The following is a 57,671-nucleotide window of genomic DNA, read 5'->3' as shown; positions in this document are numbered from 1 at the left end:
CCTCCGCGACCGAGCGGGCGGAGATCTCCGTACCCTCCTCAAGCGCCCGGTCACCCAGGACCACGGTCAACGGCACCGCCGTGATGCCGTGGCGCTCCATCGTCCGCTGCGGCAGGTAGGCCGTTGAATCGGTGACGATCGCGACATGGCGGGACATGCACCGGAGGTTACCTGCCGAGGTCCCCCGGCGGGAGCCCGGCCCCTGCCTCCCGGCCATCGGACGACGCGCGCCGGCGGGCGATCAAGTCGTGCTCTCCGGACGGGGTTTCTTCTCCCACGGATACGCGGGGCGTACACCTGGCGGAGTGATCGCGGCCCGGTTCCGCTCCCGGTCCCGCTCCTGCCCGCGGTCCGTCCGCGGCGCCTGCCACGCGGGCTCCGGCTCGGGTCCTGCCGCGGATCCCGCTCCGGATCCCGGCTCGGTCGTCCAGTGCCGCAGCGCGCCGGCCTCCAGGTCGATCTGCGAACTCAGTGCGTCGAGGTCGTCGCTCGCGAACCGGCCGGCCCGGTCGCGGGCCGCGTGCCGCAGCGCGTCGGCGGACCGCGTGATCCGCTCCGTACGCGTCCTGAGCTCCGGCAGCACCCGCGCCACCTGTGCCTTGTCGGGCTCGCTCTCCAGGCGCTTCAGCTCGGCGTCCACCTCGTGCCCGTGTGCACTCAGGCGCTCGAAGAGACCGAGGGACTCCTTGAGCGAGGCGTCCTCTGCCACGCGCGCGTGCAGCGCGTCCTGCGTGGCCCGCATGGAGGTGCGCAGATGCAGCCGCAGCTGCGCCAACTCGGCCGCCGTGCCGGGCTGCACATAGCTCTTGGCTCGCAGCGTGGTGTCCTCCACCGCCCGCCGCGCCTGCTCGACCTTGCGGTCCACCCCGCGCTTGGCCGCGCCGACCGCCTTCACCGTCACGTACCCGCCGAACGCCAAGAACGCGACGAAGATCAGCGCAATGATCAATAGCACGGCTTCCATAGCGCGCTCTCCTCAAGGTCGCCCCGCCCAACCGGTCTCTCCACCGTAAACGGAGCGGGCAGGCCGAGGGTTCCAGCGGAACCCCCAACCTGCCCGTAGGGAACAACCCTGAGCCCGCGGCCAGAAGCTACGCAGGCACGATGTTCACCAGCTTCGGCGCCCGCACGATGACCTTGCGGATGCCGGCACCGTCCAGCGCGGCGACGACCCTCTCGTCGGCCAGGGCGATCTTCTCCAGCTCCTCGTCGGAGATCGCCGGGGAGACCTCCAGGCGGGCCTTGACCTTGCCCTTGATCTGGACGACGCAGGTCACGGCCTCGTCGACCACGTACTGGGGGTCGGCGACCGGGAAGTCCTGGTGGACGACGGAGTCGCTGTGGCCCAGCTTGCGCCACAGCTCCTCGGCGACGTGCGGGGCCAGCGACGCGACCAGCAGCACCAGGCGCTCGGCGACGGAGCGCGGCAGCGAGCCTCCCGCGTACGACTTGACCAGGTGGTTGTTCAGCTCGGTGACCTTGGCGATCGCCGTGTTGAACCGCATGCCCTCCAGGTCGCCGCGCACGCCGTCGATCGCCTTGTGCAGGGCGCGCAGCGTGGCCACGTCGATGTCCGCCTCGGGCACGTCGACGACGGTGACCTCGCCGGTCGTCTCGTCGACGATGTTGCGCCACAGGCGCTGCAGCAGCCGGAACTGGCCGACCACCGCGCGCGTGTCCCACGGCCGGGAGACGTCCAGCGGGCCCATCGCCATCTCGTACAGGCGCAGCGTGTCCGCGCCGTACTCGGCGCAGATCTCGTCCGGCGTGACGGCGTTCTTCAGGGACTTGCCCATCTTGCCCAGCAGGCGGGTGACCTTCTCGCCCTGGTAGTAGTACGCGCCGTCGCGCTCCTCCACCTCGGCGGCCGGTACGGCGATCCCGCGCGCGTCCCGGTAGACGTACGCCTGGATCATGCCCTGGTTGTACAGCTTGTGGAACGGCTCGGCCGACGAGATGTGGCCCAGGTCGAACAGCACCTTCGACCAGAAGCGCGCGTACAGCAGGTGCAGCACGGCGTGCTCGGCGCCGCCCACATACAGGTCGACACCGCCGGTGGGCATGCCCTCGCGGGGGCCCATCCAGTACTGCTCGATCTCCGGGTCGACCAGCTTCTCGCTGTTGTTCGGGTCCAGGTAGCGCAGCTCGTACCAGCACGAACCCGCCCAGTTGGGCATGGTGTTGGTCTCGCGGCGGAACTTGCGCGGGCCCTTGCCGTCACCCAGGTCCAGCGTGACGTTGACCCAGTCCTCGTTGCGCGACAGCGGCGTCTCGGGCTGCGTGTCGGCGTCGTCCGGGTCGAAGGTGCGGGGGCTGTAGTCCTCGACCTCGGGCAGCTCCAGCGGCAGCATCGACTCGGGCAGCGCGTGGGCGATGCCGTCCTCGTCGTAGGCGATCGGGAAGGGCTCGCCCCAGTAGCGCTGACGGCTGAACAGCCAGTCGCGCAGCCGGAAGTTGACCGTGCCCGCGCCGATGCCCTTGCGCTCCAGCCACTCGGTCATGCGGGCCTTGGCGTCGGCGACGCCCAGGCCGTCCAGGGAGATGTCCTCGCCGCTGGAGTTGACCAGCTTCGCGTCGCCGGAGACGAACGCGTCGTCCCACGTCGAGGGGTCGGTGCCGCGATCGTCGCTCGGCTCGACCACACAGCGCATGGGCAGCTCGAAGGCGCGCGCGAAGGCGAAGTCACGGCTGTCGTGCGCCGGCACGGCCATGATCGCGCCGGTGCCGTAGCCCATCAGTACGTAGTCGGCGATGAAGACCGGAACCTGCTCGCCGCTGACCGGGTTGGTCGCGAACGCGCCCGTGAAGACGCCGGTCTTGTCCTTGGCCTCGGCCTGGCGCTCGACGTCGGACTTGGCGGCGGCCTGCTTGCGGTAGGCGGCGACGGCCTCTGCGGGGGTCGCGTGACCGCCCGTCCACACGTCGTGGGCGCCCTCCGGCCAGGCGGCGGGGGTGATCTTCTCGACCAGGTCGTGCTCGGGGGCCAGCACCATGTAGGTGGCGCCGAACAGGGTGTCCTGGCGGGTCGAGAAGACGGTGATCTTCTCCTCGCCGGAGCCGTCGGCATCCGGAACCGCGAAGTCGATCCGCGCGCCCTCGGAGCGGCCGATCCAGTTGCGCTGCTGCAGCTTGATCGCCTCGGGCCAGTCCAGGCCGTCCAGGTCGTCGATCAGGCGGTCCGCGTAGGCCGTGATGCGCATGTTCCACTGGCGCAGCTTCGACTTGAAGACGGGGAAATTGCCGCGCTCGGAGCGGCCGTCGGCGGTGACCTCCTCGTTGGCCAGGACGGTGCCCAGGCCCGGCGCCCAGTTCACGGGCGCGTCGGAGGCGTACGCCAGGCGGTACTCGCCCAGGATGTCGGCGCGCTCCGCCTCGTTCAGCTCGCTCCAGGAGCCGCCGCCGGGAACGGCGCGCTCACCGGTCTCGAACTGCTTGACCAGGTCGGCGATCGGACGGGCCTTCTGCAGGTCGTCGTCGTACCAGGAGTTGAAGATCTGCAGGAAGATCCACTGCGTCCACTTGTAGTACTCCGGGTCGATCGTGGCGAACGACCGACGCTTGTCGTGGCCCAGGCCCAGCCGGCGCAGCTGCACCTTCATGTTGACCATGTTGGCCTCGGTCGACGTGCGCGGGTGGGTGCCCGTCTGCACGGCGTACTGCTCGGCCGGCAGGCCGAACGCGTCGAAGCCCAGGGTGTGCAGCACGTTGTGGCCCGTCATGCGCTGGAAGCGCGCGAAGACGTCCGTGGCGATGTACCCCAGCGGGTGGCCGACGTGCAGGCCCGCACCGGAGGGGTACGGGAACATGTCCATGATGAACTTCTTGGGGCGCGACGCGACCTGCGGGTCGCCCGCCAGGTCACCGCTCGGGTTCGGCGCCTCGTACGTGCCCTCGGCGTCCCAGAAGTCCTGCCAGCGTGCCTCGATGTCGGCGGCCATGGCCGCCGTGTAGCGGTGCGGCGCGACCGCCGCCTCGGAAGCGGCGGCGGAATTCGTCTCGCTCATGATCCTCAAAGCTCCATCGATTGTCTCTGCCAGCGGCCAGTGCTCAGAAATGAAAAAGCCCCTCGCACAGGAGGGGACGCCGCGCCGATTCCGACCTCACGCCCTGGGGGCGGGTCGGGACTGATCAGCGCGGCTCGCTAAGCAGAAGGCGTACGGCACGCATGGCGTCAGGGTACCGCAGCCCTCGCCCGGCCCGCGACGGGCTTCCTCGCGCCCCACCGCACCCCAGGGATTACTCGGCGTACCGCCCACTATCGGGACAACGCAAAGACCAAACATCTCGTAGATAACAGCGAGATAACTCAAACCTCGTACTGCCCGGTATGCCTCGATCTAGAGTGCGGGCCGTGGGACCACCGTGCCGAACCGTTCGGAGTCACCCCCATGAACCCTCGAACCCCCCGCTCCCTGAACTCCCTTCGCGCACCGAGGAGTTCACGTACTCCCGGCGCCGGCCGTCGCAGGAGAACAGGGCTGCTCATCGCGGGAGTCGTCCTCCTGTTACCCGTACTCGTGTCCACGGGAAGCGACGCCTTGCGGGCGACGCTCGACTTCGGCGCGGGCGTGCTCTGCCTGGTCTCGCTGACCTCGTCCGTCGTCTGGGGCCTGGTCGCCTCCGACCGGGTCTTCCTCACCTCGCGGCAGCGGCTGCTCGCGCAGGCCGTGCACCGGATCACCGCGGTCTCCTCGCTGGTCTTCCTGCTGCTGCACATCAGCGTGAAGCTCGCGCTCTCGCACGTGACGCTGCTCGGCGCGCTGATCCCGTTCTCCGGGGGCTTCGACGGCAGCGCGGGCCTGATCGGCCTGGGTGTGACCGCCGGACTCCTCATGATCGCCACGGGCGTCACGGGCGCGCTGCGCAGCTCCATGGCCTCCCCCGCCCGGCTCGCCACCCGCTGGCGCGCGACCCACATGCTCGCCTACCCGGCCTGGTGCTTCGCCCTCATGCACGGCCTGTACGCGGGCCGTCCCGCGAAGGCGTACGTGACCGTCCTGTACTGCCTGGCCCTGGTCGCGGTCGCCGGCGCGATCGCCCTCCGGGCGTCGCCGCAGGCCGTACGGCGCAAGGTGGCGGTGCGCATCCTCGAATTCCTGGACGCCGGACCGCGCGCGGGCGGCACCAGGCGGGCCGGTTCGCCCCTCCCGGGGCCCCGCAGTGAGCCCGCACCGGCCGCCCCGCAGCCCGCCCCGCAGCCCACCTTCGAACCCGCTCCCCCGACGCAGGCAGACATCGGCTTCGCGGCCGCCTACCGCGCGGTGTCCGCCCTCCCCCGCGAGGAGCTGCCCACGCAGTCGGTCCCGTACGTGCAGCAGTACGCGGAACCCATGGCCCCCATGCAGGCCGCCCCCGAGCGCTGGCCCGCCCCCTCCCCGCCGCCCCCGGCCCCAGCCCCGCCCTCCCAGTACGACCCGACGTACGACACCCCCTACGGAGGCGTGCCCGGCTACCCCGCCTCCTACGGGGACGGCGTGAACACCGGCGCCTACGAAGACGTCTATAAGGACGCACCCGACTACACGGAAGCGCCCGATCCCACCGAACCGCTCCCCGGCCCCTACCAAGCACCCGCTTCCGGCGAGCCCTGGACCATGCCCTACGGAGGCACGCAGTGAACACCGCACTGCCCGACGTCCCGGAAGTCCGGGTCGTCGGACTTCCCCAGCTCACTTCGGGGTTCGACCTCGTGGAGCGGCTCGACCTCGACATGCACCTGAAGGTGCACGGACCGCTGCAACCCATGGCCGGCGAACCGCTCGCGCAGCTGGCCCAGGCGATATCCCTGCGCGGCCGCGGCGGCGCGGGCTTCCCCTTCGCCAAGAAGCTCCGCGCGGTCGCCGAGTCCGCGATCCGGCGCGGAGTGCGCCCGGTGGTCGTCGTCAACGGCAGCGAGGACGAGCCCGCCTGCCGCAAGGACACCGTGCTGATCAACCGGGCCCCGCACCTGATCCTGGACGGCGCCCTGCTCGTCGCGGAGGCGATCGGCGCGCGCACGCTCGTCATCGGCGTGACCCGCGACAGCACCGAGGCGTCGATGCAGGCTGCCCTCGCCGAGCGCGGCCTGACGAACCGTCGGGGCGCACCACTACGCGCGCGGGTGCAGCGCAATCCGGTGCGCATGGTCACCGGGGAGTCCTCGGCCCTGATCCGCTCGGCGGACGGCGGCCCGCCCATGCCGCCGGGCCGCAAGGTCCGCGCCTCCGACTCCGGCGTCGGCGGCGCCCCCACACTCCTGTCGAACGCGGAGACCTTCGCCCAGCTGGCCATCGCGACCCGGACGGGCGCCGAGCGCTACTGCCGCACGGGCCTGCACGACGAGCCCGGCACGGTCCTGTTGACGCTCTCCGGGGCGGTCGCCCGCCCGATGGTCCTGGAGGTGCCGTCCGGCGTCCCGCTGCGCTACGTACTCCAGCTCGCGGGCGCTCCCCCGCTCCCCCAGGGCGTCCTCACGGGCGGCTATCACGGCAAGTGGCTGGACGGGGTCGGCGCGCAGGACGCCATCGTCTCCCGCGCTTCCCTGGAGGCCTCGGGCGGCGCCCTGGGCGCCGGGGCGATCCTGCCGATCGGGCCCGACACCTGCCCGCTCGGCGAGGCCCTGAAGGTGGCGCAGTGGCTGGCCTCGGAGAGCGCGGGCCAGTGCGGGCCCTGCTACCTGGGGCTGCCCGCCGCGGCGCGCGGCCTGGAGGACGTGCTGAACGGGGGCGGCCCGACCGCCCTGGAGGCGCTGCGCGAGGTCACGCACGCGGTGAAGCGGCGCGGGGCGTGCAAGCACCCGGACGGTTCGGCGGCGTTCATCGAGTCGACGATCTCGGCGTTCACGGACGACCTCGCCGCGCACGTCCTGGGCGCCGGCTGCGGCCGCCCGGTGCTCGGCGTGCTGCCGCTGCACGCGGAGGCACCGGCGAGCACGACGCCCAGCGGCAAGCGGCTCGCCGTCGACTGGACGCTGTGCCGGGGCCACGGTCTGTGCGCGGACATCGTGCCGGAGCTGCTGCAGCTGGGACCCGACGGCTTCCCGACGGTCGCGGAGGCGGCGGTCCCCGCCTACTCGGAGGCGAACGCGGTACGGGCCGTGCGCCGCTGCCCCGCGCTGGCGCTGCGGATCGAGGAGGACGCCTCCGCGGCCCCGCAGGACCGGAGGCCGGCACGCCCCGCACTCCCGCCCGGCCGCAGCCGCGCCCGGAGGTAGCCCGTCGACACAAACACTCACGCACAAACGAAAGGCGGGCCATCCGAATCGGATGGCCCGCCTTCACGTTCCTGTGGAGCTAAGGAGAATCGAACTCCTGACCTCCTGCATGCCATGCAGGCGCTCTACCAACTGAGCTATAGCCCCGTGCTTTGGTCCTCCGGGGCTTCCCTGTCGGTCTCCCCGGCGGCGTCGCCAACATTACACGGTCACCGGGGTGCATCACCAAATCGTTTCCCTTCCGCCCCCTTCTGTACGGAAAAGTCGCCGTTGACGGCTACTAGTGTTCCCTCATGTGACTGTGCTCGCCCTGCCCCGCACCCGCCACGCACCGGCTGCGCTCGGAGCCTGCCTGCTCTCGTTCGCGGCCTTCGTGATCGCCCAGCGCGCGGCCGACGTCTCGATGATCGATCTGATGGTCTACCGGGCGGAGGGCTGGACGGTCCGCACAGGTGGCGACCTGTACGCGATGCGCGCGACCTACGCCGACCTGCCGACCACCTACCCGCCGTTCGCCGCGCTGCTGTTCCTGCCGCTGACGTTCCTGGACGTGGTGACCATGAAGGTCGCCGCGACCGCCCTGAACCTCGCCCTCCTCTTCGCTCTTGTGCACCTCTCCCTGCGTCTCGTGCGACGCCACGCGCGCGTGGAGCACGCCTTGTGGGTGGCGGCCGTCGCCGTGTGGTGCGAGCCGGTGTGGACGACGCTGCGCTACGGGCAGGTCAATCTGCTGCTCGCCGTGCTCGTCCTGTGGGACCTCACGCGCCGGCCCGGGCACCGCTGGACGGGCGTGGGGATCGGCATCGCGGCGGCGATCAAGCTGACGCCCGCGCTGTTCGCCGTCTTCCTGCTGTGCACGGGGCTCGCGCAGTTGGCGCGGGGCGGGGCCTGGCGGCCATGGGTGCGCGGGGCCTGCGTGGCGGTCGGCTCGTTCGTCTGCGTGACCGTGCTGACGGCCGTCGTCCTGCCGCACGACTCCCGGCACTTCTGGACGCGGATGGTCTTCGAGTCGGACCGCCCCGGCCACGCCGAGGAGACCGGCAACCAGTCGCTGCGCGGCGTACTGGCCCGACTGCTGCACACCGGGGATCCCGGCGCCTGGTGGGCCCTTGCCGCCGCCGTGACGGCCGTCGTCGGGCTCACGGTCGCGGTCGCGGCGGCGCTGCGCGGGCGCCGCGCCCAGGCGGTGGTGGCGTGCGCGACGACGGCGCTCCTGGTCAGCCCGGTCTCGTGGTCCCACCACTGGGTCTGGTGCGTGCCGTTGGCGCTGCTCGTGTGGGAGTCGGGCCGCCAAAAGGCCGCGCTCGCCCTGGCCTTGACGTTCTGCACCTACGCCCTGTGGTGGGTGCCGCACACCGACGGGCGGCCCGAACTCCACCAGAACGTAGGGGAGTCGATGCTTTCGGCGCTCTACGTAGGAGTGGCCTGCGCCTTCCTGGCGTACTCCGCGGTCAGGCTCTGGCGAACGAATAGAAGCGCTTGAGCGTGCAGTGCTCGTCCAGGAGCCGGCCGTAGATCGGCTCGCCCTCCAGCTCGCGGTACGTCTCGATCGGGTCGCCTTTTATGATCAGCGCCCGCGCGCATTCCTCGCACCAGTACTGGTAGTCGGGGTTCAGCGGCTCCATGTCCCGCACGATGGGCGTGCCGCTGCCGCACCAGTCGCACTTCCTCCTGTGTGCACCCATGTGTTCCGCTCAGCTCCAGCTGTGGCCGCAGGCCGTGCACACGTACGAGATCCCGCCGTTGTCGCCGAGCATCTGCGCGACGTGGGAGGAGCCGCAGGACGGACAGTTGAGGGACGGGACGTCTTCGGAACCGGCCGGGGGCTCGGCGGATATCGCTGCCATGCCGAGGAAGCGAACGGCTTCCTCGTTGATGCTCAAGGGCATCGCGCACTCCCTCCCCAGCGGGCCGCCTTCGTCGGTCGGACACAGCCCCGTTCCGGCCGTCCGATTCTGCCACGGCGGAAGCGACCCGGTCAGCGACGCCCGCGTACCAGTCCGGACACGACGTCCGCAGAGGTATACGCCCCGGGCGCCCCGGGCAGTTCAACCCGGCCGAAAATCGGCAACGAAAAATCCCGCCCCTTACGGGACGGGATCTTTGATTCCTGTGGAGCTAAGGAGAATCGAACTCCTGACCTCCTGCATGCCATGCAGGCGCTCTACCAACTGAGCTATAGCCCCTCGCGTTCTTCCCCCTCCGGGCTTTCCCCCGGCGGGCCGAACAAGAAGAACTTTAGCCTGCGACCTGCCGGAAAGTGAAATCCGGCCCCGGGCGCCCAGGGCCTGGCCCAAAGGACAGGCCCTAGTCGTCGTCGCCGAGGACCGGTTCCGGCAGCGTGCCCGCGTTGTGCTCCAGCAGACGCCAGCCGCGGGCGCCCTCGCCGAGGACGGACCAGCAGCAGTTCGACAGGCCGCCGAGCCCCTCCCAGTGGTGGGACTCCAGGCCGAGCAGCCGGCCGATGGTGGTGCGGATGGTGCCGCCGTGGCTGACCACGACGAGCAGGCCGTTGTCCGGCAGCTTGTCCGCGTGCCGCAGCACTACGGGGGCGGCCCGGTCGGCGACCTCGGTCTCCAGCTCACCGCCGCCGCGACGCACGGGCTCGCCGCGCTTCCACGCGGCGTACTGCTCGCCGAAGCGGCCGATGATCTCCTCGTGCGTGAGGCCCTGCCACTCACCCGCGTACGTCTCGCGCAGACCCTCGTCGTACGCGGCTTCGAGGCCGGTGAGCGCGGTGAGTTCGGCGGCCGTGGCCGCGGCCCGCCTGAGGTCGGAGGCGACGATCGCGTCCGGCCTCAGGGAGGCGAGCAGCCGGGCCGCGCGGCGGGCCTGGCCGACGCCGTCCTCGGTCAGCTCGATGTCCGTGGTGCCCTGGAAGCGGCGCTCCAGGTTCCAGGAGGTCTGGCCGTGCCGCCACAGGACGACGCGCCGCCCCCGAGGTGAGGCGCTGGTCACAGCACCTCACCACCGAGCTCACGCATCTCCTCGGCCGCGGCCTCGCGCTCCTTGGCGTGCTCCTCGCCCTTGCCGCGGGTGGCCTTGGCCTCCTCGGGCAGGTCGATCTCGGGGCAGTCCTTCCACAGCCGCTCGAGGGCGTAGAAGACGCGCTCCTCGCTGTGCTGGACGTGGACGACGATGTCGACGTAGTCGAGCAGGATCCAGCGGGCGTCACGGTCGCCCTCGCGGCGCACCGGCTTGGCGCCGAGCTCCTTGTTCAGCTTCTCCTCGATCTCGTCGACGATCGACTTGACCTGGCGGTCGTTGGGCGCCGACGCGAGCAGGAAGGCATCCGTGATGGACAGCACATCGCTGACGTCGTAGGCGATGATGTCGTGCGCGAGCTTGTCCGCTGCCGCCTGCGCGGCGACGTTGATGAGCTCGATGGAACGGTCAGTGGCGGTCACTACAAGGCTTTCCGTAGGCGGTCCGAATCCCCTGAAAGATCCCTCAGGGGGGTACCCCAAGGGTCTCACGGTCCGCCGACACGCCTCACGGCCTTACCGGCGGCCCCACGCGCGCGGGGCGCGGGACCACCGGTGGACGGTCACTGACCGGTGTAGTTCTGGCCCAGCACCACGGAGACGTCCGCGTTCCTCGCCGCCTTGCCCTTGGTCACGGCCGACGTCGGCAGGCCCAGGGTCTTGGCGACCTCCACGGCGTCCTTCTTGTGCGAGGCGTCCGCGTACGTGACCCGAGAGGTCGCGACCGCCGTGCCGTTTCCACCGGACACGAACGTGTAGCCGCCGTTGACCAGGGCGACGCGGGCCTTCTCGGTGCGGGCCTTGTCACCGGTGGCGTTCTCGATGCCGACGCGCAGCGAGTCACCGGTGGACGGGGACTTCACGGTGCCGCCCAGCACGTTCTCGACCACCGAGTCCGCGGTGGACCGGGAGATGGCGCCGCCGCGCTGCACCGGCAGCACCTCGCTCTTGTAGTCGCCCTCCTTGGCCCGGTCGGCGAGCTTGGCGAGGAAGGCGCCGAGGTCCTTCTCGGTCAGCGACGGGTCGAGGATCTGGGCGAGCGTCTGCACGGTCGTCGTCGCGGCCTGCGGGTCGGACGACAGCTTGCGCAGCACGCCCTGCATGACCTGACCGAACCGCTCCAGCTGCGCCGTCTGCGGCTCGCCCTTGGCCCGGTACGTCGCGTACGCCACGGCCGCCGGGCCGCTGAGGGTCTGGTCCGCGCCCTTGTGGACGAGCACGGTGCCCTTCTTGGCGGGGTCGGGCACGGTCGTGTTCGTGGTGACGTCGATGTTGCCGACGAGCTCGACGAGGTTGTTGAGGTACGGGGTGTCGAGCCGCCAGGTGCCCTGGATGTCGGTGCCGAGCAGGGTGTCGAGGCCGTCGCTGGTTCCGGAGGAGCCGTCCTCCTCGACGGACTTGGCGAGCGTGGTGCTCGTGCCGTCCTCGTCGGACAGGGCGAGCGAGTTCGGCAGCAGGACGGACGTGGCCCGCTTCGTGGTGGTGTTGTTCACGAGCAGCGCCGTGGACGTCTCCCCACCCTTGGTGTTGTGCAGGTGGACGACGATGACGTCACGGTTCTGCGGACCGGCCGCGGCGGCCGCACCGGCCTTCGCCGCGTCCTTCGAGAGGAACGGCAGCTTGCCCTGGTACCAGAGGTAGCCGGCGCCGCCGACCAGGCACAGGGCGAGGACGACGACGAGGGCGATGCCCCGGCTGCGGCTGCGGCGCCGCGCCTCCTCGCGCCGCTCGGTGCGCGATTCGGTGAACTTCAGCCAGTCGATGACGTCTTCGGAGTCCTCGTCCGGCTCCTCGACGAACTCGAACTGCTCGGTGCGGTAGTCACGATCGGGCTGCTGGGCCTGCTGCGACGCGGGCGCCGGGGCCTGCTGCGGGATGTACGCGGTGGCCTGCTGAGCTTGCTGGGTCTGCTGCGACTGTTGGTACTGCTGGGGTTGCTGAGGCTGCTGGTACTGCTGCGGTGCCCCGCCGTAGGTGTCGTACGACGGGGACTGCTGGGGCTGTTGGGGCTGCTGCCCGGCCGGCTGCTGCTGCCCGCCCGCGTACGGGTCGTAGCCGTACCCGTACGCTGAGTTCTGCTCGTACGACGGCGCCTGCTGGACCGGCCGGTAGACCGGCCGGCCGGACTCGTCATATCCGACCAGCTCGTAACTCTGCTGGTCGTAACCGTCGTATCGGTCGTTCACCGATGCCCCTCTCGGCGGTGCAGGGTTCAGTCGCCCCGGTACAGCTGGCGCTTGTCGATATAGCGCACCACACCGTCCGGCACCATGTACCAGATGGGGTCCCCCTTGGCGACCCTGTCACGGCAGTCCGTGGACGAGATGGCGAGGGCGGGAACCTCGACGAACGAGACGCCGCCCTCCGGCAGACCCGGGTCGGCGAGTGTGTGGCCCGGCCGCGTGACTCCGATGAAGTGTGCCAGGGAGAACAGCTCGTCGGTGTAACGCCAGGTGAGGATCTGGCCGAGAGCGTCGGCACCCGTGATGAAGAAGAGGTCGGCGTCGGGGTTGAGCTGACGCAGATCGCGCAGCGTGTCCGTCGTGTACGTCGGACCGCCGCGGTCGATGTCGATGCGGCTCACCGAGAACTGCGGGTTCTCGGCGGTCGCGATGACCGTCATCAGATAGCGGTCCTCGGCCGGAGAGACCTTCTTGGCGCTCTTCTGCCAGGGCTGCCCGGTGGGTACGAACACCACCTCGTCGAGGTCGAACTGCGCGGCGACCTCACTGGCCGCCACCAGGTGTCCGTGGTGGATCGGGTCGAACGTCCCGCCCATGACGCCGAGGCGTCGCTTGGCCGGTGAGGCCCACTCGCGATCCGGGCCGCCGGCCGGGCTGTTGACCGGGCCGGTAGGCATGTCCTGCGCTCCCATGCGTGCAGAGCCTACTGGCCCGTTCCCAGTGGTCCGGCCCCGAGGGTCAGCGGTCGCGGTTGAAGCGGGTGGTGATCCACAGCAGCAGGATCAGGATGATGAAGGCCGCACCGCCCGTCACGAGGGGGCTGAGGCTTTCGTGGTTGCCGCCGTTCTCGCCCTCGGCAGCGAGAGTGGCGAGCTGGGCAGCGGTGCTGTGGAGGCTCATCTTCAGCAGGACCTATCCGGTGTGGGATCGGGATAAAGACTTCTGACCCATCGTAAGCGGTGGGGTCAGTCGTCGCTCTTGTAGCCCCGCAACAAGAACCAGGCGAGGAGGGCAGCGCCCAGCACGCCCACAATCAGCACGGTGCGCAACAGGTTCCCCGCCCCCTGCTCGGACGCCGCACTGATGACGTGATCGATGTGCTCCATGACGGTTCGCTCCTTCGGTGTGCTGCCCCGTCACGGTATATCCGCCTAGTGTGGACTCCACCTTGGGGGCACACCGGATACGGCGGGACACGTCGCACACACGGAACATGGGGGAAGTCGGATGCCCGACGAACCGAACGAGCAGCACGAGAACGTACCCAGCAGGCAGCGCCGGCGCTTCCCGGGGATCTCCTCGCGGGCGTACGAGCACCCCGCGGACCGCTCGGCGCTCGTCGCGCTGCGCAAGCTCAGCGGGTTCGACACGGTCTTCAAGGCGCTGAGCGGACTGCTGCCCGAGCGGAGCCTGCGCCTGCTGTTCCTGTCGGACTCGGTGCGGGTCTCCGACGAGCAGTTCGCGCACCTCAACACGATGCTGCGGGACGCCTGTTACATCCTGGACCTGGAGAAGGTCCCGCCGATGTACGTCAATCAGGACCCGCAGCCGAACGCGATGTGCATCGGCCTCGACGAGCCGATCATCGTCGTCACCACGGGACTTGTGGAGCTCCTCGACGAGGAGGAGATGCGGGCCGTCGTCGGCCACGAGGTGGGCCACGCGCTGTCGGGCCACTCGGTGTACCGGACGATCCTGCTGTTCCTGACCAGCCTCGCGCTGCGCGTCGCGTGGATCCCGCTCGGCAACCTCGCGATCATGGCGATCGTGACGGCGCTGCGCGAGTGGTTCCGCAAGTCCGAACTCTCCGCGGACCGCGCCGGGTTGCTGGTCGGCCAGGACCTTCAGTCGTCCATGCGCGGCCTGATGAAGATCGCGGGCGGCAACCACCTGCACCAGATGAACGTGGACGCGTTCCTCAAGCAGGCCGAGGAGTACGAGGCCGGGGGCGATCTGCGCGACTCCGTGCTGAAGATCCTCAACGTGATGCCGCGCTCGCACCCGTTCACCACGGTGCGCGCCGCCGAGCTGAAGAAGTGGTCGGAGAGCCGCGACTACCAGCGTCTGATGGACGGTCACTACCCGCGCCGCAGCGAGGACAAGGACACCTCGGTGACGGACTCGTGGCGCGAGTCGGCCTCGCACTACACGGATTCCGTGAAGACCTCGAAGGACCCGCTGATGAAGCTGGTCAGCGACATCGCGGGCGGCGCGGGCGACCTGGGCGGCCGGGTGCGGCGCGGTTTCGGCGGCTTCGGCGGCACGGGCGGCGGGGGCGCCAGCGGGAACCACGGCACCGACGACGACAGCAACGGCACGGGCAACGGCGAGCGCTGATCCCCGCCCCGGACCGGCTGATCCTCCGAACCGCCCGGACTACACGTGCGGCTGGGCGTCCGGCGCGAGCGCGCCGCACAGCGCGGTCGCACTGTCCGTCGCGTACGGGTCGGTACCGGCCGGTCCGCCCTTCTTCGCGCTCTGGCCCGCGAGCAGCGGATGCAGATACCCGGCGGAGTCGGACGAGCAGGCGAGCGGGCCCGCCTGGACGTACGAGACCAGCAGCTCGGTCTGGTGGTTGCGCAGGTCCTGGCGGTCGAAGCGGAAGTGCATGGAGCGGCGGACGGTGAACAGGGAGGCCTTGGCCTTCTCGCCGTCGGCCGCCTTCGCCGTGGGCCGCAGCGCGTAGACGAACGTGTGGTCCGAGGTCACTTCGAGGGTGTTCGCGTCGGTCTCGGCCACGTGCAGCGCGCCGCGGACCCGGATGCGCGAATCGGCGAGGGCGGCCTGCGACGGGTCGAAGCGGACGAGCCAGCCGGTGGCCGCGTGCCGCCCGTCGGTGACCGGCCTGTTGACGCTCTGGTCGAACTGCGGGAGCTGCTGCGGGTCGATCAGCATCCGCACCGGACGCACGGCGCCGCGCGTGAGCACGTCGGGGTCGAGCGAGGAGTCGACGAGGTAGTCCTTGGCCGTGGTCAGCGCGGTGACGACCTGGCTGTCGGAGAAGTGCGCGGTGGCCTTGGGGTCGTCGGGCAGGTCGATGGCGCGGGCGGCGCGCTTGAACCGGGCGGCGGGGCTGTGCTCGTACAGCTCGTGCACGGACTCGGAGCCGGGGACGCGGCCCGTCGGGGCGAGGGGGATGACGGTCATGCGCAGCGGTTCGGTGTTCCGGGCGACCGGGGCGGTCCGGTAGGGGCTGCGTACGCCCATGTAGACGGCCGTGCCGAAGGCGACCACGATCAGGACGACGAGTATGACGGCCTGCCGGGTGAGGCCCCGGCGCAGCACGGGCAGACGGCGCACGGCCGGCGAGTGGTCGCCGATGCGCTCCTGCGCGGAGAACTCCTGGAGCCGGGCAGCCTTGACGAACGATTCGTCGAACACGACGGATCGGTACTCTTCCTCGCTGCCGCCACCACCGGGACCGCTGTCCGGTGTCCCCTCCGGTGGGTCTCCTGGCCCGCTCATACCTTCAGGGTAGGTCTCCCCGACGCCCGGTAAACGCCCTGGTGCACGGTCAACTTCCCGGACGCCCGCGCGAGCGCCCCGAGCGCCCCCTCACGGGGTCCGCGGAACGGCCGAAACCGCCGGCTGCGAGTAGTCCGCGGAGGCGGAGGGCGAGCCCGGAACGTTCTTCTCCAGCTCGGTCGTCGCGGGCGGCGGGACCTCGTCCTGGCTGCCCGAGGACGCGCCCCGGTAGACGGCCGTGAAGGCGAGGGCGACCATGCCGATGCCCATCAGCAGGGCGAGCGCCCAGGCGACGGGCCTGCGCCAGCGGATGCCGCCCGCGGGACGGCTCTCGCGGTCGAGCTCCTCCTCGTACAGCTCGTCCGACTCGTCCCCGTAGCAGCCGAATTCGCCGTCTTCGCCGCGGCCGTACCCGTCCACGTCGTCGTAGAACTCGTCGTCGGGGGACGGCCGGATGCGGGTCCTGCGGGCCTCGGCCTCCTGGGCCTCGGCGCGCGCCTGCGCAGCGGCGAGCAGCCGCTCGACCGCGGTGGGTTCATGGACCTCGGCAGCCTTGATGAAGTCCTCGTCGAAGACCACGGAGGCGAACTCGTCGTCCGAGCCCCCGCGGTCCTGGTCGTCGTCGGGCTCCCAGCCGTCCGGGAACGGCGAGCCCCCCACGTCCTCCGGCACCCGTCCAGCGTAGACCGAAGGGGTCAATTTGGGCAGACGGTACGGGAATTCACCGGGGGCGAACCGTGCGCGTCGGCGGGTGTCAGCGGGTGTGGCCGTCGCCCGTGACGATGTACTTCGTGCTCGTCAGCTCCGGCAGCCCCATGGGTCCGCGGGCGTGCAGCTTCTGCGTGGAGATGCCGATCTCGGCGCCGAAGCCGAACTGGCCGCCGTCGGTGAACCGCGTCGAGGCGTTCACGGCGACGGTCGTGGAGTCGACGAGCTGCGTGAAGCGGCGGGCGGCCTGCTGCGAGGTCGTGACGATGGCCTCGGTGTGACCCGAGGACCACAGGCGGATGTGCTCGACGGCCCGCTCCATGTCGTCGACGACCGCGGCGGCGATGTCGTAACTGAGGTACTCGGTCTCCCAGTCGTCCGGGGTCGCCTCGACGACCTCCGCCTTCGACTGCGGGGCGTACGCGAGGATCCGCGGGTCGCCGTGCACGGTGACGCCCGCCTCGGCGAGCGCGTCGAGGGCGCGCGGCACGAACGCGTCGGCGATGTCCTGGTGGACGAGGAGCGTCTCGGCCGCGTTGCACACGGAGACGCGGTGCGCCTTGGAGTTGACGAGGATGTCGACCGCCATGTCGAGGTCGGCGTCGGCGTCCACGTAGACGTGGCAGTTGCCGGTGCCGGTCTCGATCACGGGGACGGTCGAGTTCTCGACGACGTTCTTGATCAGCGAGGCGCCGCCGCGCGGGATGAGTACGTCGACGAGGCCGCGGGCGCGCATCAGCTCGGTCACCGAGTCGCGGCTCTCGCCGGGCACGAGCTGGATCGCGTCGGCGGGCAGACCCGCGCCACCGACGGCGTCGCGCAGCACGCGCACAAGGGCGGTGTTCGACTCGTACGCCGATGAACTGCCGCGCAGGAGCACCGCGTTGCCCGACTTGAGACAGAGGGCGGCGGCGTCGACCGTGACGTTCGGACGGGCCTCGTAGATGATGCCGACGACGCCGAGCGGGACGCGGACCTGGCGCAGGTCGATGCCGTTCGGGAGGGTGTTGCCGCGCACGACCGTGCCGACCGGGTCGGGCAGGGCGATGACGTCGCGCACGTCGGAGGCGATGGCGCGGACGCGCTCCGGGGTGAGCGTGAGCCGGTCGATGATCGCCTCGGGGGTGCCGGCCTCGCGGGCCTTGGCGATGTCCTTGGCGTTGGCCTCGACGATCTCGGAGGTACGCACCTCCAGCGCGTCGGCGATGGCGCCGAGGGCGTCGTCCTTCTGGGCGCGCGGCAGGGAGGCGAGGTCGTGGGCCGCGGACCTGGCGCGGTACGCGGTCTGGGTGACCGGGGTCATCGAGTCGTACGGGGTGAGCGGCAGCGTCATGCTCCGCAGGATATCGGGGGCGTGGGGGCAGTCTACCGGGTGTTTCGGGGGGTGAGACGTGGCTTGAAATGGCCTCGGCCACAGGTGTGGAGGTTTCCGCCTCGTGGGGGTCACATGTGCTTGTGCGCGCAGTTCCCCGCGCCCCTTTTGCCTAGAAGGGGTGCACGCCCACCGGAGTGGCCGGCAAAGGGCCGTAGCCCTCGGCGATGCGTTGGTGGTAGGTCTGGCGGTCGATGACTTCCAGGCCGACGATCTCCCACGGTGGGAGTTGGGAGGTGCGGCGGTGTTCGCCCCAGAGGCGGAGGGCCACCGCTGCCGCGTCGTGCAGGTCGCGGGCCTCTTCCCAGTAGCGGATCTCCGCGTGGTCCACCGCGTAGCGGCTCGTCAGCAGGAAGGGGTGGTCGTGCGCGAGCTGTTCGAGGCCGCGGCGCACCTCCGCGAGGGGCGCCTCGGCGCCGGAGACGCTGAGCGTGACGTGCCACAGACGGGGGCCTTCCTCGGCGCTCCCCTCAGCGGCCTCTCCCGCGGTCTCCTCCTCGTACGCGTCTCCCGCGGCCACGCTCGTCAGCGCCCGCTCCGCCGACCCTCGGGGCCCTGTGGACCCGGCCCCCGGGCGCGCTCGTCTCACGACGGCCTCCTTTGCGCAATGGTCGTGCGGACCTTCCCTGGATGAACTCCCTGCCTCAAGAGTTGAGCAGGACACGGAGCTTCTTGGGGCGGTTTTGGGGAAGGTCCCCCACGGGTGGCAGGCTTTCGGCCTTTCACACAGGGGGTTTCGAAGGCGCGCGGCCCGTTTCAAGCCTGGAGGATGACCAAGTCGTCCCTGTGTACGACTTCCCGTTCGTAGGCGGGACCGAGGTCGCGGGCCAGCTCGCGCGTGGAGCGGCCGATCAGCTGCGGGATCTCCTTGGCGTCGAAGTTGACGAGCCCGCGGGCGACCGCGCGCCCCCGCTCGTCGCGCAGCTCGACCGGGTCGCCCGCCCCGAACTCGCCCTCCACGGCCGCGATCCCGGCGGGCAGCAGCGACTTGCGCCCCTCCACCACGGCTCGTACGGCGCCGTCGTCGAGGGTGATCGCGCCCTGCGGCGTCGAGGCGTGCTGGAGCCACAGCAGGCGGTCGGCGCTGCGGCGCCCTGTGCGGTGGAAGTACGTGCCGGTGTCGCGGGCGGCGAGGGCGTCGGCGGCGTACGAGGCGGAGGTGAGGACCACCGGGATGCCGGCGGCCGCGGCGATCGAGGCGGCCTCGATCTTGGTGACCATGCCGCCGGTGCCGACGCCCGCCTTCCCGGCGGAGCCGATCTTGACGTGCGCTATGTCGGCGGGGCCGCGCACCTCGGCGATGCGGGAGCTGCCGGGCTTCGCGGGGTCGCCGTCGTAGAGGCCGTCGACGTCGGAGAGGAGCACCAGCAGGTCGGCGTGGACGAGGTGGGCGACGAGGGCCGCGAGCCGGTCGTTGTCGCCGAAGCGGATCTCGTCCGTGGCCACCGTGTCGTTCTCGTTGACGATCGGGAAGGAGCCCATCGCCAGGAGCTGGTCGAGGGTGCGCGACGCGTTGCGGTGGTGGGCACGGCGGGCCATGTCGTCGCTGGTCAGGAGGACCTGGCCGACGCGGACCCCGTAGCGCGCGAAGGAAGCCGTGTAGCGGGCGACCAGGAGGCCCTGTCCGACGCTCGCCGCGGCCTGCTGGCGGGCGAGGTCCTTGGGGCGGCGGGTCAGGCCCAGCGGGGCGAGCCCCGCGGCGATGGCGCCGGAGGAGACGAGGACGATCTCCTTCTCGCCGCCCCCGCGCTGCTTCGCCAGGACGTCGACGAGCGCGTCGACGCGGTCGGCGTCCAGGCCTCCCGCCGCCGTGGTGAGTGACGACGATCCGACCTTGACGACGATCCGGCGGGCATCCGCCACGCCCTGCCGTGACGTCCCCGACGCTGCCCCAGTTGTAGCCCCTGACATGCCTGGCAATGTACGTGACCTGCCCCTTCGACCGCTCTTGGGTTTCGAGGTACGGACAGGGCCGTGGACGCCGGGTAATCAAGAAAGGGAGTTGGTCCCTGTCCTTTCACGCCATTTGCCCTTGTTTCCCCTGCTTACAGACCTGGAGGATTGCTAGCGGGCCACTGAAAGTCATACGGTCAGTGGTCAGCATTCCGCGAGGTGGACCTCCCCCACGGTCCCCCCACCCTCCGAGACCCCCTGCCAGGAGCCCAGCCCGTGCCCTCCGCCGGACGTGCCTCGCGCCGCCTCGTGCAGCTTTCCGCGCTGTTCACGATGTTCGCGCTCTATGTGGCCCAGCTCGTCAGCGCGCTCGTTCCGTATGTTCCCGTCTTCGTCGCCGCGAGCGCGGCCGGACTCGCTCTAGACACCTACCTGCAGTACAAGCAGCCGGGGCTGCTCTCGCTGCTCGGCAAGATCCGCTTCGACGTCACGGTGCGGCAGCTGCTGCGCGACATGCTGATCTTCGTCGGACTGCTGCGCATCAGCGGCATCAACCCGCTCGACGAGCAGGCTCCGCTGCTGGTCATGGTGCTCGCGATGTACCTGCTGCACTTCGCCTGCCAGGCGGCCGCGGTCCTGGTGCGCCGCTCCCGCACGCTGCCGATCGTCACGCGCAACATCGACGCGTCCGCGCTGAACCTGTGCAAGTCGCCGCCGCGCCTGCTGGCCCGCCGCGCGGCCCACCGCCTGCTGACGTTCGCGATCCCGTCCACGATCGGCCTGGCGATCACGGCCGCGACGACCAACGCGCTGTGGGGCGTCATCGGCATCGGCGTCTCGATCGCCCTGTTCCTCTTCGGAACGGTCTACCTCGGTACGTGGCTGCTGCCCAAGAAGCGTCCGGTGAGCGACGCCAAGGTCATGGAGTGGCTCGACGCGTGGCTGGCCGAGTACCGGCCGACCGTCGGCATGTACTTCTCCGGCGGCACCACCTCCGCGTACCAGGCGAACATGTGGCTCTCCACGCTCGCCGACGTCGACGGCAAGCCGCTGCTCGTGCTGCGCGAGCGCTTCATGGTGAACAAGATCGACGCCACCGATGTGCCGATCATCTGCTTCCCGAAGGTCGCCACGATGTTCTCCCTGGAGAACTCGACGCTGAAGATGCTGCTGCACCCGGCGAACGCCGCGAAGACCTCGCAGGTCCTGCGCATCCCCACGATCAAGCACGCCTTCATCAACCACGGCGAGTCCGACAAGCTGTCGTCCTGCAACCCGTACGCGAAGGCGTACGACGAGGTGTGGGTGGCGGGCCCCGCGGCGCGCGACCGCTACCAGCTCGCCGACGTCGGCGTCGACGACCGGGACGTCGTCGAGGTGGGCCGCCCGCAGCTGGCGCCCATCAAGCTGGCGGAGGGCCGCCCGGCCACGGGTTCGTACACGACGGTCCTGTACGCCCCCACCTGGGAGGGCTGGGACGGCAACCCGGGCAACACCTCGGTCATCCTGGCCGGCGAGAACATCGTGCGGCACCTGCTCGCCGACCCCAAGGTCCGGCTGATCTACAAGCCGCACCCGATGACCGGTTCGCAGGTCCCCGCCGCCGGTGAGGCCAACAAGCGCATCATGGCGATGATCGAGGAGGCCAACACCCGCCGCTCCGGCACGCGTCCCGGCCCCGAGGCCGCCGTCGAGCTGGAGCGCCGCGCCGAGGCGCTGAACGAGCTGACCTCCACCAAGTTCCGCAAGGGCACGGACGAGCAGGAGCGGATGCTGCTCCAGGGCAAGCCCGACGGGGACCGGGCGGCGGCGGTGGCCGAGGCGACGGCGGCGTGGGAGGAGGCGTACTGGGCCTCGTTCCCCGAGTGGGAGCACCTGATCATCACCCAGGCGCGGCCCGCGATCTTCACCTGCTTCAACGCGGCGGACGTCCTCATCTCCGACGTGTCCTCGGTCGTCTCCGACTGGCTGAGCAGCGAGAAGCCGTACGCGGTGGCCAACACGTCCGGCCTCACGGAGGACGAGTTCCGCTCCGGTTTCCCGACGGTGCGCGCCGCGACGGTCCTCGCGCCCGAGGCGACGGAGGTCCCCGAGCTGCTCGCGGTCGTCCGCGGCGAGGCGGAGGACACGCACGCCGAGGCCCGTGTGGCCCTGAAGGAGCACCTCCTCGGCCCCTCGGACCCGCCGTCCATCGACCGCTTCAACGCCGCCGTACGCGCCCTGTGCGCCAAGGCCGACGAACGGCGTGCGCGGATGGCTGCGCGTGGCGAGGACGAGGTGCCGCCCACCCGTGAGGACTCCGTCGAGGAGGCCGCGGCCGAGGCGGAGGCCGCGGAGGCGGCGACCGAGTCGGAGCCGGAGGACACGGTGACCGCGTAGCGCCTTTGCGGCGTACACGCAGAAGGGCCCGGGAGACGTCTCCCGGGCCCTTCTGCGTGTACGCCGTTGCGCGTGTATGCCCGTCCCCGTCCGCGTGTACGCCCGTCCGCACCTACGCCACGGGGCTCTGCCCCGGCCCCCGCGCCTCAATCGCCCGCGGGGCTGAATGTGCCGAACCGGCGTTACGGGCTCGGGGCTCCGCCCCCGGCGCCGCACACCCACCACCACAAACCCCAACAACAAAGCGGGCCACACCCTTCGGTGCGGCCCGCCCAAATGTCCCGGTCGCCGGAGGCTAGAACGGCTCGAAGTCGTCGTACTCCTGCTGCGACTCATCCCGCTCCGCCTGCCGGTCACGCCGCCGCTGCGCCGCCGGCCGCGGCGCCTCCATGCGGTGGTCCTCGCCGCGTCGGCCGAGCATCTCGGCGCCCGCCATCATCGTCGGCTCCCAGTCGAAGACGACCGCGTTGTCCTCGGGACCGATCGCGACGCCGTCACCGTGCCTGGCGCCCGCCTTCATCAGCTCGTCCTCGACACCGAGACGGCTGAGCCGGTCCGCGAGGTAGCCGACGGCCTCGTCGTTGTTGAAGTCGGTCTGCCGCACCCAGCGCTCCGGCTTCTCGCCTCGCACGCGGAACAGCGGCTCCCCGTCGGCGTCCTCACGCTTGACCGTGAAGCCCGCGTCGTCCACGGCCTTGGGCCGGATGACGATCCGGGTCGCCTCGTCCTTCGGCTTGGCGGCACGCGCACCGGCCACCAGCTCGGCGAGGGCGTACGACAGCTCCTTGAGGCCCTTGTGGGCGACGGCGGAGACCTCGAAGACGCGGTAGCCGCGCTCCTCCAGGTCCGGGCGGACCATGTCGGCGAGGTCCTGGCCGTCGGGCACGTCGATCTTGTTGAGGACGACGAGGCGCGGCCGGTTCTCCAGGCCCGCCCCGTACTCCTTGAGCTCCGCCTCGATGACGTCGAGGTCGGACACCGGGTCGCGGTCGGACTCCAGCGTCGCCGTGTCGAGGACGTGCACCAGGACCGAGCAGCGCTCCACGTGGCGCAGGAACTCCAGGCCGAGACCCTTGCCCTGGCTGGCGCCGGGGATGAGGCCCGGCACGTCCGCGATCGTGTAGACGGTCGATCCGGCCGTCACCACGCCGAGGTTCGGGACCAGCGTCGTGAACGGGTAGTCCGCGATCTTCGGCTTGGCGGCGGAGAGTACCGAGATCAGCGAGGACTTGCCGGCGCTCGGGTAGCCGACGAGCGCCACGTCCGCGACGGTCTTCAGCTCCAGGTGGACGTCGCCCTCGTCGCCCGGCACACCGAGCAGCGCGAAGCCGGGCGCCTTGCGGCGGGCCGAGGCGAGCGCCGCGTTGCCGAGGCCGCCGCGACCGCCCTGCGCGGCGATGTACGTGGTGCCCTGGCCGACGAGGTCGGCGAGCACATTGCCCTGCTTGTCGAGGACGACGGTGCCGTCCGGCACCGGCAGGATCAGGTCCTGGCCGTCCTTGCCGGAGCGGTTGTCGCCGGCGCCGGGCGCACCGTTGGTGGCCTTGCGGTGCGGCGAGTGGTGGTAGTCGAGCAGCGTCGTGACGTCCTGGTCGACGACCAGGATCACGTCACCGCCACGGCCGCCGTTGCCACCGTCCGGGCCGCCGAGCGGCTTGAACTTCTCCCGGTGAACGGAGGCACAGCCGTGGCCCCCGCTACCCGCGGCGACATGAAGTTCGACGCGGTCCACGAAGGTGGTCATGGTTCAGTGCCTCCAGAAACGTACGGAAATGTCTCTACTTCAACACGCGAAAGGCGGACCCGCTTCCCCGTTGGGGAAGTGAGGTCCGCCTCGCGAAAAAATCCAGGTCAGAAAGCCCTCAGGCGTTTCAGACGACCGGGACGATGTTCACGACCTTGCGGCCACGGTGGGTACCGAACTCCACCGCACCGGCGTCAAGGGCGAACAGAGTGTCGTCCTTGCCGCGGCCGACACCGTTGCCCGGGTGGAAGTGGGTGCCGCGCTGGCGGACCAGGATCTCACCGGCGTTGACGGCCTGACCGCCGAAGCGCTTCACGCCGAGCCGCTGAGCATTGGAATCGCGCCCGTTCCGAGTGGACGATGCGCCCTTCTTGTGTGCCATCTTGTCTCAGTCCCTTACTTCGCAGCCGTGGGGATACCGGTGACCTTGATCGCCGTGTACTGCTGACGGTGACCCTGGCGACGGCGGTAGCCGGTCTTGTTCTTGTAGCGAAGGATGTCGATCTTCGCGCCCTTGTGGTGGTCCACGACCTCGGCCTGGACCTTGATGCCGGCCAGCACCCACGGGTCGCTGGTCACGGCGTCGCCGTCGACAACGAGCAGCGTAGAGAGCTCTACGGTGTCGCCAACCTTGGCGGTGGGAAGCTTGTCAATCTCAACGATGTCGTCGACAGCAACCTTGTGCTGGCGACCACCGCTGCGCACGATGGCGTACACGCGGATCTCTCTTTCGCTCGGAACGGAACGCCCGCAGTCCAGCCGCGCGAGGCGGCCTCTCCCGGATTTCACGAGGAACTCCGGGAGGAAAAAGGTTTACGGGAGTAAGGCGCGTCGATGGACACGCCGACGGTCAAGGTTACGGGGCGCCCCACAGAAGGGCAAACCGGCCCCTGACCGACGGGCTCACGTGGTCTTGACCTCACCGTCCTGCGGGAGCGTCTTGACGCCCTTGCACAGGTTCGTGTTGTCCGAGGCCCCCGGGTAGGCGACGCCCCACACCTTGTTGAAGTGCTGCACGTACGTGTTGTGCACGGAGTCGTCGTCGATCTTGACGTACGCCTCGTCGTTCTCGCGCAGCGCCGGGTTCGAGGCGTTCTGCGAGCCGGTGAACGTGATCTTGTTGCGCGCGCCGTCGTACATTCCGTCGATCGCCACGTACTTGGTGTGGATGATGAACGGCGTCCCGATCTTGGAGCCGGGGTTCAGCGGGTCCCGGTCGTCGTTGTAGCAGCGCAGTGGCGGGGCGCCGGTGGTGTGCATCGACTTCCAGGTGCCACTGTCGGACGTCGCGTACTCGATCTGGACCGTGCAGCCCGCCTTCTTCAGCGAGACCAGCTTGTCGGCGATGGCCTGCCGGGTGATCTGGAAGATCGCGGCGCGCACGATCGTCTTCTTCGTGGCGCCGGTCGCCGCGTCCTTGTAGGTGCACGAGACGTTGTTGAGCACCGAGTGCAGCGTGTCCGTGGAGTTCGTGGTGCCGGCCCGCGGGAAGAAGTACGCCTTGTAGTGGCCGTTGCTGACCGTGCGGTAGTCCCAGTTCGCCCAGTCCTTGACGACCATGTCGTCGAAGTAGTCCGAGTAAGCGCCGTACAGGACCGGGTTGTTGGGCAGCTGGAGCGCGTCGTTGAAGAACCGCGTGCTCGCGGACGGCGTGGAGTTCGACGTGGTCTGCACGACGACGTTCGTGGCGCCCTCGACGGCCGAGAACAGCCAGAACTTGTTGTGCATGATCGACTTCCCGAACTTCGGGTCGCCGAGGCAGGACTTGTTCGTGGGGCACAGCGACACGAAGGACGGGTTGGCGCGACTGGTGCCGAACAGCGAGACCAGCTGCGAGTACACCGTGTTGTCCGGCCGGTCCGTCTTGCTCGTCGAGTCGAGCAGGATCTGGACGCGTACGCCGCGATCCCTGGCACGCTTCAGGGCGTCGACGATCGTCTGCTCCCACACGTGGTACACGGCGACCTTGATGGTCGAGCCGGGCAGCGCCGCGTCCGTCAGCTCGACGAGCCTGGTGCGGATGGCGTACTGCTCCTGGGTGGTGCCCAGCGGATCGTTGAAGATCGGCCCCTCGGTCCAGGTCCGCCCCTCGTCCGCCTGCGCGGTACCCGCGCCGACCCCCGCCTGTACCCCCGCCGCCGTGAGCACGGTGGCCAGGGCCACCATCTGCCGCCCGCCCTTGACCTGCTTCTCGGCACGGTGTCTGCCCGTGCCTCTGAGACGCACGTGCGCCATCACAATCCCTCCCCTGACACGAGTACACGTCTCCCCAACGCCCACCCGTGTCCTTCACTTGTACGACTGCATGATTTTTACAGGCAGTTGGCCGTGCACCAAGAGGCGGGGGACGAATCGAGCGCCCTTCGAGACCTCTCACATCGCCTACGTCGCCGAAAACCACGGCAATGACCGACTTGCCCGCACATACGGCGACGCCCCGCACAGCAGTGCTGTGCGGGGCGTCGTCACTCGGTCCGGGCGGAGCCTCAGGCCTCGTCGTCGGCCGCGGCCGAGACGGACGGCAGCGACTGCTGCTCGGCCGCCGCGGTCTTCTTCGCGGTCGTCTTCTTGGCCGTCGTCTTCTTGGCGGTGGTCTTCTTCGCCGCCGTCGCCTTCTTGGCCGTGGTCGCCTTCTTGGCGGCCGTCTTCTTCGCGGCCGTCTTCTTGGCAGCCGTCTTGGTCGCGGCCTCGTCGGTCGCGCCCTCGTCGGTCGCGCCCTCGTCGGTCGCGGCCGTCTTCTTGGCAGCCGTCTTCTTGGTGGCGGCCTTCTTCGCCGTCGCCTTCTTGGCCGTCTTACGGGCGGTCTTCTTGGCGGCGGGCGCCTCCTCGACCTCCTCCGGCGCGGCGTCCTGGGCGGGCGCCCCTGCGGCCTCCTCCGAGGCCGAGGGGACGACCACGACGGCCGTGTCCTCAGTGGTGGTGGTCGGGGCGGTCGCCTTGCGGACAGCGCGACGGCGCGGGCGGGCCGGGGCCGCGGCCTCGGTCACCTCGGCCTTCGGCGCCTCGGGCTCGACGGCCTTCGGCTCCTCCACGGGCTCGGCCTTGACCGGCTCCGTGACGGTCACCGCGGCGGCCTCCTCCGAGGAGGCCTTCGGGGAACCGGCGGGAGCGGACGCCTTGCGCGTGGCACGGCGGCGCGGGCGCGGCGCGGGAGCCTCGTCCTGCGCGGGCTCGGGCGCGGGGGCCGGGGCCGGCTCGGCGGCCTTCGGCTCCTCGACGACCGGCTCGGGCGCCGGAGCCCCGGCCTCGGCGGCCTTGCGCTCCTCCGCCTGCGCGGCCCGCTCGGCCCTCGACTTCCGGCCGGACCTCGCCGGCTTCTCGGCCTCCGCCTGCGGGGCGCCGGCCGGGGCCGACGCACGGCGCGTGGCGCGGCGGCGCGAGCGGCCACGGCCCGCGGCGGCCTCGGCCTCAGCGGCGCTGGAGTACAGCTCCTCGTCCGGGACGAAAGCGTCGGTCAACGGCTCCGCCGCGGGCGACTCGGGCAGCGCCACCGGGGCGGCCGCCTCCGCGGCGACCTCGGCCTCGGTCTCGGGCTCGGGCTGCTCCGCGGCCGGAGCCTCGTGCGTCTCGTGCTGGTGGTCCGCGCCGTTGCCGCCGCGGCCGCGCTTCTTGCGCTTGCCACCGCCGCCATTGGCAGCGGGCTGCTCCATGTGCACGATCACGCCGCGGCCGTTGCAGTGCACGCAGGTCTCGGAGAAGGACTCCAGGAGGCCCTGGCCGACGCGCTTACGGGTCATCTGGACCAGGCCGAGCGAGGTGACCTCGGCGACCTGGTGCTTCGTACGGTCCCTGCCCAGGCATTCGAGCAGGCGCCGCAGCACGAGGTCCCTGTTGGACTCCAGGACCATGTCGATGAAGTCGATGACGACGATGCCGCCCAGGTCGCGCAGCCGCAGCTGGCGCACGATCTCCTCGGCCGCTTCGAGGTTGTTCCTCGTCACGGTCTCTTCGAGGTTGCCGCCCTGGCCGGTGAACTTACCGGTGTTGACGTCGACGACGATCATCGCCTCGGTCTTGTCGATCACCAGGGAGCCGCCGGAGGGCAGCCACACCTTGCGGTCGAGCGCCTTGGCGAGCTGCTCGTCGATCCGGTACGTCGCGAAGACGTCGACCTCGGACGTCCACTTGGTCAGCCGGTCCGACAGGTCGGGCGCCACGTGGTTGACGTAGCCGTGGATGGTGTCCCACGCCTCGTCACCGGAGACGATGACCTTGGAGAAGTCCTCGTTGAAGATGTCGCGCACGACGCGGACGGTCATGTCCGGCTCGCCGTACAGCAGGCTCGGCGACGAGGTCGAGATCTGCTTCGACTTCTTCTGGATCTCTTCCCACTGCCCCTGCAGACGCTCGACGTCGCGGCGCAGCTCGTCCTCGCTCGCGCCCTCGGCGGCGGTGCGCACGATGACGCCCGCGTCCTCGGGGACGATCTTCTTGAGGATGCCCTTCAGGCGCGCCCGCTCGGTGTCGGGGAGCTTGCGGCTGATGCCGGTCATCGAGCCCTCGGGCACGTAGACCAGGTAGCGGCCGGGCAGCGAGACCTGGCTGGTCAGGCGGGCGCCCTTGTGGCCGATCGGGTCCTTGGTGACCTGCACGAGCACGGACTGGCCGGACTTGAGGGCGGTCTCGATGCGGCGCGGCCCGTTGGCCATGCCGAGCGCCTCGAAGTTGACCTCACCGGCGTAGAGCACCGCGTTGCGGCCCTTGCCGATGTCGATGAAGGCGGCCTCCATCGACGGCAGCACGTTCTGGACCTTGCCCAGGTACACGTTGCCTACGTAGGAGGTCGACTGCTCCTTGTTGACGTAGTGCTCGACGAGGATGTCGTCCTCGAGCACGCCGATCTGGGTGCGCTCGCCGTGCTGGCGGACCACCATGACGCGCTCGACGGCCTCGCGGCGCGCCAGGAACTCGGCCTCTGTGATGATCGGGACGCGGCGGCGCCCCTGCTCACGGCCCTCGCGGCGGCGCTGCTTCTTGGCCTCCAGACGCGTGGAGCCCTTGATGGACTGCACCTCGTCCGAGGACGTCGACCGCTCGGCCTTCTCTTCCTTCTTGCGCGGCTCGCGGACCTTGACGACCGTGCGCTCCGGGTCGTCGGTCGGCTGCTCGCCGTCGGAGGCGCTGTCACCGGCGCGACGGCGACGGCGACGGCGGCGACGGCTGCTGCTGGAGCCGCCGGAACCGGCGGACTCGTCGCGCTGCTCGTCGGACTCGGACCGGTCGTCGTCGGATTCCCCGGCGGCCTGCTCGGCGTCGTCGTCCGACTCGTTGTCGTTCTCGGCGTCGTTGTCGATGTCGCCGGACTCGCCGCGGCGACGGCGGCGGCCACCCCGGCGACGGCGGCGGGCCGGGCGGTCCCCGTGCTCGTCCTGCTCGTCGTTCTCGCCGTTCTCCTCGGACCGCTGGTCCTGGGTGTCGGGCTCGGGCTCGGTGGCCTCGACGTCCTTGGCGGCGGCCTCGGGCGCGGCGGGCTGCTCGTCGGAGGCGCGACGGCGGCGACGGCTGCGGCGCGTTCCCTGCTCCTCCTCGACGGCGGCAGGGGCCGGCGTGGGCTCGGGCTCGGGCTGCTTCTCGACGGCGGCCTCGGCCGCGGCAGCGGCGGCGGCCCGCTCCGGCGTCTGGAACATCGGCTCGGTGAAGACCGGGGCCTGGAACGTGGCGACGGAGGCCCGCTTCGGGCGCGCGTCGTCGGCCTGCTCGTCCCGGCCGGCCCGCGCCGGCTTCGATCCGGACCTGGCGGACTTCGCGGCCTTGGTGGCCTTCGGCTCGGCGAAACCGCCGGCGGCCTTGCGGGTGGCGCGGCGCCGACGGCGCGGCGACTCGTCCTCGCCGTTCTCGGTGGTCTCGGTGTTCTCGGTGTTCTCGGCGGTCTCGGTGTTCCCCGCGGCCTCCGTGGTCCCGGCCTCCGTCTTCTCGGCGGCGATGGCGTCGGAGATCTCGGGCGGACCGGCGGGCGCGCTGGGCGCGGAGGCGCCACGGGTGGCACGGCGACGGTTGCGGCGCGGGCCGGACCCCTCGTCGGCGACCGGCTCTGCGGCGGGCTCCGGGGTGGGCTCAGCGGCGGCCTCGGCCTGCGGCTCCTCAGCGGCGGCGGCCGGGGCCTCCGGAGTCGACACGGTGCGGGTGGCGCGGCGACGGCCGCGGCGCGGGGCCGCGGACTCCTCGGCGGCGGCCGGCTCCGGCTCGGCGACGGCCTCGGCGGGCTCCGCCACCACGGTCGTCGTCTCTGCCTGTGCGGCGGGTGCACCGGTGGGCGCGGAGGCGCGTCGGGTCGCGCGGCGGCGCGGGCGGGCGGCGGGCGCCGGGGCCTCGGCCGCGGAAGTCTCTGGGGTCTCGACGGGCGCCTCTGCGGCGGCCGGAGTCTGGGTGGCGGTGGCCGGTATGGCCACAGCGGCGTCCTCGGCGCCTGCGGTCGCCGCTACCGGCGGGCCCGCGGGGCGGGACGCGGCCCGGCGCCGACGGCGCGGGGGCAGGGTGTCGCTGGGGCTGTCCAGCTGAGGGTTGGTGGGTTCGGTCTCGGGCATGCGGGTGGATCTCCCGTCGGGCCTCCGGGCGCCGCGCCTGATCCGTGACCGGTGACGTCTGCGGCTCACGCGCATCATGTCGAGCGCGGTGCCGCCGGTCCGGGGCGCGGGCGCCGCACGGAGGCTCTCTGTCTGTTCTCGCCGGTTCCGGTACGCGATGTACGTACGGCCTGGCGAAAGTCCTTGGGTGGGTGCGCTGCCCGACCCAGATGGCTCCCGAGTACAAGGGCGGCGCTACGACGACCGCCTTACGCGGGACCTTCCACGGCAGGCGCCGTCGCGGTGGCAGTTCCTGCGGCCGCCTTTTGTGGGGCGGCCCGGTCTGCCTCGCGGTCGAGCGCGAGCGGGTCGGTCACCGTGCCTGTCTCTGCGTCGAAAGGCCCCTGCGCCAGCCTGGTCACCGCTGCGGGGACCGGCGGCGCCAGGTCGGCCACGGCGCGGAGACCGGACAGGACGTCGTCGGGTCGTACGGCAGGCGTCACGTGCCGAACAACCAGCCGCAGTATCGCACAGGCCACCTCGCCGGGCCTATCAGCCGGACCAGCCGAAACGTCGGAGACCTCGAGCGCGTCCAGGCTGACGACGGCCTCACGGGCGTCGAACGTCCGGATCCCGCTCTTTGTCTTCCTCTGTACCTCGACGGCCTCGGCGGCGCGGAACGCCTCCGCGGCGCGCGCGGCCTCCTCGACGCTCACGCCGTCGAGCCGCAGCTCCCACACGGAGGCGGCGAGCCGGTCGGCGAGGCCCGAGGTGCGGGCCTCGACGGCGTCCACGATGTCGAGGCCCGTGGGCATCGACTCGTCGAGGAGCGCCCTGAGCTTCTCGGGGTCGCGCGGCGCGGTGAGCGCGATCTCCAGGTACTCGGCCTCACTGCCCGTGCCGGTGGGTGCGGCATTGGCGTAGGACACCTTCGGGTGCGGCGTGAACCCCGCCGAGTACGCCATGGGTACCTCGGCGCGGCGCAGCGCACGCTCGAAGGCGCGCTGGAAGTCACGGTGGCTGGTGAACCGGAGGCGGCCGCGCTTGGTGTAGCGCAGTCGGATGCGCTGCACCGCGGGTGCGGGCGGCGGGCCTACGGGCTGTCGCTTGCCCAGTGTCCTAATCCTTAATGAATGTGTTCTTCGTGAGAGCGGTCGTACTCCTATCAAGGGTACGTCCCTGCGCGCCGCCCGGTTCCCGCCGGTCACTGACCTGGGGTTCGGGCTGCCGCGGCGGACCGAACAGGGCGCGCCGCACATCGGCCCGCGCCTGCCGGGCCGCGGCGCGCACACTCGCGGCCACGCGCGCGACGGGACGCAGCACGTAGTCGCGCACGACGTGCCCGACCGGGGTGAGCACCGTGCGGTACACCCACCGCAGCGGGTCCACGATCAGCCACCGCAGCACCCGGCCGACGGCACGGGACACATACCCGGCGATCCGCCACGCGAAGACGAGCGCGTCCCAGAGCACCCGGCCGACCGGCACGAGGACGTGACGCCACACCGCGAGCAGCGGCACCACGACCAACACCCGTACGAGCCAGGCGAGTCCACGGCCGATGGGCACCAACACGTAGTCCCGCAGCGCCCTTCCGACGGGGGCGAGGACATGGACGTACAGCCACACCGCGGGGATCACCAGCAACACCCGTCCGAGCCACCGCAGTCCACGCCCGACGGGTGCGAGGACGTAGCGCCACAGCATCAGGCACGGCCACACGAGGAGTCCGTACAGCACCCAGCCGATCGCCCGCGCGAGCGGCAGCAGCAGCCATCTGCCGACGAACCGGCCGACCGCCACGAGCGCGTCCCACACGAGGCGCAGGGGCACCACGAGGACGACCATCAGGATCCGCAGCGGCAGCCGGATCGCAGTGACAAGGCAGCCCTCAGGGGCCTGTTCGGGGGCTGGTTCGGGGCGCTTCTCCAAGTCCATGTCTCTCCAGACGCTCGCGACGCCTTCGCGGATGCGGCCCGGCATGGCCCGCCCAACTCGCACGTCGTATCTTCGGGGGCAGTCTGCAAAACCGCAGTTCTACCTGTAGGGGGAGGAATTACGCATGATCACGCTTACTAAAGAAGACGGCCCCGCCGACCTGGACGGAGTGACCCATCTGTCCATCGGGGTGTCCTGGGACCCCACCGCCGGCAGCAGCGGAGGTGTCCTCGGCGCGCTGCGCCGCAAGCAGGGCACGGACCTCGACCTGATCGCCATCGCGATGCAGGGCGGCGATCCGGTGCGCCTGGCCGGCCTCGACTCGCTGGACCCGATGGGCAACGGCTCCCTCGTCCACAGCGGCGACAACCAGACCGGCAAGGGCGACGGTGACGACGAGACGGTCACGGTCGAGTTCTCGCGCCTTCCGCAGCAGATCACGGCGATCGTGTTCGTGGCCGCCGCGTACAAGAAGGGCAGTTCGTTCCAGAAGGCCCGCAACATCAGCTTCAAGGTGTACGACGCGACGGGCGGCAGCTCGCAGCAGGTCGCCGACATCTGGCCGAGCCTGATGACCAACGACAACGGCTGCGCGGTCGCCAAGGCCATGCGCGTGGGCAGCTCCTGGAAGCTGGAGGTCATCAACACGCCGGGCAAGGTGAAGCAGGGTGACGAGCGCGCCCTGATGCGGTTCGCCGCCAGCAAGTAGCCCAAGTACCGCGAAGGGGCGGCCGGTTGGAGAACCGGCCGCCCCTTCGGGGTTGCGCGTTACTTGACGACGGTCAGCGGCAGCAGCTTCTTGCCCGTCGGGCCGATCTGGATGTCCGTGTCCATCGCCGGGCAGACGCCGCAGTCGAAGCACGGCGTCCAGCGGCAGTCGTCGACCTCGGTCTCGTCGAGCGCGTCCTGCCAGTCCTCCCAGAGCCAGTCCTTGTCGAGACCGGAGTCCAGGTGGTCCCAGGGCAGGACCTCCTCGTACGTGCGCTCACGCGTCGTGTACCAGTCGACGTCCACGCCGTACGCGGGCAGCGTCTTCGCGGCCTGCTCCATCCAGCGGTCGTACGAGAAGTACTCGCGCCAGCCGTCGAAGCGGCCGCCGTCCTCGTAGACGGCGCGGATGACGGAGCCGATGCGGCGGTCACCGCGCGAGAGCAGGCCCTCGACGATGCCGGGCTTGCCGTCGTGGTAGCGGAAGCCGATGGAGCGGCCGTACTTCTTGTCGCCGCGGATCTTGTCGCGGAGCTTGGCGAGGCGCTCGTCCGTCTCCGTGGAGCTGAGCTGCGGCGCCCACTGGAACGGGGTGTGCGGCTTCGGGACGAACCCGCCGATCGACACCGTGCAGCGGATGTCGTTGCCGGCGACCTCGCGGCCCTTGGCGATCACATTGGCCGCCATGTCCGCGATCTGCAGGACGTCCTCGTCGGTCTCGGTGGGCAGGCCGAGCATGAAGTACAGCTTCACCTGGCGCCAGCCGTTGCCGTACGCGGTCGCGACCGTACGGATCAGGTCCTCTTCGGAGACCATCTTGTTGATGACCTTGCGCATGCGCTCGCTGCCGCCCTCGGGGGCGAAGGTGAGGCCCGAGCGGCGGCCGTTGCGCGTCAGCTCGTTGGCGAGGTCGATGTTGAAGGCGTCCACGCGGGTCGACGGGAGGGACAGACCGATCTTGTCCTCCTCGTACCGGTCCGCGAGGCCCTTCGCGACGTCGCCGATCTCGGAGTGGTCCGCCGAGGACAGCGAGAGCAGGCCGACCTCCTCGAAGCCGGTCGCCTTGAGACCCTTGTCGACCATCTCGCCGATGCCGGTGATGCTTCGCTCCCGCACGGGGCGCGTGATCATGCCGGCCTGGCAGAAACGGCAGCCGCGGGTGCAGCCGCGGAAGATCTCGACGGACATCCGCTCGTGGACGGTCTCCGCGAGCGGCACGAGGGGCTGCTTCGGGTACGGCCACTCGTCGAGGTCCATGACGGTGTGCTTGCTGACCCGCCACGGGACGCCCGACTTGTTGGGCACGACGCGGCCGATGCGCCCGTCCGGCAGGTACTCGACGTCGTAGAACCCCGGGATGTAGACGCTGCCGGTCTTCGCGAGGCGGAGCAGGACCTCCTCGCGACCGCCGGGCCGGCCCTCGGCCTTCCACTGGCGGATGATCTCCGTCATGTCGAGCACGGCCTGCTCGCCGTCGCCGATGATCGCGGCGTCGATGAAGTCGGCGATCGGCTCGGGGTTGAAGGCCGCGTGGCCGCCCGCGAGGACGATCGGGTCCTCGACCGTGCGGTCCTTGGACTCCAGCGGGATGCCGGCCAGGTCGAGCGCGGTCAGCATGTTCGTGTAGCCGAGCTCGGTGGAGAAGCTGAGCCCGAAGACGTCGAACGCCTTCACCGGGCGGTGCGAGTCGACCGTGAACTGCGGGACCTCGTGCTTGCGCATGAGTTCCTCGAGGTCCGGCCACACGCTGTAGGTGCGCTCGGCGAGGACGCCCTGGCGCTCGTTGAGCACCTCGTACAGGATCATGACGCCCTGGTTGGGCAGACCGACCTCGTACGCGTCCGGGTACATGAGCGCCCAGCGGACGTCGGTCTCCTCCCACGGCTTGACCGTGGAGTTCAGCTCACCGCCGACGTACTGGATCGGCTTCTGCACATGGGGCAGCAAGGCTTCGAGCTGCGGAAAGACAGACTCCACCGTCGAGGCGGCGGCTTCGGCAGGCATAACCGTTGACCTTCGTGAGCTGACAGGGGTGACCATCAAGCCTAACCCGCCGAAAGCTCCTGCTTCTCCGCCCGTGCCCAGACCCCCGGCAGCTCCCGCTCGCGGTCGGCTGCCGCGGCCTGCTCCTGCCCGTACAGCAGGCCCCAGGTGAAGGCGGTCTCCCCCGCCGCGTTCGCCTGGATCCCCAGCTGGCGCAGGGCCTCCCGGGCGACGACGGAGTCCTGGTGATCACCGAGCACGCTCTGTACGCCCTTCATGCGCTTGGCGAACTTCTTCGCCTGCTTGCCGAGGACGGGCCGCGCCGCCTCCCCGGCGTAGCGGGCACGCTTGGCGGCCTTGCGGGCCTCGTGCAGCGCGACGTCGCGGCGCGTGCCCGGTTCCAGGGACAGGGCGTGCTCGATGCGGCCGGCCAGGCGGGCCTTGTCCTTGCGGGCGGCCTTCGCCAGGACCTCGGCGGCGGGCTTGGCGGCGTCGGGCAGCAGCGGCGGCTCGGCGAGCAGCGCGTCCAGGCCGTCGAGCAGGGCCAGGTACCGCCTGCCGTCGAGTACGGCGACGGTGTGGCGGCGCGAGCCGTGGCGGCGGGCGACGGCCCAGATCCGCAGCCGGCCGCGGACCGGGCCGAGCAGCAGCGTCCTGGGCACCGCGTCGATCCGCCCGGTGATCCGCTCCGTGAGCACCTCGCGGTCCCGGTCGATGCCCAGCTCGCCCGCGAGCCACTTCAGCTCCTCGGCGACGGGCCCCGTGACGTCCGGGTCGAGCACCTTCTTGTACGTCTTGAACGCGCTGCGGATGCGGCGGGTGGCCACGCGCATCTGGTGCACCGAGTCCGGCAGGTCGCGGCGCACGGCGGGGTCGAGCTCGACGAGGGCGTCGCGCTGGGCGCGGAGGTGGGCGAGGACGCGGGCGCCGGCGGTGTCCGGTTCCGCTTCGGCTCTGGCGGATGCCTCCGGCTTCGTAGGTCGCTCGGCCCCTGTCTCCTCCAGGGCGCGGGCCAGCTTCGACACGGAGGCGGACCGTTCGACGCCCGCCTTGCGCAGCCGCTTCTCGACCTTGCCGAGGAAGGCCGGGTCGGCGCCGTCCGCCAGTTCGACCTCGATCTCGGTCCAGGCGGTGGCCCGCTCCCCGTCGGCCCGCTCGGCGCGCACGGCGTCGACGCACACCTCGGCGAGCAGGGAGCCGTCGGCGTCGGTCAGGTGGGACACGTCCCGCGACGAGCGGAGCCGGACGACCGGGATGAGCTCGTCGCCGCGGACCCGGGAGCGTACGAGGCCCGCGAGGGCACGCGGGAGGCCGGCGGAGGGCGGGGCCTGCACCTCGTCGCGGACGCCCTCGCTCAGTACGACCGGCAGTTTCAGATGCCAGCCCGCGTCGTCGCCGCCGCTGCGGCGGCGCAGGGTGATCCTGTCCTCGGCGAGGCGCTGGTCCTCGGTGTCGTAGTAGACGGCGTCGAGTTCGACGACGCCCTTGTCGATGACGGCCGATACCCCGGGGACCTTGAGCAGGTCGGGCAGCCGGAAGTGGTCGGTCGGGGCGTCGTACTTTCGCTCGATCTCGCGCTTTGTCTCCGCCATAACCTGAATTTAGGCGTCTGCGGCGACGGGGCCAAGGTCTCGGGGCCCTGCCCCGGACCCCGCGCCTCAATCGCCGGCGGGACTGTTCATAGCCCCTGCGGCGATTGAGCAGGCCCGTCCGGCAGGACTTTCGGGAAGGGGCGGGGTGGGGTGGGGTGGGGGCAGACAACCCCGCCGCAACCTCACGCCGACATCGGCCTCTGCACCTTGATCGATTGCAAGAGGCCCACCGCCACCCACACCGCGAACATCGATGAACCGCCGTAGGAGACGAACGGGAGCGGGAGGCCCGCCACCGGCATGATGCCGAGCGTCATACCGACGTTCTCGAAGGCCTGGAAGGCGAACCAGGCGATGATGCCCGCCGCGACGATCGTGCCGTACAGCTCGCTCGTGCCGCGCGCGATCTTGCACGCCCGCCACAGCACCACGCCGAGCAGCAGCAGGATCAGGCCCGCGCCCAGGAAGCCGAGCTCCTCGCCGGCCACCGTGAACACGAAGTCCGTCTGCTGCTCCGGCACGAACTGGCCGGTGGTCTGCGAGCCGTGGAAGAGGCCCGCGCCCGACAGCCCGCCCGAACCGATCGCGATGCGCGCCTGGTTGGTGTTGTAGCCGACGCCCGCCGGGTCGAGCGCGGGGTTGGCGAAGGCCGCGAAGCGGGCGATCTGGTAGTCGTCCAGGACGCCCAGTTTCCAGATCGCCACCGCGCCCGCCGCGCCGACGCCGATGAGCCCGAGCACCCACCGGTTCGAGGCGCCCGAGGCGAGCAGCACGCCGAGCACGATCATCACCATCACCATGACGGACCCGAGGTCCGGCATCAGCATGACGATCAGCATCGGGACCGCGGCGAGGCCGAGGGCCTGCAACACCGTGCGGTGGTCGGGGTGTTCGCGGTCGCCCGCGTCGACGCGGGTGGCCAGCAGCATCGCCATGCCCAGGATGATCGTGATCTTCACGAACTCGGAGGGCTGCAACGAGAATCCGCCGCCCACGACGATCCAGGCGTGCGCCCCGTTCACGGTGGCGCCGAGCGGGGTGAGCACGAGGAGCACGAGGAAGACGGAGATCCCGTACAGGATCGGCACCGCCGTGCGCAGCGTCCGGTGCCCGAGCCAGATCGTGCCCGCCATCAGCGCGACGCCGATGCCGGTGTTCAGCAGGTGCCGGAACAGGAAGTAGTACGGGTCGCCCTGGTTGAGCTCGGTCCTGTTGCGCGTGGCCGAGAAGACGAGCGCGGCGCCGATGAACGACAGCGCGACCGCCGAGAGCAGCATCGGCCAGTCGAGCCTGCGCACCACGGAGTCGCGGGCCATGAGCCGCGTCATGGCTCCGCGCTGCGGCCCGTAGCCGGAGACGGAGAAGCCGTTACCGGTCACCGGTCAGTCCCTCCTGCTGTTGTACGAGGAGGTGGGCAGCGTCGCCGCCAACTCCTGCTGGGCGGGCGTCGTGTCCTTGGCCGGCCGGAACGGCTTGATCTCCGGGGCGTCGATCGAACCGTCCTTCTGGATCTTCGGCAGGTTCTTCTCCGGCTCGGGCAGCAGGGCCTTCTTCTTGTTGATGCCGCCCTTGGCGTCGACGCCGTAGAGCGCGTCGTAGATCTTGCGGACGGCGGGGCCCGAGGCTCCGGAACCCGTACCACCCTGGGAGATCGTCATGACGACCGAGTAGTCCTTGGTGTACGTGGCGAACCACGAGGTCGTCTGCTTGCCGTAGACCTCGGCGGTACCGGTCTTGGCGTGCATCGGAATCTTGTTCTGCGGCCAGCCGCCGAAGCGCCAGGCGGCGGTGCCGCGGGTCGCCACGCCCGCGAGGGCCTGGTCGATGTGGCGCTGGGTCTGCTTCGTCATGGGCAGCTTGCCCTGCTTCTTCGGCGCGATCTCGCTGACCTGCTTGCCGTCGGGGCTGATCACGGCCTTGCCGACCGCGGGCTGGTAGAGCGTGCCGCCGTTGGAGATGGCTCCGTAGATCCTGGCCATCTGGATCGGGGTGACGAGCGTGTCGCCCTGGCCGATGGAGTAGTTGACCTCGTCACCTGCGCGCATCACGTTGCCCTGGCGGCAGTTCTCCCAGTTGAGGCGCTCGACGTAGGAGCCGTCCTTCTTGCCGCCCTTGCACCAGGCGTCCTTGTTGGCCTTCCAGTACTGCTGCTTCCACTTCCGGTCGGGGACCCGGCCGTTGACCTCGTTGGGCAGGTCGATGCCGGTCTCCTTGCCGAGACCGAACTGGTGGGCCGTCTTGTAGAACGAGTCGTCGGTGTTGACGCCGCCCTTGGGGTGGATGCCGCCGAGCTTCTGCCACTCCTTGTGGGCGAGGCCGTAGAAGACGGTGTCGCAGGAGACCTCGAGGGCGCGGCCGAGGCTGATCGGGCCGAAGTTCTCCGACTCGAAGTTCTTGAAGACCTGGCTGCCGATCGAGTACGAGCTGGTGCACGGGTAGCGGCCGTTGAACGGGTAGCCGGCGTTGACCGCGGCGGTGCTGGAGATGACCTTGAAGATCGAGCCGGGCGCCGACTGCCCCTGGATCGCCCGGTTCAGCAGCGGGTAGTTGGACTTCTTGCCGGTGAGCTTGGCGTAGTCCTTGCCGGAGATACCGCCGACCCAGGCGTTCGGGTCGTACGTCGGGTTGGAGGCCATGGCGACGACGCGGCCGGTCTTGGCCTCCATCACCACGACCGAACCGGCGTCGGCCTTGTAGTTCGTGCCGGTGTTCTTGTCGAACTCGTGCCGGGCGGCCTTCATCGCCGCGTCCAGCTCCTTCTCGGCGACGGACTGCACGCGGGCGTCTATCGACGTGACGACGTTCGCCCCGGGCTCGGCCTTGTCGCTCTCGGCGCGGCCGATGACGCGGCCGAGGTTGTCGACCTCGTAGCGGGTGACGCCGGCCTTGCCGCGCAGGTCCTTGTCGTACGTGCGCTCGAGGCCGCTGCGGCCGACCTGGTCGGAGCGCAGATACGGCGAGTCGGTGTTCTTGGCCTTCTCGATCTCCGCGTCGGTGACCGGGGAGAGATAGCCGAGGACCTGCGCGGTGTTGGAGCCGCCGGGTCCCGCGTAGCGGCGCACGGCGGTGGGCTCGGCGGTGATGCCGGGGAAGTCCTCGCTGCGCTCGCGGATCTGCAGGGCCTGCTTGGGCGTGGCCTCGTCGGTGATCGGGATCGGCTGGTACGGCGAGCCGTTCCAGCAGGGCTGCGGCGTCTTGGCGTCGCAGAGCCTGACCTTCTCCTGGACCTGCTTGGGCTTGAGGCCGAGGACCTTGGCGAGCTTGGCGAGGACGGCCTTGCCGTCGTCGTCCATCTTCATCAGGTCGGTGCGGGAGGCGGAGACGACGAGCCGCGTCTCGTTGTCGGCGAGCGGGATGCCGCGGGCGTCGAGGATCGAGCCGCGGGTGGCGGGCGTGACGACCTGCTGGACGTGGTTCCCGGAGGCCTCCTTGGCGTACTCGTCGCCATTGCGGATCTGGAGGTACCAGAGGCGGCCGCCGAGGGTGAGCAGGAGGGAGAGGACGAGGATCTGGAGGATGATGAGGCGGATCTGGACGCGGGGTGTCCGGCCCGTCTCGGGGATGTTGGTCACGGTGGCGTGCTCCCCCTCTCAGTACGAGGACGTGTACGAGTACGAGTAGGTGTACACGCCGAAGCTGTGCGCGCCTGCGCTGTCGTCGGTCAACTGCCGTGCGCTCACAGGCGCTTGACCCCCTTGATGCGGCCCGCGCGGGAGGCGCGCGCCTTGACCGTCCGCATGCGCAGGCCGCCGCTCTTGCCACCGACGCTCAGGCCCGTGCCGCCGCCGGAGAGCCAGCCGGAGGAGACGTCGGCGGCCTTGGCGGAGCTGCCGGAGGTCTCGCCCAGCGGATCGTTCTCCGCGCGTCTGGCGAGCGCCATCACCCCGGGTACGACGAACGGGGCGAGCAGCAGGTCGTAGAGGGCCGCGGTGAAGATGAGGCTGCCGAGGCCGACGTCGCGGGCGGCGGTGTCGCCGACGAGCGCGCCCACGCCCGCGTACAGCAGGGTCGTGCCGATGGCGGCGCCGACGACCACGAGCATGGGCCCTGCGGCCGAACGCAGCTGGCCGTTCTCGGGCTTGGCGAGGCCCGCCAGGTAGCCGATGACGCAGAGCACGAGGGCGTAGCGGCCGGCGGCGTGGTCGGCGGGCGGGGCGAGGTCGGCGAGGAGTCCCGCGCCGAAGCCGACGAAGGCGCCGCCCACGTGCCCGTACACGAGGGCCAGGCCGAGGACGGTGAGGAGCATCAGGTCGGGGACGGCGCCGGGCAGTTGCAGCCGGGCCAGGACGCAGACCTGGAGGACGAGGGCCACGACGACAAGGACCGTGGAGAGCAGCATTCGGTTGAAGCGCATGATTCCTTGCTCCTCCTGCTACTGCTGCTGGTCTGCGTTGTTGTCGGCGGCGTTCTCGCCATTGCCGTTGCCGTTGCCGCCCGCGTTCGCGCCCGGGGTGGCCGTCACGGTGACGGTGGGCGTCGGCTTGGGCTTGGCGGGTTTCTTCGGCAGCACCGTGTCCCTCGGGTCGGTGCGCGGCGCCTGCACGACCACACCGACGATGTCGAGCTTGGTGAAGCCGACGTACGGCTTCACGTAGACGGTGCGGGTCAGGTCGCCGCCGGAGGGGTCGACGCGGACGACGCGGCCGACCGGGACGCCGGGCACGAACGGCTTGTCGGCCTGCGAGCCGAAGGTGACCAGCCGTTCGCCCTTGCTCACCTTGGCCTTGCCGTTGAGGAGCTGGACGCGCAGCGGGCGGTCGCCCTGCCCGGAGGCGAAGCCGAGCTCGTCGGACTTCTCCATGCGGGTGCCGACGGTGAAGTCGGGGTCGTTGGCGAGCAGCACGGTGGCGGTGTTCGGGCCGACCGTGGTCACACGGCCGACGAGACCGTCACCGTTGAGCACCGTCATGTCGCGCTCGAGGCCGTCGTTGGCGCCGGCGTCGATGGTCACGGTCCAGGAGAAGCCTTGGGCCGAGCCGATGGCGATGACCTGGGCGCCCTTGATGCCGTACTGGCCCGCGCCCGCCGTCTTCAGCATGGCGTCGAGCTGGCGGACCTTGCTGCGGTTGCGGTCGCCGCTGCCGAGCTTCGCCTTCAACGCGGCGTTCTCGTGCTCCAGTTGGCCGATGCGGTTGTGCCGCTTGTCGGAGTCGCGGACCGCGCTTATGGCGTTGCCGATCGGGTCGACCGCGCCCGAGACCCCGTTCTCCACCGGGCCGAAGACCGTGGCGGCCGCGTGGCGGGCACCGTCGACCGGCGAGTCCTCGCCGCCGCGGATGTCCACCGTGATCAGTGCGAACGCGATGGCGATCAGCAGCACCAGGAGCAGCCGGCTCTCTCGTGTGTCCCTCACGTGCGGCGGCCGTGCCTTCCTCTATCGGTTGCGTCGAGCGTTACTCGGTTGTGTCGAGCGGTACGTCGGAGGATTTCTTATGCCTTGCCTATATATCAACGATCCGCCGCACGAGGTGGCAGGCACTCGTACGGCGGACGTTTTCACTTCACATCATCTGCGCGGCGAGGCGTCCAGAACCTGCTGGAGCGCCTCGAACTCCTCGACGCACTTGCCGGAACCGAGCGCCACGCTGTCCAGCGGGTCCTCGGCGATATGGATCGGCATCCCGGTCTCACGACGCAGCCGCTCGTCGAGGCCGCGCAGCAGGGCGCCGCCACCGGTGAGAACGATGCCGCGGTCCATTACGTCACCGGACAGCTCGGGCGGGCACTTGTCGAGGGTGGTCTTCACGGCGTCGACGATCGCGTTGACCGGTTCCTCGATCGCCTTGCGGACTTCCGCCGCCGAGATGACGACGGTCTTCGGCAGGCCGGACACCAGGTCGCGGCCGCGGATCTCGGTGTGTTCGTCGGAGTCGAGGTCGTACGCGGAGCCGATCGTGATCTTGATCTGTTCGGCGGTGCGCTCACCGAGGAGGAGCGAGTACTCCTTCTTGATGTGCTGGATGATCGCGTTGTCCAGCTCGTCGCCCGCGACGCGGATGGACTGCGCCGTGACGATTCCGCCGAGCGAGATCACCGCGACCTCGGTGGTGCCGCCGCCGATGTCCACCACCATGTTGCCCGTGGCCTCGTGGACCGGGAGGCCGGAGCCGATGGCCGCGGCCATGGGCTCCTCGATGATGTGCACCTGGCGGGCACCGGCCTGCGAAGAGGCCTCGATGACCGCGCGGCGCTCGACGCCGGTGATGCCGGACGGCACGCAGACGACGACTCGGGGCCGGGCGAGGTAGCGCCGCTTGTGCACCTTCAGGATGAAGTAGCGGAGCATGCGCTCGGTGATCTCGAAGTCGGCGATCACGCCGTCCTTCAGCGGGCGGACCGCCACGATGTTGCCCGGCGTACGCCCGATCATCTTCTTGGCTTCGGCGCCGACCGCGAGGATGCCACCGGTGTTGGTGTTGATGGCGACCACGGACGGCTCATTGAGCACGATCCCTCGACCCCTGACGTACACCAGCGTGTTGGCGGTCCCGAGGTCGACAGCCATGTCACGGCCGATGAACGACATTGAGTTCCCCATCAGGATTCGTCTGGCCTTCCCAAGTGGAGCGTTTGATGGCTTGTCAGGTAGGCGAGAGGTGGACGCGGTGTGGCGTGGAGGCTCCATCGTAGTCTCGCCTGCACGATCACGGCGCGAGGGTCTTCGCCATTGTCAGCATGGGAGTCCCCGCCCCGCTAATGGGGACGTCCCGACGGAGGAGTGCGTTCCCCCAATCGGGCCGCATATGCAAAAGAGCGGCCCGAATTCTCGGGCCGCTCCTGGTCAGTGGCGCTCCGTGACTGACGCGGCATCAGAAAACGAACTCGCCGGTCTCATGGAGCGGACACCGGGTGTCTCACGCGAGTGAGCCGAAGTCCGGAATACGAGAAGACCGGATTTCCGACCCTTCGACCCGTTACGCGAAATCCGGGAAGAAAAGCTTCAGCTCACGTGCCGCCGACTCCTCGGAGTCGGAGGCGTGGATCAGGTTCTCACGAACAATGGTGCCGAAGTCGCCACGGACCGAACCGGGCGCGGCGGCGATCGGGTCCGTGGGCCCGGCCAGCTGGCGTACGCCGTCGATCACGCGCTCACCCTCGACGACCAGCGCGACCACAGGTCCCGAGGACATGAAGTCGACCAGCGGCTCGTAGAAGGGCTTGCCCTTGTGCTCGCCGTAGTGCGCCTCCAGCGTCTCCTGGCTCAGGCTGCGCAGTTCGAGCGCGCTGATCGTCCAGCCGGCCTTGCGCTCGATGCGGCCGATGATCTCGCCGATCAGGCCGCGGCGGACGGCGTCGGGCTTGAGCAGGACGAGCGTGCGCTGGGTCATTCGCGGAACTCCTTGTAGGCCTGGATGTGCGGTGACGCCCGAGGTTACAGGGCGTGACCATCGGCCCGGCAGGCGGGCGGCACCGCGCCCGCCCCTCCTACGCCTCCGCCTGCGCGGCCCAGCGGGCCTTGGCCTCGTCGACCTTGCGGCCGAAGTGGACCGAGGCCCACCACAGGCCGGCGAAGCAGGCGCCGAGGAAGAACATGACCGGGACGAAGAAGCCGCTGATGATCAGGGCGATCTGCAGCGCCCAGCCGAGCTGCACGCCGCCCGGCCGCGTCACCATGCCGCACAGCAGCACGCTGAGCAGCATCGCGACGCCGCTGACCGTCCACACCAGGCCGGCCGACAGATCGGGGTCCTTCATGGCGACGAGCCCGGCGAAGCCGATGACGAAGAACTCGGCGAGCAGGGTCGAGGAACAGAGAATACGCACGGCGATCAGCCCTTCCCCAGGAGCAGCCGGGCTTCGCCGACCGTGATCACGGAACCGGTGACGAGCACTCCCCCGCCCGCGTACTCGCCCTCTTCCTCGGCGAGCGTGATCGCAGCCTCCAGCGCGTCGTCGAGGCGCGGCTCGACCTGGACGCGCTCGTCGCCGAAGACCTCCACCGCGATGCCCGCCAACTCGTCGGCGTCCATGGCCCGGTGGCTGGAATTCTGCGTGACGACGACCTCCGCGAAGATCGGCTCGAAGGCCTCGAGGAGCCCCCGTACGTTCTTGTCACCACTGGCGCCCACGACACCGATGAGGCGGCTGAAGTCGAAGACCTCGCCGATCGCCTCGGCGGTGACACGGGCGCCCGCCGGGTTGTGCGCGGCGTCGAGCACGACCGTCGGCGAGCGGCGCACGACCTCCAGGCGGCCCGGCGAGGTGGCCGAGGCGAACGCGGTGCGGATGGTGTCGATGTCGAGCGGGCGCGCGTGCTGCGAGCCGATGCCGAAGAACGCCTCGACGGCGGAGAGCGCCACCGCCGCGTTGTGCGCCTGGTGCGCGCCGTGCAGCGGCAGGAAGATGTCCTCGTACTCGCCGCCGAGCCCGCGCAAGGTCACCAACTGGCCGCCGACGGCGACCTCGCGGCGGACGACGCCGAACTCCAGGCCCTCGCGGGCCACGGTCGCGTCCGTCTCCACGGCCTTCTTCAGGATCACCTGCGCCGCGTCCACGGGCTGCTGAGCCATGATCACGGAGGCGTCCTGCTTGATGATCCCGGACTTCTCGCCGGCGATCTCGCCGGGCGTCTCACCGAGCCGGTCGGTGTGGTCGAGGTCGATGGGGGTGATGACCGCGACCGATCCGTCGATCACGTTCGTCGCGTCCCAGCTGCCGCCCATGCCGACCTCGACGACCGCCACGTCCACCGGGGCGTCCGCGAAGGCCGCGTAGGCCATGCCGGTCAGCACCTCGAAGAACGAGAGGCGGTACTCCTGCCGGGCGTCGACCATCTCGACGTACGGCTTGATGTCGTCGTACGTCTCGATGAAGCGCTCGTGGTCGATCGGGGCGCCGTCCAGGCTGATCCGCTCGGTGATCGACTGGACGTGCGGCGACGTGTACCGGCCGGTGCGCAGGTCGAAGGCCGTGAGCAGGGCCTCGATCATGCGGGCCGTGGACGTCTTGCCGTTCGTGCCCGTGATGTGGATCGAGGGGTACGCGCGCTGCGGCTCGCCCAGCACGTCCATCAGCGCCGCGATGCGGTCGACGGACGGCTCCAGCTTCGTCTCGCCCCAGCGGGTGGCGAGCTCCGCCTCCACCACCCGCAGCGCCTTCTCCACCTCGGGGTCCTGCGGGCGGGCCGGGATGCCGTCGCCCTGCGGCGGGGCCGACTGGGTGCGCAGGGTGCGGCTGCCCGCCTCGATCACCGCGAGGTCGGGGTCGCGGGTGGTCTCTTCGCCGACGATCTCTTCGAACTGGTCGGCGTCGTCGGGGTTGTCGGGGAAGCCGGGGTCGCTGCTGTCGCGCGGGGGGAGGTCACTCACGCACGCCAGTCTACGGAGGTCCACCGACAGCGCGCCCGACGCCACCCGACGTCCCGGTTCGGGACTTTCGGCCTGTCCGTTTCAGGACCTTGGTCCCTCCGGAACGCCCATCCGCCCGGCAAACTTGCTGATCATGGACATAGGCATCGATCTCGGCACCGCCAACACCCTTCTCTACGTGCGCGGTCAGGGCATCGTGCTGAACGAACCGTCGGTCGTCGCCGTGAAGGCCGGCTCCGGCAAGAGCGGCTCCGGCAAGGGCGGCTCCGGCAAGGGCGGTGGCCGCGGTGACGTGCTCGCCGTGGGCAGCGAGGCGAAGGAGACCATCGGGCGCACGCCCGGGTCGATCACCGCGATCCGGCCGCTGCGGGACGGCGTGATCAGCGACTACGAGGCGGCCGAGGCGATGATCCGGCACTTCGTCCGCAAGGCGGTGCCGGGGCGGCGGCCCCGTACGCGCATGGTGGTGTGCGTGCCGAGCGGGGTCACGCCCGTGGAGCGGCGGGCCATCGTGCACGCGGCGCAGCGTTCCGGGGCGAAGGCCGTGCACCTGATCGAGGAGCCGATGGCGGCGGCGATCGGGGCGGGGCTCCCGGTGGCGGACGCGCGCGGGTCGATGGTCGTGGACATCGGCGGCGGCACGAGCGAGGTCGCCGTCATCTCCCTTGGCGGCGTGGTCACTTCGCAGTCGCTGCGGGTCGGTGGCGACCGCTTCGACGAGGCGATCACGGACTACGTGCGCAAGGAGCACGGGCTGCTGATCGGGGAGCGCACGGCCGAGGACATCAAGGTCGCGATCGGCTCGGCGTGGCCGGTGCCCGGCGAGGACGCGTTCGAGATGCGGGCGTTCACCGTGCGGGGGCGGGAGAAGGTGGTGGGCCTGCCGAAGACGGTCGAGCTGACGGTGCGGGAGGTGCGGGCGGCGCTCGATGAGCCGGTGGAGTCGGTGATCGCCGCGGTGAAGGCGACGTTGGAGGAGTGTCCTCCGGAGTTGTCGGGGGACGTGATGGAGCACGGGATCGTGCTGACGGGTGGGGGTGCGTTGCTGCCGGGCCTTGATCTGCGGATTGCCTCCGGCACGGGGATTCCGGTGTTCGTGGCGGACGAGCCGTTGGACTCCGTCGCGTTGGGGTGCGGGAAGTGTGTGGAGGACTTCGATGGGTTGCAGCGGATGCTTGCGGCGTGAGTCGCCCTCTGGGCCGGGTTTCGCTGGCGGGTGCGGTGCGCTGTGGTTGCGTTTGCGCAGTTCCCCGCGCCCCTAAAAGAAACCCACTACGTCCTTGCCGGGAAGGTGGCTTCGACCTCGTAGGTGGACTGGTCTGTTCGGCCTGCGCTGAACGTGCCGCCCAGGGACAGGACGCGTTCCGACATGCCGGCCGTGCCTGTACCCGCCGAGACGGGGGCCGTCGTCGGGGTGTGCGTCGGGAGCGGGTTCGTGACCGTGGCGTGGAGGCGGTTCGCCGAGACCGCTACGGTCACCGTCACCGGCTGGCCAGGGGCGTGTTTCGCGGCGTTCGTGAGGCACTCCTGGACGACGCGGTAGACCGCGGCCTGGCGCAGCGGGGACTGGGCTCGGGCGGCGGCGTCCACGTCGACCGTGACCTCGTTGCCGGCCGCCGCGCTCTCCTCGGCGAGCCGGGGCAGCGCGTCGAGGCCGGGGGTGGGGGCGCCGCCTCCGCTGCCGCGGCGCACGACGATCTCGTTGAGCAGCAGGTGGGCCCGCCGCGCCGTCTCGGACAGCTCGTCGAAGTCCTGCTCCCAGTGCTCGCCGCGGGCCCGCCGTGAGAGCACCTCCGCCCGCACCGACAGCATCGTCAGCTCGCGGCCCACGAAGTCGTGCACGTCGCCCGCGACGTCGGAGCGCTCCTGCTGCACGGCCTGGAGCAGCGCGGTCTCGGCGCCCTTGGCCTCCAGGGCGCGGACGAGGTCGATACGGCGCGCGGCGATGCCGACGCCGGTGGCGAGCACGCCTATGGGCACGGCGAGGGCGAGGAACTGGCTGACGCTCTCGCCGCCCCGGTGCGCGGGCCATTCGAAGAGCGCGAACGCGGCACAGGCCCAGACGAGGTAGGCGCAGCAGGCGAGGATGCCGGAGCCCCGGCCCCGGTAGCGGGCCACGGAGTACAGGGCGAACTGGATCAGGGTCACATCGTGCAGCCAGCCGAGGAAGACCATCCCGACGGCGAACGACAGCCAGGGCCCCCACGGCCCGTGCCTGCGCAGCAGCAGTGTCGCGGCGCCGAGGGCGAGCACGAGCGTGGCGGACGTCCCGTTGAGCGCGTTGTCCGCTCTGGCGAGGCCCGGGATGTCCAGGCCCATCAGGGCGAAGCAGCCGGCGGCCGTGACGAGGTCGACGGCGTGCGGGGTGCCGCGCCAGCGCTCCAGGCGCGACCAGAGGCGGCCGAGGCGACGGCCCGCGACACTCGTCGCCGCCCCGCTCGCCGCCGCCCCGTCGGCCTCGTCGTGCATGCGCCTCATCTCCGCGTACGTGCGCCCGGTATGCCCCTTTCTTACCTTGGCCGGGTACGTCCGGGCATCTCGTGCCGCCGCCAAGGACGGGCGACGGCGGACGCACGAGGGCCCCGGAACCCTGCGGCTCCGGGGCCCTCAGAGGCGTACGGTCAGGTCACGCCTGCGGCAGCCGGTCAAGCTGCGCCTGGATGCGGGCGATGTCCTCGTCCGCCTTGGCGAGCCGGCCCTTGATCTTGTCGACCACGTGGTCAGGGGCCTTGGCGAGGAACGCCTCGTTGCCCAGCTTGCCCTCGGACTGCGCCTTGTCCTTCTCGGCGGCGGCGAGGTCCTTGGCGAGGCGCTTGCGCTCCGCCGCCACGTCGATCGCGCCGGACAGGTCGAGCGCCACCTCGGCGCCCGCGACCGGCAGCGTGGCGGTGGCCGCGAAGCCCTCGCCCTCCGGCTGCAGCTTGAGCAGCTGGCGGATCGCCGGCTCGTGCGCGGCGAGCGCGGTGCCGTCCAGGGTGAGACGGGCCGGGACGCGCTGGCCCGCCTTGAGGCCCTGGTCGCCCTTGAAGCGGCGGACCTCGGTGACGACCTGCTGGAGCGTCGCGATCTCCTGCTCGGCGGCCTCGTCGCGGAAGCCACTGTCGGTCGGCCAGTCGGCGATGACCACGGACTCGCCGCCCGTGAGCGTCGTCCACAGCGTCTCGGTGACGAACGGGACCACCGGGTGCAGCAGGCGCAGCATGACGTCCAGGACCTCGCCGAGGACCCGGCTCGACACCTTCGCCGGCTCGCCGCCCGCCATGAACGTCGTCTTCGACAGCTCGACGTACCAGTCGAAGACCTCGTCCCACGCGAAGTGGTAGAGCGCGTCGGAGAGCTTCGCGAACTGGTAGTCGTCGTAGAACGCGTCGACCTCGGCGACCGTCTTGTTCAGGCGGGAGAGGATCCAGCGGTCCGTCGCCGTCATCTCGGACGCCTGAGGCAGCGGGCCCTCGACGGTCGCGCCGTTCATGAGCGCGAAGCGCGTCGCGTTCCAGATCTTGTTGGCGAAGTTGCGGGACGCCTGGACCCAGTCCTCGCCGATCGGGACGTCGATGCCGGGGTTGGCGCCGCGCGCGAGCGTGAACCGCAGCGCGTCGGAGCCGTAGGTGTCCATCCAGTCCAGCGGGTTGACCGCGTTGCCGAAGGACTTCGACATCTTCTTGCCGTGCTCGTCACGCACCATGCCGTGGAACGCGATGGTCTTGAAGGGGATCTCGCCGTCCATCGCGTACAGACCGAACATCATCATCCGGGCGACCCAGAAGAACATCAGGTCGTAGCCGGTGACCAGGGCCGAGTTCGGATAGAACTTGGCCAGGTCCTCGGTCTGCTCCGGCCAGCCCAGCGTCGAGAAGGGCCACAGGCCGGACGAGAACCAGGTGTCCAGGACGTCGGTGTCCTGGTGCCAGCCCTCGCCGCTCGGCGCCTGCTCGTCGGGGCCGACGCAGACGGTCTCGCCGTTCGGGCCGTGCCAGACGGGGATGCGGTGGCCCCACCACAGCTGGCGCGAGATGCACCAGTCGTTGAGGTTGTCGACCCAGTCGAAGTAGCGCTGCGACAGGTCGGCGGGGTGGATGTTCACCCGGCCGTCGCGGACCGCGTCGCCCGCGGCCTTGGCGAGCGTCTCGACCTTCACCCACCACTGCAGCGAGAGCCGCGGCTCCAGCGTCGTCTTGCACCGCGAGCAGTGCCCGACCGAGTGCACGTACGGCCGCTTCTCGGCGACGATGCGGCCCTCGGCCCGCAGCGCGGCGACGATCGCGGAGCGCGCCTCGAAGCGGTCGAGGCCCTCGAAGGGGCCGTGGGCGGTGATGACGCCGCGCTCGTCCAGGACTTCGAGCGCCTCGAGGTCGTGGCGCTGGCCGATCGCGAAGTCGTTCGGGTCGTGGGCAGGGGTGACCTTGACGGCGCCGGTGCCGAACTCCGGGTCGACGTGCGTGTCCGCGACGACGGGGATCGTGCGCCCGGTCAGCGGCAGCTTGATCTGCTTGCCGATCAGGTGCGCGTACCGCTCGTCGTCCGGGTGGACGGCGACCGCGGTGTCGCCCAGCATCGTCTCGGCGCGGGTGGTCGCGACGACGATGGTGTCCTCGCCCTCGCCGTACTTCATGGAGACGAGCTCGCCGTCGTCGTCCTGGTAGTCCACCTCGATGTCCGAGATGGCCGTCAGGCAGCGCGGGCACCAGTTGCTGATGCGCTCGGCGCGGTAGATCAGGCCGTCGTCGAACATCTTCTTGAAGACGGTCTGGACCGCGCGGGACAGGCCCTCGTCCATGGTGAAGCGGTCGCGGCTCCACGCCACACCGTTGCCCAGGCGGCGCATCTGACCGGCGATCTGGCCGCCGGACTCGGCCTTCCACTGCCAGACCCGCTCGACGAACGCCTCACGGCCCAGGTCGTGCCGGGACAGGCCCTCCTTGGCGAGCTCGCGCTCCACCACGTTCTGCGTGGCGATGCCGGCGTGGTCCATGCCGGGCTGCCACAGCGTCTCGTAGCCCTGCATGCGCTTGCGGCGGGTGAGGGCGTCGATCAGCGTGTGCTCGAAGGCGTGGCCCAGGTGCAGGGAGCCCGTGACGTTCGGCGGCGGGATGACGATCGTGTACGGCGGCTTCTCGCTCTTGGGATCGGCATCGAAGTAACCGCGCTCTACCCAGCGCTCGTACAGCGGCCCCTCTACTTCGGCCGGCGCGTACTGGGTCGGCAGTTCGGAGGTGGGCGCTGGGGTCTGCTGCTGAGAGTTCTCGGTCACGGAGCCAGTTTAGAGGGGTTACAAGCTCGTACTGAAACCGAATCCGGTGGAACGGATCGCACCCACGTACGTCAGGATGTCGGCAGCACATAAGCAACGGGAGGGAACGCCAGTAATGAGCCACAACCAGCCGGGCCCGTACGGGAACCAGCCGCCCCAGCAGCCGGGCCCCTACGGCCAGCAGCCCCAGCAGCCTGGACCCTACGGTCAGCCGCAGCAGCCGGGTCCGTACGGCCAGCCGCCGCAGGCGCCGCAGCCCGGCTACGGTTACCCGCAGCAGCCGCCCCAGCAGGCTCCCCAGGGCGTTCCGCCCCAGCAGCCGCCGGGCCCGTACGGCCAGCCGCCGCAGCAGGCGCCCGGCGGTTACGGCCAGCCCCAGCAGCCGGGCCCGTACGGTCAGCCGCAGCAGGCTCCGTACGGCCAGTACCCGCAGCAGCCGCCCACCGGCGGGGGCGGCAACAAGAAGGTGCTGGGCATCGTGCTCGGCGCGGTCGTCGTGGTGGCGGCTCTCGGGGTGGGGGGCTACTTCATCTTCGGTGGCGGTGACAGCGGCAGTGGCGGCGGGTCCGTGGCGGACGACGGCCAGCACAAGCTGACGACGCCGTCCACGGTCCTCGGCGAGTACCAGAAGAGCAGCTCGAACACCTCCAGCAGCGGCACCTTCAGCGACAGCGACCTGGAGGAGGCCAAGAAGTGGGGCGTGACCGACCCCAAGAGCGTGAACGCCAGCTACAAGGCGGGCTCCGGCACCTCGGTCAAGGCGATCAACTTCGGTGGCGTCTACGGCAAGATCGAGGACCCGGAGAAGGTCGTCGACTCGATGTTCACCGAGATGGAGAAGAAGTCCAAGGAAGAGGCCGGCGGCGCGAGCGGCGCCAAGGTCTCCTTCGAGGGCTCGCCCCAGAAGTTCGAGCCGACCGGCTTCAAGAACGGCGTCATGAAGTGCCAGAACGCCAAGTACGAGATGCCCGGCGGCAGTTCGTCCACCGCGGGCGTGCCGTCGAGCTTCAAGATGCCGATGTGCATCTGGGGTGACCACAGCACGGTCACGTACATCGTGTACTCCGACAGCGGCGCCATCATCTCGAAGAAGGAGCAGCCGCTGAGCGAGGCGGCCGACACGACGGCGAAGCTGCGCAACGAGGTGCGCGTCAAGTCCTGACGGCCTTACGGCAGGAACGCGCATGAGAAGGGCCCCGGTCGGATCTCCGACCGGGGCCCTTCTCGTGCCGACTGGCGTTGACTACTGGCGTTGTCGACTGGCGTTCCGCTACGCCGACTTCTGCTCGCCGCTGCCGCCACCGCGGGCGTCGCGCGGGATCAGCGTCGGGTTCACGTTCGAGTGGACGGCGTCCGCGGTGATGACGACGCGGGCCACATCCTTGCGGGACGGGACCTCGTACATCACCGACTGGAGGACCTCCTCCATGATGGCGCGCAGTCCTCGCGCGCCGGTGCGGCGCAGGATCGCCTGGTCGGCGATGGCCTCGAGCGCCTCGCGCTCGAAGTCCAGCTCCACACCGTCGAGTTCGAAGAGCCGCTCGTACTGCTTCACCAGAGCGTTCTTCGGCTCGACGAGGATCTGGAGCAGCGCCTCACGGTCGAGGTTCTGGACCGCGGTGATGACCGGGAGCCGGCCGATGAACTCCGGGATCATCCCGAACTTCACCAGGTCCTCCGGCATGACCTCCTGGAACTGGTCCTTCTCGTCGAGCTCGCGCTTGGAGTGCAGGGTCGCGCCGAAGCCGATGCCCTTGGCGCCCGCCCGCGACTCGATGATCTTCTCCAGACCGGAGAACGCGCCGCCCACGATGAACAGCACGTTCGTCGTGTCGATCTGGATGAACTCCTGGTGCGGGTGCTTGCGGCCGCCCTGCGGCGGAACCGAGGCGCTGGTCCCCTCGAGGATCTTGAGGAGCGCCTGCTGCACACCCTCACCGCTCACATCACGCGTGATCGACGGGTTCTCCGACTTGCGGGCGACCTTGTCGATCTCGTCGATGTAGATGATCCCGGTCTCGGCCTTCTTGACGTCGTAGTCGGCCGCCTGGATCAGCTTGAGCAGAATGTTCTCGACGTCCTCGCCGACGTAGCCCGCCTCCGTCAGCGCCGTCGCGTCGGCGATGGCGAACGGGACGTTGAGCATGCGCGCCAGCGTCTGTGCGAGGAGCGTCTTGCCGGAGCCGGTCGGGCCGAGGAGAAGGATGTTGGACTTCGCGAGTTCGATCGCGTCGTCCCGCCCGTTCGCCCCGCCGTTCTCGCCGGCCTGGACGCGCTTGTAGTGGTTGTACACCGCTACGGACAGGGCCTTCTTGGCGGCTTCCTGTCCTACGACGTAGCTCTCGAGGAACTCGTAGATCTCGCGCGGCTTGGGCAGTTCCTCCCAGCGCACTTCGCTCGTCTCCGCGAGCTCTTCCTCGATGATCTCGTTGCAGAGGTCGATGCACTCGTCGCAGATGTACACACCGGGGCCTGCGATGAGCTTCTTGACCTGCTTCTGACTCTTTCCGCAGAACGAGCACTTGAGCAGATCGCCGCCGTCACCGATGCGTGCCACGAGGTGCTTCCCCTTCGCCTGGGAGACGCCACGTTCAGCGGCTCCTGGTGCCTGTATCCGACGGTACCTTGCCGGGCCCCCCGTTCGGGCCCCCCTTGGCACGGTTCACTTTGACGTGGACCGTGCCAAGGGGACGGCAGACGATACAGCGGTTGTTACGCGATCGCCTCGTTGTTCATCTTGCGCGTCGAGACGACCTGGTCGACCAGGCCGTACGCGAGCGCGTCCTCGGCCGTGAGGATCTTGTCGCGCTCGATGTCGTCGCGGATCTTCTCGATCGGCGTCGTCGAGTGCTTGGCCAGCATGTCTTCCAGCTGCGCACGCATACGCATGATCTCGTTGGCCGCGATCTCCAGGTCGGAGAGCTGCTCACGGCCGGTGCCGCCGGAGGGCTGGTGGATCAGCACGCGCGCGTTGGTCAGCGCCATGCGCTTGCCCGGGGTGCCGGCGGCCAGCAGGACGGCGGCCGCGGAGGCGGCCTGGCCCATGCAGACCGTCTGGATGTCCGGCTTCACGAACTGCATCGTGTCGTAGATGGCCGTGAGGGCCGTGAACGAGCCGCCGGGGCTGTTGATGTAGATGGAGATGTCGCGGTCCGGGTCCATCGACTCCAGGCACAGCAGCTGCGCCATGACGTCGTTGGCCGACGCGTCGTCGATCTGCACGCCGAGGAAGATGATGCGCTCCTCGAAGAGCTTCGCGTACGGGTCGTACTCGCGCACGCCCTGCGAGGTGCGCTCGACGAAGCGCGGCACCACGTAGCGGTTGTCGACCTGGGGGCCCTGGTACAGGCCGCTGCCGGGGAAGTTGTTCATGGTCGGTGTTCCGTCCTGGTGAAGGTGGGCTTGGCTGGCTGTGCCGACGTGATCGCGAGGATCAGGCGCCGGTGCCGCCGCCGCCCGGAACGCCCGTAGCGGCAGTGATGATCTCGTCGATGAGGCCGTACTCCTTGGCCTCCTCGGTGGTGAACCAGCGGTCGCGGTCACCGTCACGGATGATCGTCTCGACACTCTGGCCCGAGTGGCGGGCGGTGATCTCGGCCATGCGCTTCTTCGTGCGCAGCAGGTACTCGGCCTGGATCTTCACGTCCGAGGCGGTACCGCCGATGCCCGCGGAGCCCTGGTGCATCAGGATGTCGGTGTGCGGCAGCGCGAAGCGCTTGCCCGCCGAGCCGCCGGTCAGCAGGAACTGGCCCATGGAGGCGGCCATACCCATGCCGATGGTGACGACGTCGTTCGGGATGTACTGCATGGTGTCGTAGATCGCCATGCCGGCCGTCACCGAGCCGCCGGGGCTGTTGATGTACAGGAAGATGTCCTTGTCCGGGTCTGCGGCAAGGAGCAGCATCTGTGCGGTGATCTTGTTCGCGATGTCGTCGTCGACCTGCTGGCCGAGGAAGACGATGCGCTCGCCGAGCAGCCGGTTGTAGACATGGTCGCCGAGGCCACCACCGATGGACGGCTCGCCTGCGGCGGAAGGCATCAGATTCGTCACGGATCCACCTGCTCGTCTCTGACGGCTACGCGCCGTCTCGCGTCTTTAGCTGGGGCCGGGGGTCACGCTCGCGACTCCCCTGCCCTCCTCTTCATGGACCCTAACGCGCGGCCCCCTCCGGGGAATCCCGCGAGTGGAACTGTTCGCTGTGAGCGCAGGTACGTTGCACTCGCGTGCGGGCGGGGTGGAAGCGCCCCGTCAGGGGCGCGGGGAACTGCGCAATCCCCGTGCATGACCGCAGGCGGCCACAGAGGCTCGGGGACGACGCGACTTGCGCCCCACCGGGGCTGGGCGCGCAGTTCCCCGCGCCCCTTACGGGGCACTGAGGCCCCCGGAACCGTGACGGTTCCGGGGGCCTCAGTCACGTTCCTGAGCGGAGCGCCTACTTGGCCTCGGCCTCGGTGGACTCGGAGGCCTCGGCGGCAGCCTCGGTGGCCTCCGTCTCCTCCTCGTCGTCGTCCGAGAGGTCGACGATCTCGCCGTTGGTGTCCTTGACCGTGGCGGCCTCGACGACCGTGGCAAGGGCCTTTCCGCGGGCGACCTCGCCGACCAGCATCGGGACCTGGCCACCCTCGACGACGGCCTGGGCGAACTGGTCGGGGGACATGCCGGAGGAAGCGGCGCGGCGCATGAGGTGCTCGGTGAGCTCCTCCTGGCTGACGTTCAGCTTCTCCTTGTTGACGAGCTCGTCGAGGACGAACTGCGTCTTGATGCCCTTGACGGCCTGCTCGCTCGTCTCGGCGTCGAACTCCTCGACCGTCTTGCCCTGGATCTCGAGGAACTTCTCGAGGTTCAGGCCCATCTGGGCGAGCTGGTGGTTCTCGAGGTTGTGCTTGCGGGTCTGGACCTCGTCCTCGAGCAGCTTCTCCGGGACGGGGACCTCGACCAGCTCGAGCAGCTTCTCCAGGACGCGCTCCTGGGCCTGCGTGGCCTGGTCGTTCAGCTTCTGGTTCTCGAGGCGCTTGCGGCTGTCGGCCTTCAGCTCGTCGAGGGTGTCGAACTCGGAGGCGAGCTGCGCGAACTCGTCGTCCAGCTCCGGCAGTTCGCGCTTGGCGACCTGGCTCACCTTGACGGTGACCTCGGCGTCCTTGCCCTCGGCGGAGCCGCCCTTGAGCTCGGAGGTGAAGGTGGCCTCGCCACCGGCCTCCAGGCCCTTGACGGCGTCGTCGATGCCGTCAAGGAGCTCGCCCGAGCCGATGGTGTACGAGACACCGGAGGCGACGCCGTCCTCGAGGACCTCGCCCTCGACCTTGGCCTCCAGGTCGATCGTCACGACGTCGCCGTCCTCGGCGGCGCGCTCGACCGGCGCGGTGGAGGCGAAGCGGTCGCGCAGCTGCTCGACGGCCTTGTCGACGTCCTCTTCGGTGACCTCGGTGGCGTCGACCTCGACCTCGATGCCGGAGTAGTCCGGGATCTCGATCGTCGGGCGGACGTCGACCTCAGCGGTGAAGTTCAGCGTCTCGCCGTCCTTCAGGTCCGTGATGTCGACCTCGGGCTGGCCGAGGACGTTGAGCTCCGCCTCGTTGACGGCCTCGGTGTAGAACTTCGGGAGCGCGTCGTTGACAGCCTCTTCGAGAACCGCGCCGCGGCCGAAGCGCTGGTCGATGACGCGGGCCGGGATCTTGCCCTTGCGGAAGCCCTTCACCGTGACCTGCTGGTTGATCTTCTTGTACGCCGCGTCGAGGCTGTCCTTGAGCTCCTCGAAGGGCACCTCAATGCTGAGCCGAACCCGGGTCGGGTTCAGGGTCTCGACGGCGCTCTTCACGGTGGGTCTCCTTGGGGGCTGACTTCTGGGATCGTGCCCGGCTTAAGAGACACACGGGCATGCAGCTTGCATAGTAACGGCACGCCGCTGCGGACCCACAATGCGATCTTGGAGAACCCCGGGGCGGCCTCGCGGCCTGCGCCCGAACGCTGGTCGGGGTGGCGGGATTTGAACCCACGGCCTTCCGCTCCCAAAGCGGACGCGCTACCAAGCTGCGCCACACCCCGTCGGTGCGACACGTAGGGTACATGCCTGCAGGCCGTGCGGCTCCCGCGCTGCGGGCCGTGAGAAAGAGGGTGTGCACTCGGCGCCCTCGACCCGCTACGATGCCTGCGTGCCGCGGTCACCGACCTGCGGTGCAGCCGTGCGGGCGTAGCTCAATGGTAGAGCCCTAGTCTTCCAAACTAGCTACGCGGGTTCGATTCCCGTCGCCCGCTCTCGTGAAAAGCCTCCGGCCCGGATCCACTCCTCGTGGACCGGGCCGGAGGCTTTTTCGCGGACCTCGGCCGGGCGTCCTGGCCGCCGCCTCAGAAATTGATCGCGCTGATGCTGTCCGCGACCGAGTTGAGGAAGTTGTTGATCGCAGGCGCCATTCCGGTCGATGCGAGGAAGAAGCCGAAGAGCACCGCCACTATGGCGGGTCCCGCCTTGA

The 57,671-nt window shown here is 70.1% G+C and carries 48 protein-coding genes and 4 tRNA genes (2 of these 52 cut by a window edge); 9 read left to right on the top strand and 43 right to left on the bottom strand.

From position 1 onward, the window contains the following. From ACOKM3_RS27410 to leuS, 3 genes are all read right to left on the bottom strand, one after another. Positions 1 to 157, bottom strand: the start of a protein-coding gene (locus ACOKM3_RS27410; RefSeq protein ID WP_426903681.1) for a DegV family protein. The gene continues 692 nt to the left of window position 1, outside the view; 157 of the gene's 849 nt are visible here — the first part of the coding sequence; its start codon is at positions 155 to 157; the stop codon falls past the left edge of the window. Between the two features lie 84 nt (positions 158 to 241). Further along, positions 242 to 964 (bottom strand): hypothetical protein, encoded by a 723-nt coding sequence (locus tag ACOKM3_RS27405; protein ID WP_426903680.1) that lies wholly within the window; start codon positions 962 to 964, stop codon positions 242 to 244. A 127-nt stretch (positions 965 to 1,091) separates the two neighbouring features. Continuing rightward, a complete protein-coding gene (gene leuS, locus ACOKM3_RS27400) occupies positions 1,092 to 4,004 on the bottom strand; it encodes a leucine--tRNA ligase (protein ID WP_426903679.1) in 2,913 nt (970 codons plus the stop codon). 513 nt (positions 4,005 to 4,517) lie between these two features. Between leuS and ACOKM3_RS27395 the strand changes: the two genes are divergently transcribed. Both ACOKM3_RS27395 and ACOKM3_RS27390 read left to right on the top strand, forming a co-directional pair. Then, complete coding sequence (locus ACOKM3_RS27395) at positions 4,518 to 5,618, top strand: cytochrome b/b6 domain-containing protein (protein WP_426903678.1); 1,101 nt, start codon at positions 4,518 to 4,520, stop codon at positions 5,616 to 5,618. Further along, complete coding sequence (locus ACOKM3_RS27390; RefSeq protein WP_426903677.1) at positions 5,615 to 7,192, top strand: NADH-ubiquinone oxidoreductase-F iron-sulfur binding region domain-containing protein; 1,578 nt, start codon at positions 5,615 to 5,617, stop codon at positions 7,190 to 7,192. The genes ACOKM3_RS27395 and ACOKM3_RS27390 overlap by 4 nt, the downstream gene beginning before the upstream one ends. Before the next feature lie 74 nt (positions 7,193 to 7,266). Here the strand turns inward: ACOKM3_RS27390 and ACOKM3_RS27385 are convergent. After that, positions 7,267 to 7,339, bottom strand: a tRNA-Ala gene (locus tag ACOKM3_RS27385). Positions 7,340 to 7,487: 148 nt separating this feature from the next. Between ACOKM3_RS27385 and ACOKM3_RS27380 the strand changes: the two genes are divergently transcribed. Next, positions 7,488 to 8,675, top strand: coding sequence for a glycosyltransferase 87 family protein (locus ACOKM3_RS27380; protein WP_426903676.1), 1,188 nt, complete (start codon positions 7,488 to 7,490; stop codon positions 8,673 to 8,675). Here ACOKM3_RS27380 and ACOKM3_RS27375 read toward each other — a convergent pair. The 9 genes from ACOKM3_RS27375 to ACOKM3_RS27335 form a co-directional block, all read right to left on the bottom strand. Further along, positions 8,644 to 8,877 (bottom strand): hypothetical protein, encoded by a 234-nt coding sequence (locus ACOKM3_RS27375; protein WP_266719727.1) that lies wholly within the window; start codon positions 8,875 to 8,877, stop codon positions 8,644 to 8,646. The genes ACOKM3_RS27380 and ACOKM3_RS27375 overlap by 32 nt on opposite strands. A 9-nt stretch (positions 8,878 to 8,886) precedes the next feature. Then, positions 8,887 to 9,081, bottom strand: coding sequence for a hypothetical protein (locus ACOKM3_RS27370; protein WP_426903675.1), 195 nt, complete (start codon positions 9,079 to 9,081; stop codon positions 8,887 to 8,889). A gap of 224 nt (positions 9,082 to 9,305) precedes the next feature. After that, positions 9,306 to 9,378, bottom strand: a tRNA-Ala gene (locus tag ACOKM3_RS27365). Between the two features lie 121 nt (positions 9,379 to 9,499). Beyond that, the gene (locus ACOKM3_RS27360) at positions 9,500 to 10,150 is read right to left on the bottom strand and encodes a histidine phosphatase family protein (protein ID WP_426903674.1); all 651 of its coding nucleotides are present in this window, start codon (positions 10,148 to 10,150) and stop codon (positions 9,500 to 9,502) included. Continuing rightward, positions 10,147 to 10,599: a ribosome silencing factor gene (gene rsfS, locus ACOKM3_RS27355; protein WP_266719721.1), complete on the bottom strand. Its 453-nt coding sequence runs from the start codon at positions 10,597 to 10,599 to the stop codon at positions 10,147 to 10,149. Before rsfS ends, ACOKM3_RS27360 begins: the two co-directional genes overlap by 4 nt. A gap of 140 nt (positions 10,600 to 10,739) precedes the next feature. Beyond that, positions 10,740 to 12,362, bottom strand: coding sequence for an LCP family protein (locus tag ACOKM3_RS27350; protein ID WP_426903673.1), 1,623 nt, complete (start codon positions 12,360 to 12,362; stop codon positions 10,740 to 10,742). A 26-nt stretch (positions 12,363 to 12,388) separates the two neighbouring features. Next, positions 12,389 to 13,051: a nicotinate-nucleotide adenylyltransferase gene (gene nadD, locus ACOKM3_RS27345; RefSeq protein ID WP_426903672.1), complete on the bottom strand. Its 663-nt coding sequence runs from the start codon at positions 13,049 to 13,051 to the stop codon at positions 12,389 to 12,391. A 46-nt stretch (positions 13,052 to 13,097) separates the two neighbouring features. After that, complete coding sequence (locus ACOKM3_RS27340; RefSeq protein WP_327663392.1) at positions 13,098 to 13,259, bottom strand: hypothetical protein; 162 nt, start codon at positions 13,257 to 13,259, stop codon at positions 13,098 to 13,100. A 65-nt stretch (positions 13,260 to 13,324) separates the two neighbouring features. Then, complete coding sequence (locus tag ACOKM3_RS27335) at positions 13,325 to 13,465, bottom strand: hypothetical protein (RefSeq protein ID WP_327663391.1); 141 nt, start codon at positions 13,463 to 13,465, stop codon at positions 13,325 to 13,327. Positions 13,466 to 13,586: 121 nt separating this feature from the next. Between ACOKM3_RS27335 and ACOKM3_RS27330 the strand changes: the two genes are divergently transcribed. Continuing rightward, positions 13,587 to 14,696, top strand: a complete 1,110-nt coding sequence (locus ACOKM3_RS27330; protein ID WP_426903671.1) for a M48 family metallopeptidase — start codon at positions 13,587 to 13,589, stop codon at positions 14,694 to 14,696. Positions 14,697 to 14,735: 39 nt separating this feature from the next. Here ACOKM3_RS27330 and ACOKM3_RS27325 read toward each other — a convergent pair whose 3' ends face one another. From ACOKM3_RS27325 to proB, 5 genes are all read right to left on the bottom strand, one after another. Then, positions 14,736 to 15,824 carry an SCO2583 family membrane protein gene (locus ACOKM3_RS27325; RefSeq protein ID WP_426903670.1) on the bottom strand — a complete coding sequence of 363 codons (1,089 nt, stop codon included), beginning with the start codon at positions 15,822 to 15,824 and terminating at the stop codon, positions 14,736 to 14,738. Between the two features lie 90 nt (positions 15,825 to 15,914). Next, positions 15,915 to 16,496: an SCO2584 family spore wall biosynthesis protein gene (locus ACOKM3_RS27320; RefSeq protein WP_461855708.1), complete on the bottom strand. Its 582-nt coding sequence runs from the start codon at positions 16,494 to 16,496 to the stop codon at positions 15,915 to 15,917. An 82-nt stretch (positions 16,497 to 16,578) separates the two neighbouring features. Further along, entirely contained in the window at positions 16,579 to 17,865 is a 1,287-nt protein-coding gene (locus tag ACOKM3_RS27315; RefSeq protein WP_426903668.1) for a glutamate-5-semialdehyde dehydrogenase, read from the bottom strand. Between the two features lie 151 nt (positions 17,866 to 18,016). Beyond that, a complete protein-coding gene (locus ACOKM3_RS27310) occupies positions 18,017 to 18,493 on the bottom strand; it encodes a hypothetical protein (protein ID WP_426903667.1) in 477 nt (158 codons plus the stop codon). Between the two features lie 167 nt (positions 18,494 to 18,660). Then, the gene (gene proB, locus ACOKM3_RS27305) at positions 18,661 to 19,815 is read right to left on the bottom strand and encodes a glutamate 5-kinase (protein WP_426903666.1); all 1,155 of its coding nucleotides are present in this window, start codon (positions 19,813 to 19,815) and stop codon (positions 18,661 to 18,663) included. 258 nt (positions 19,816 to 20,073) lie between these two features. On the opposite strand from proB, the gene ACOKM3_RS27300 reads away from it, so the two are divergent. Then, positions 20,074 to 22,176, top strand: a complete 2,103-nt coding sequence (locus ACOKM3_RS27300; RefSeq protein WP_426903665.1) for a hypothetical protein — start codon at positions 20,074 to 20,076, stop codon at positions 22,174 to 22,176. Between the two features lie 295 nt (positions 22,177 to 22,471). Here ACOKM3_RS27300 and obgE read toward each other — a convergent pair whose 3' ends face one another. From obgE to ACOKM3_RS27265, 7 genes are all read right to left on the bottom strand, one after another. After that, positions 22,472 to 23,920, bottom strand: coding sequence for a GTPase ObgE (obgE, locus tag ACOKM3_RS27295; RefSeq protein WP_426903664.1), 1,449 nt, complete (start codon positions 23,918 to 23,920; stop codon positions 22,472 to 22,474). A gap of 127 nt (positions 23,921 to 24,047) precedes the next feature. Beyond that, complete coding sequence (rpmA, locus tag ACOKM3_RS27290) at positions 24,048 to 24,302, bottom strand: 50S ribosomal protein L27 (protein WP_266719696.1); 255 nt, start codon at positions 24,300 to 24,302, stop codon at positions 24,048 to 24,050. 14 nt (positions 24,303 to 24,316) lie between these two features. Then, positions 24,317 to 24,637 carry a 50S ribosomal protein L21 gene (gene rplU, locus ACOKM3_RS27285; RefSeq protein ID WP_266719694.1) on the bottom strand — a complete coding sequence of 107 codons (321 nt, stop codon included), beginning with the start codon at positions 24,635 to 24,637 and terminating at the stop codon, positions 24,317 to 24,319. A gap of 186 nt (positions 24,638 to 24,823) precedes the next feature. After that, positions 24,824 to 26,155 carry a phospholipase D-like domain-containing protein gene (locus tag ACOKM3_RS27280; RefSeq protein ID WP_426903663.1) on the bottom strand — a complete coding sequence of 444 codons (1,332 nt, stop codon included), beginning with the start codon at positions 26,153 to 26,155 and terminating at the stop codon, positions 24,824 to 24,826. A gap of 251 nt (positions 26,156 to 26,406) precedes the next feature. Then, positions 26,407 to 30,444 carry an Rne/Rng family ribonuclease gene (locus ACOKM3_RS27275; protein WP_426903662.1) on the bottom strand — a complete coding sequence of 1,346 codons (4,038 nt, stop codon included), beginning with the start codon at positions 30,442 to 30,444 and terminating at the stop codon, positions 26,407 to 26,409. A gap of 248 nt (positions 30,445 to 30,692) precedes the next feature. Continuing rightward, positions 30,693 to 31,496, bottom strand: coding sequence for a TIGR03936 family radical SAM-associated protein (locus ACOKM3_RS27270; protein WP_426903661.1), 804 nt, complete (start codon positions 31,494 to 31,496; stop codon positions 30,693 to 30,695). Positions 31,497 to 31,542: 46 nt separating this feature from the next. Then, positions 31,543 to 32,361, bottom strand: coding sequence for a hypothetical protein (locus ACOKM3_RS27265; protein WP_426903660.1), 819 nt, complete (start codon positions 32,359 to 32,361; stop codon positions 31,543 to 31,545). Between the two features lie 124 nt (positions 32,362 to 32,485). On the opposite strand from ACOKM3_RS27265, the gene ACOKM3_RS27260 reads away from it, so the two are divergent. Further along, complete coding sequence (locus ACOKM3_RS27260; protein WP_426903659.1) at positions 32,486 to 33,070, top strand: TerD family protein; 585 nt, start codon at positions 32,486 to 32,488, stop codon at positions 33,068 to 33,070. A 59-nt stretch (positions 33,071 to 33,129) separates the two neighbouring features. On the opposite strand, the gene ACOKM3_RS27255 is transcribed toward ACOKM3_RS27260, so the two are convergent. The 10 genes from ACOKM3_RS27255 to folC all read right to left on the bottom strand — a co-directional run bounded on the left by ACOKM3_RS27255 (position 33,130) and on the right by folC (position 45,952). Beyond that, complete coding sequence (locus tag ACOKM3_RS27255) at positions 33,130 to 35,073, bottom strand: TIGR03960 family B12-binding radical SAM protein (RefSeq protein WP_426903658.1); 1,944 nt, start codon at positions 35,071 to 35,073, stop codon at positions 33,130 to 33,132. 41 nt (positions 35,074 to 35,114) lie between these two features. Beyond that, the gene (locus ACOKM3_RS27250) at positions 35,115 to 36,644 is read right to left on the bottom strand and encodes a CYTH and CHAD domain-containing protein (protein WP_426903657.1); all 1,530 of its coding nucleotides are present in this window, start codon (positions 36,642 to 36,644) and stop codon (positions 35,115 to 35,117) included. Between the two features lie 182 nt (positions 36,645 to 36,826). Beyond that, positions 36,827 to 38,023 carry a rod shape-determining protein RodA gene (gene rodA, locus ACOKM3_RS27245; protein ID WP_426903656.1) on the bottom strand — a complete coding sequence of 399 codons (1,197 nt, stop codon included), beginning with the start codon at positions 38,021 to 38,023 and terminating at the stop codon, positions 36,827 to 36,829. A gap of 3 nt (positions 38,024 to 38,026) precedes the next feature. Continuing rightward, a complete protein-coding gene (gene mrdA / locus ACOKM3_RS27240; RefSeq protein WP_426903655.1) occupies positions 38,027 to 40,216 on the bottom strand; it encodes a penicillin-binding protein 2 in 2,190 nt (729 codons plus the stop codon). Positions 40,217 to 40,320: 104 nt separating this feature from the next. Beyond that, positions 40,321 to 40,998, bottom strand: a complete 678-nt coding sequence (gene mreD, locus ACOKM3_RS27235; protein ID WP_426903654.1) for a rod shape-determining protein MreD — start codon at positions 40,996 to 40,998, stop codon at positions 40,321 to 40,323. A gap of 18 nt (positions 40,999 to 41,016) precedes the next feature. After that, positions 41,017 to 41,997 carry a rod shape-determining protein MreC gene (gene mreC / locus ACOKM3_RS27230; RefSeq protein WP_426903653.1) on the bottom strand — a complete coding sequence of 327 codons (981 nt, stop codon included), beginning with the start codon at positions 41,995 to 41,997 and terminating at the stop codon, positions 41,017 to 41,019. 153 nt (positions 41,998 to 42,150) lie between these two features. Then, a complete protein-coding gene (locus ACOKM3_RS27225; protein WP_266719674.1) occupies positions 42,151 to 43,170 on the bottom strand; it encodes a rod shape-determining protein in 1,020 nt (339 codons plus the stop codon). A gap of 388 nt (positions 43,171 to 43,558) precedes the next feature. Further along, a complete protein-coding gene (gene ndk / locus ACOKM3_RS27220; RefSeq protein ID WP_327663374.1) occupies positions 43,559 to 43,972 on the bottom strand; it encodes a nucleoside-diphosphate kinase in 414 nt (137 codons plus the stop codon). Positions 43,973 to 44,069: 97 nt separating this feature from the next. Next, complete coding sequence (locus ACOKM3_RS27215; RefSeq protein WP_327663373.1) at positions 44,070 to 44,408, bottom strand: DUF4233 domain-containing protein; 339 nt, start codon at positions 44,406 to 44,408, stop codon at positions 44,070 to 44,072. 5 nt (positions 44,409 to 44,413) lie between these two features. Beyond that, complete coding sequence (gene folC / locus ACOKM3_RS27210; protein ID WP_426903652.1) at positions 44,414 to 45,952, bottom strand: bifunctional tetrahydrofolate synthase/dihydrofolate synthase; 1,539 nt, start codon at positions 45,950 to 45,952, stop codon at positions 44,414 to 44,416. Between the two features lie 133 nt (positions 45,953 to 46,085). On the opposite strand from folC, the gene ACOKM3_RS27205 reads away from it, so the two are divergent. After that, entirely contained in the window at positions 46,086 to 47,138 is a 1,053-nt protein-coding gene (locus ACOKM3_RS27205; protein ID WP_426903651.1) for a rod shape-determining protein, read from the top strand. Between the two features lie 86 nt (positions 47,139 to 47,224). Here ACOKM3_RS27205 and ACOKM3_RS27200 read toward each other — a convergent pair whose 3' ends face one another. Next, on the bottom strand, positions 47,225 to 48,421 hold the full coding sequence (locus ACOKM3_RS27200) for a sensor histidine kinase (protein ID WP_426903650.1): 1,197 nt from the start codon (positions 48,419 to 48,421) through the stop codon (positions 47,225 to 47,227). A 157-nt stretch (positions 48,422 to 48,578) separates the two neighbouring features. Further along, on the bottom strand, positions 48,579 to 51,203 hold the full coding sequence (locus ACOKM3_RS27195) for a valine--tRNA ligase (RefSeq protein WP_426903649.1): 2,625 nt from the start codon (positions 51,201 to 51,203) through the stop codon (positions 48,579 to 48,581). A gap of 115 nt (positions 51,204 to 51,318) precedes the next feature. Here ACOKM3_RS27195 and ACOKM3_RS27190 point away from each other — a divergent pair, with 115 nt between their 5' ends. Further along, positions 51,319 to 52,365 (top strand): hypothetical protein, encoded by a 1,047-nt coding sequence (locus ACOKM3_RS27190; protein ID WP_426903648.1) that lies wholly within the window; start codon positions 51,319 to 51,321, stop codon positions 52,363 to 52,365. Between the two features lie 108 nt (positions 52,366 to 52,473). Here ACOKM3_RS27190 and clpX read toward each other — a convergent pair whose 3' ends face one another. The 5 genes from clpX to ACOKM3_RS27165 form a co-directional block, all read right to left on the bottom strand. Further along, positions 52,474 to 53,760 carry an ATP-dependent Clp protease ATP-binding subunit ClpX gene (gene clpX / locus ACOKM3_RS27185; RefSeq protein WP_426903647.1) on the bottom strand — a complete coding sequence of 429 codons (1,287 nt, stop codon included), beginning with the start codon at positions 53,758 to 53,760 and terminating at the stop codon, positions 52,474 to 52,476. 155 nt (positions 53,761 to 53,915) lie between these two features. Next, complete coding sequence (locus ACOKM3_RS27180; protein ID WP_266719658.1) at positions 53,916 to 54,575, bottom strand: ATP-dependent Clp protease proteolytic subunit; 660 nt, start codon at positions 54,573 to 54,575, stop codon at positions 53,916 to 53,918. Positions 54,576 to 54,636: 61 nt separating this feature from the next. Continuing rightward, on the bottom strand, positions 54,637 to 55,242 hold the full coding sequence (locus ACOKM3_RS27175) for an ATP-dependent Clp protease proteolytic subunit (protein ID WP_266725478.1): 606 nt from the start codon (positions 55,240 to 55,242) through the stop codon (positions 54,637 to 54,639). A 394-nt stretch (positions 55,243 to 55,636) separates the two neighbouring features. Then, positions 55,637 to 57,019, bottom strand: a complete 1,383-nt coding sequence (gene tig, locus ACOKM3_RS27170; RefSeq protein WP_426903646.1) for a trigger factor — start codon at positions 57,017 to 57,019, stop codon at positions 55,637 to 55,639. Between the two features lie 150 nt (positions 57,020 to 57,169). Continuing rightward, positions 57,170 to 57,246: transfer RNA gene (locus ACOKM3_RS27165), tRNA-Pro, on the bottom strand. 139 nt (positions 57,247 to 57,385) lie between these two features. Here ACOKM3_RS27165 and ACOKM3_RS27160 point away from each other — a divergent pair. Then, a tRNA-Gly gene (locus tag ACOKM3_RS27160) sits at positions 57,386 to 57,456 on the top strand. Between the two features lie 90 nt (positions 57,457 to 57,546). Here ACOKM3_RS27160 and ACOKM3_RS27155 read toward each other — a convergent pair. Then, a protein-coding gene (locus tag ACOKM3_RS27155; protein ID WP_255971564.1) for a hypothetical protein crosses the window boundary here: on the bottom strand, positions 57,547 to 57,671 show its 3' portion. The gene runs 70 nt beyond the window's last position; 125 of the gene's 195 nt are visible here — the last part of the coding sequence; the start codon falls outside the window, past its right edge; the stop codon is at positions 57,547 to 57,549.

The sequence above is a fragment of the Streptomyces nidicola genome (assembly GCF_050106155.1).
Lineage (GTDB): Bacteria > Actinomycetota > Actinomycetes > Streptomycetales > Streptomycetaceae > Streptomyces.
This window is presented reverse-complemented; position numbering and strand designations above follow the sequence as displayed.

Coding starts and splice junctions, on each gene's coding strand:
- ACOKM3_RS27315 (WP_426903668.1), bottom strand. CDS start 17,865: ATGACGCTGCCGCTCACCCCGTACGACTCGATGACCCCGGTCACCCAG.
- ACOKM3_RS27340 (WP_327663392.1), bottom strand. CDS start 13,259: ATGAGCCTCCACAGCACCGCTGCCCAGCTCGCCACTCTCGCTGCCGAG.
- rpmA (WP_266719696.1), bottom strand. CDS start 24,302: ATGGCACACAAGAAGGGCGCATCGTCCACTCGGAACGGGCGCGATTCC.
- obgE (WP_426903664.1), bottom strand. CDS start 23,920: ATGACCACCTTCGTGGACCGCGTCGAACTTCATGTCGCCGCGGGTAGC.
- ACOKM3_RS27325 (WP_426903670.1), bottom strand. CDS start 15,824: ATGAGCGGGCCAGGAGACCCACCGGAGGGGACACCGGACAGCGGTCCC.
- ACOKM3_RS27180 (WP_266719658.1), bottom strand. CDS start 54,575: ATGAACAACTTCCCCGGCAGCGGCCTGTACCAGGGCCCCCAGGTCGAC.
- ACOKM3_RS27205 (WP_426903651.1), top strand. CDS start 46,086: ATGGACATAGGCATCGATCTCGGCACCGCCAACACCCTTCTCTACGTG.
- ACOKM3_RS27260 (WP_426903659.1), top strand. CDS start 32,486: ATGATCACGCTTACTAAAGAAGACGGCCCCGCCGACCTGGACGGAGTG.
- leuS (WP_426903679.1), bottom strand. CDS start 4,004: ATGAGCGAGACGAATTCCGCCGCCGCTTCCGAGGCGGCGGTCGCGCCG.
- ACOKM3_RS27255 (WP_426903658.1), bottom strand. CDS start 35,073: ATGCCTGCCGAAGCCGCCGCCTCGACGGTGGAGTCTGTCTTTCCGCAG.
- ACOKM3_RS27265 (WP_426903660.1), bottom strand. CDS start 32,361: ATGGACTTGGAGAAGCGCCCCGAACCAGCCCCCGAACAGGCCCCTGAG.
- ACOKM3_RS27275 (WP_426903662.1), bottom strand. CDS start 30,444: ATGCCCGAGACCGAACCCACCAACCCTCAGCTGGACAGCCCCAGCGAC.
- ACOKM3_RS27330 (WP_426903671.1), top strand. CDS start 13,587: ATGCCCGACGAACCGAACGAGCAGCACGAGAACGTACCCAGCAGGCAG.
- ACOKM3_RS27375 (WP_266719727.1), bottom strand. CDS start 8,877: ATGGGTGCACACAGGAGGAAGTGCGACTGGTGCGGCAGCGGCACGCCC.
- ACOKM3_RS27190 (WP_426903648.1), top strand. CDS start 51,319: ATGAGCCACAACCAGCCGGGCCCGTACGGGAACCAGCCGCCCCAGCAG.
- mreD (WP_426903654.1), bottom strand. CDS start 40,998: ATGCGCTTCAACCGAATGCTGCTCTCCACGGTCCTTGTCGTCGTGGCC.
- ACOKM3_RS27280 (WP_426903663.1), bottom strand. CDS start 26,155: ATGGCGCACGTGCGTCTCAGAGGCACGGGCAGACACCGTGCCGAGAAG.
- ndk (WP_327663374.1), bottom strand. CDS start 43,972: ATGACCCAGCGCACGCTCGTCCTGCTCAAGCCCGACGCCGTCCGCCGC.
- nadD (WP_426903672.1), bottom strand. CDS start 13,051: ATGGGAGCGCAGGACATGCCTACCGGCCCGGTCAACAGCCCGGCCGGC.
- ACOKM3_RS27250 (WP_426903657.1), bottom strand. CDS start 36,644: ATGGCGGAGACAAAGCGCGAGATCGAGCGAAAGTACGACGCCCCGACC.
- ACOKM3_RS27225 (WP_266719674.1), bottom strand. CDS start 43,170: ATGTCGTTCATCGGCCGTGACATGGCTGTCGACCTCGGGACCGCCAAC.
- ACOKM3_RS27335 (WP_327663391.1), bottom strand. CDS start 13,465: ATGGAGCACATCGATCACGTCATCAGTGCGGCGTCCGAGCAGGGGGCG.
- ACOKM3_RS27175 (WP_266725478.1), bottom strand. CDS start 55,242: ATGCCTTCCGCCGCAGGCGAGCCGTCCATCGGTGGTGGCCTCGGCGAC.
- proB (WP_426903666.1), bottom strand. CDS start 19,815: ATGTCAGGGGCTACAACTGGGGCAGCGTCGGGGACGTCACGGCAGGGC.
- ACOKM3_RS27200 (WP_426903650.1), bottom strand. CDS start 48,421: ATGCACGACGAGGCCGACGGGGCGGCGGCGAGCGGGGCGGCGACGAGT.
- ACOKM3_RS27370 (WP_426903675.1), bottom strand. CDS start 9,081: ATGCCCTTGAGCATCAACGAGGAAGCCGTTCGCTTCCTCGGCATGGCA.
- ACOKM3_RS27405 (WP_426903680.1), bottom strand. CDS start 964: ATGGAAGCCGTGCTATTGATCATTGCGCTGATCTTCGTCGCGTTCTTG.